The 57671-nt window shown below is 47.1% G+C and carries 48 protein-coding genes (1 of these 48 running past the window's edge); 24 read left to right on the plus strand and 24 right to left on the minus strand.

Going from position 1 to position 57671, the window contains the following annotated elements:
• Positions 1–443 precede the first annotated feature (443 nt).
• The 7 genes from ACP7H9_RS04205 to ACP7H9_RS04235 all read right to left on the minus strand — a co-directional run bounded on the left by ACP7H9_RS04205 (position 444) and on the right by ACP7H9_RS04235 (position 8212).
• Positions 444–1466 (minus strand): TniQ family protein, encoded by a 1023-nt coding sequence (locus ACP7H9_RS04205; protein ID WP_439222209.1) that lies wholly within the window; start codon positions 1464–1466, stop codon positions 444–446.
• Between the two features lie 62 nt (positions 1467–1528).
• A complete protein-coding gene (locus ACP7H9_RS04210) occupies positions 1529–2494 on the minus strand; it encodes a TniB family NTP-binding protein (RefSeq protein ID WP_439222210.1) in 966 nt (321 codons plus the stop codon).
• Positions 2495–4438, minus strand: coding sequence for a Mu transposase C-terminal domain-containing protein (locus ACP7H9_RS04215; protein WP_439222211.1), 1944 nt, complete (start codon positions 4436–4438; stop codon positions 2495–2497).
• Entirely contained in the window at positions 4401–5051 is a 651-nt protein-coding gene (locus ACP7H9_RS04220; protein ID WP_439222212.1) for a TnsA endonuclease N-terminal domain-containing protein, read from the minus strand. Before ACP7H9_RS04220 ends, ACP7H9_RS04215 begins: the two co-directional genes overlap by 38 nt.
• Before the next feature lie 110 nt (positions 5052–5161).
• Positions 5162–7057 (minus strand): DNA topoisomerase IV subunit B, encoded by a 1896-nt coding sequence (parE, locus tag ACP7H9_RS04225; protein WP_439222214.1) that lies wholly within the window; start codon positions 7055–7057, stop codon positions 5162–5164.
• A gap of 66 nt (positions 7058–7123) precedes the next feature.
• Complete coding sequence (locus tag ACP7H9_RS04230) at positions 7124–7585, minus strand: DUF1249 domain-containing protein (RefSeq protein WP_439222215.1); 462 nt, start codon at positions 7583–7585, stop codon at positions 7124–7126.
• 9 nt (positions 7586–7594) lie between these two features.
• Positions 7595–8212, minus strand: coding sequence for an NUDIX domain-containing protein (locus tag ACP7H9_RS04235; RefSeq protein ID WP_439222216.1), 618 nt, complete (start codon positions 8210–8212; stop codon positions 7595–7597).
• A 184-nt stretch (positions 8213–8396) separates the two neighbouring features.
• On the opposite strand from ACP7H9_RS04235, the gene tolC reads away from it, so the two are divergent.
• On the plus strand, positions 8397–9779 hold the full coding sequence (gene tolC / locus ACP7H9_RS04240) for an outer membrane channel protein TolC (protein ID WP_439222217.1): 1383 nt from the start codon (positions 8397–8399) through the stop codon (positions 9777–9779).
• A gap of 100 nt (positions 9780–9879) precedes the next feature.
• A complete protein-coding gene (gene lpxL / locus ACP7H9_RS04245) occupies positions 9880–10821 on the plus strand; it encodes an LpxL/LpxP family Kdo(2)-lipid IV(A) lauroyl/palmitoleoyl acyltransferase (RefSeq protein WP_034822497.1) in 942 nt (313 codons plus the stop codon).
• On the opposite strand, the gene glnE is transcribed toward lpxL, so the two are convergent.
• Both glnE and ACP7H9_RS04255 read right to left on the minus strand, forming a co-directional pair.
• Positions 10797–13646: a bifunctional [glutamate--ammonia ligase]-adenylyl-L-tyrosine phosphorylase/[glutamate--ammonia-ligase] adenylyltransferase gene (gene glnE / locus ACP7H9_RS04250; protein WP_439222218.1), complete on the minus strand. Its 2850-nt coding sequence runs from the start codon at positions 13644–13646 to the stop codon at positions 10797–10799. The genes lpxL and glnE overlap by 25 nt on opposite strands.
• 7 nt (positions 13647–13653) lie before the next feature.
• Positions 13654–15153: a CYTH domain-containing protein gene (locus tag ACP7H9_RS04255; RefSeq protein WP_114982164.1), complete on the minus strand. Its 1500-nt coding sequence runs from the start codon at positions 15151–15153 to the stop codon at positions 13654–13656.
• 225 nt (positions 15154–15378) lie between these two features.
• On the opposite strand from ACP7H9_RS04255, the gene putA reads away from it, so the two are divergent.
• Positions 15379–18546, plus strand: coding sequence for a bifunctional proline dehydrogenase/L-glutamate gamma-semialdehyde dehydrogenase PutA (gene putA, locus ACP7H9_RS04260; protein WP_011235189.1), 3168 nt, complete (start codon positions 15379–15381; stop codon positions 18544–18546).
• A gap of 49 nt (positions 18547–18595) precedes the next feature.
• On the opposite strand, the gene ACP7H9_RS04265 is transcribed toward putA, so the two are convergent.
• From ACP7H9_RS04265 to ACP7H9_RS04280, 4 genes are all read right to left on the minus strand, one after another.
• Positions 18596–19033 (minus strand): hypothetical protein, encoded by a 438-nt coding sequence (locus ACP7H9_RS04265; protein WP_439222219.1) that lies wholly within the window; start codon positions 19031–19033, stop codon positions 18596–18598.
• Positions 19023–20807: an acyl-CoA dehydrogenase C-terminal domain-containing protein gene (locus tag ACP7H9_RS04270; protein ID WP_011235191.1), complete on the minus strand. Its 1785-nt coding sequence runs from the start codon at positions 20805–20807 to the stop codon at positions 19023–19025. The genes ACP7H9_RS04265 and ACP7H9_RS04270 overlap by 11 nt, the downstream gene beginning before the upstream one ends.
• A 108-nt stretch (positions 20808–20915) precedes the next feature.
• The gene (locus ACP7H9_RS04275; RefSeq protein ID WP_110013971.1) at positions 20916–21626 is read right to left on the minus strand and encodes a general secretion pathway protein GspB; all 711 of its coding nucleotides are present in this window, start codon (positions 21624–21626) and stop codon (positions 20916–20918) included.
• 25 nt (positions 21627–21651) lie between these two features.
• Complete coding sequence (locus ACP7H9_RS04280; protein WP_439222220.1) at positions 21652–23070, minus strand: ExeA family protein; 1419 nt, start codon at positions 23068–23070, stop codon at positions 21652–21654.
• 109 nt (positions 23071–23179) lie between these two features.
• On the opposite strand from ACP7H9_RS04280, the gene ACP7H9_RS04285 reads away from it, so the two are divergent.
• Positions 23180–24292 carry a multifunctional CCA tRNA nucleotidyl transferase/2'3'-cyclic phosphodiesterase/2'nucleotidase/phosphatase gene (locus tag ACP7H9_RS04285; RefSeq protein ID WP_439222221.1) on the plus strand — a complete coding sequence of 371 codons (1113 nt, stop codon included), beginning with the start codon at positions 23180–23182 and terminating at the stop codon, positions 24290–24292.
• Here the strand turns inward: ACP7H9_RS04285 and folK are convergent.
• Both folK and folB read right to left on the minus strand, forming a co-directional pair.
• Positions 24289–24798, minus strand: coding sequence for a 2-amino-4-hydroxy-6-hydroxymethyldihydropteridine diphosphokinase (folK, locus tag ACP7H9_RS04290; protein ID WP_439222222.1), 510 nt, complete (start codon positions 24796–24798; stop codon positions 24289–24291). The genes ACP7H9_RS04285 and folK overlap by 4 nt on opposite strands.
• An 11-nt stretch (positions 24799–24809) precedes the next feature.
• The gene (gene folB / locus ACP7H9_RS04295; RefSeq protein WP_439222223.1) at positions 24810–25193 is read right to left on the minus strand and encodes a dihydroneopterin aldolase; all 384 of its coding nucleotides are present in this window, start codon (positions 25191–25193) and stop codon (positions 24810–24812) included.
• Between the two features lie 97 nt (positions 25194–25290).
• Between folB and plsY the strand changes: the two genes are divergently transcribed.
• Entirely contained in the window at positions 25291–25881 is a 591-nt protein-coding gene (gene plsY / locus ACP7H9_RS04300) for a glycerol-3-phosphate 1-O-acyltransferase PlsY (RefSeq protein WP_110013966.1), read from the plus strand.
• Here plsY and tsaD read toward each other — a convergent pair.
• Entirely contained in the window at positions 25865–26899 is a 1035-nt protein-coding gene (tsaD, locus tag ACP7H9_RS04305) for a tRNA (adenosine(37)-N6)-threonylcarbamoyltransferase complex transferase subunit TsaD (protein WP_439222224.1), read from the minus strand. The genes plsY and tsaD overlap by 17 nt on opposite strands.
• Before the next feature lie 126 nt (positions 26900–27025).
• Between tsaD and ACP7H9_RS04310 the strand changes: the two genes are divergently transcribed.
• Entirely contained in the window at positions 27026–28582 is a 1557-nt protein-coding gene (locus tag ACP7H9_RS04310; RefSeq protein WP_439222225.1) for an amidase, read from the plus strand.
• Here ACP7H9_RS04310 and ACP7H9_RS04315 read toward each other — a convergent pair.
• Both ACP7H9_RS04315 and ACP7H9_RS04320 read right to left on the minus strand, forming a co-directional pair.
• Positions 28560–29600, minus strand: a complete 1041-nt coding sequence (locus ACP7H9_RS04315; RefSeq protein ID WP_439222226.1) for a phosphodiesterase — start codon at positions 29598–29600, stop codon at positions 28560–28562. The two genes, ACP7H9_RS04310 and ACP7H9_RS04315, sit on opposite strands and share 23 nt — an antisense overlap.
• Entirely contained in the window at positions 29600–30634 is a 1035-nt protein-coding gene (locus tag ACP7H9_RS04320) for a type IV pilus twitching motility protein PilT (protein WP_114982171.1), read from the minus strand. The genes ACP7H9_RS04315 and ACP7H9_RS04320 overlap by 1 nt, the downstream gene beginning before the upstream one ends.
• A gap of 36 nt (positions 30635–30670) precedes the next feature.
• On the opposite strand from ACP7H9_RS04320, the gene ACP7H9_RS04325 reads away from it, so the two are divergent.
• From ACP7H9_RS04325 to ACP7H9_RS04340, 4 genes are read left to right on the plus strand one after another with little or no spacing between them, the layout of a single operon-like run.
• Entirely contained in the window at positions 30671–31381 is a 711-nt protein-coding gene (locus ACP7H9_RS04325; protein ID WP_439222227.1) for a YggS family pyridoxal phosphate-dependent enzyme, read from the plus strand.
• Positions 31381–32205: a pyrroline-5-carboxylate reductase gene (gene proC, locus ACP7H9_RS04330; RefSeq protein WP_439222228.1), complete on the plus strand. Its 825-nt coding sequence runs from the start codon at positions 31381–31383 to the stop codon at positions 32203–32205. Before ACP7H9_RS04325 ends, proC begins: the two co-directional genes overlap by 1 nt.
• An 8-nt stretch (positions 32206–32213) precedes the next feature.
• Entirely contained in the window at positions 32214–32741 is a 528-nt protein-coding gene (locus ACP7H9_RS04335) for a YggT family protein (RefSeq protein WP_011235204.1), read from the plus strand.
• Between the two features lie 22 nt (positions 32742–32763).
• The gene (locus ACP7H9_RS04340) at positions 32764–33186 is read left to right on the plus strand and encodes a DUF4426 domain-containing protein (protein ID WP_011235205.1); all 423 of its coding nucleotides are present in this window, start codon (positions 32764–32766) and stop codon (positions 33184–33186) included.
• A gap of 2 nt (positions 33187–33188) precedes the next feature.
• Here the strand turns inward: ACP7H9_RS04340 and ACP7H9_RS04345 are convergent, their stop codons facing one another.
• Entirely contained in the window at positions 33189–34913 is a 1725-nt protein-coding gene (locus tag ACP7H9_RS04345; RefSeq protein ID WP_011235206.1) for a potassium/proton antiporter, read from the minus strand.
• A gap of 133 nt (positions 34914–35046) precedes the next feature.
• Between ACP7H9_RS04345 and rdgB the strand changes: the two genes are divergently transcribed.
• Both rdgB and hemW read left to right on the plus strand, forming a co-directional pair.
• Positions 35047–35655, plus strand: coding sequence for an RdgB/HAM1 family non-canonical purine NTP pyrophosphatase (rdgB, locus tag ACP7H9_RS04350; RefSeq protein ID WP_110013998.1), 609 nt, complete (start codon positions 35047–35049; stop codon positions 35653–35655).
• A complete protein-coding gene (gene hemW / locus ACP7H9_RS04355) occupies positions 35652–36803 on the plus strand; it encodes a radical SAM family heme chaperone HemW (protein ID WP_439222229.1) in 1152 nt (383 codons plus the stop codon). Before rdgB ends, hemW begins: the two co-directional genes overlap by 4 nt.
• Before the next feature lie 17 nt (positions 36804–36820).
• On the opposite strand, the gene trmB is transcribed toward hemW, so the two are convergent.
• Both trmB and ACP7H9_RS04365 read right to left on the minus strand, forming a co-directional pair.
• The gene (gene trmB / locus ACP7H9_RS04360) at positions 36821–37537 is read right to left on the minus strand and encodes a tRNA (guanosine(46)-N7)-methyltransferase TrmB (RefSeq protein ID WP_110013960.1); all 717 of its coding nucleotides are present in this window, start codon (positions 37535–37537) and stop codon (positions 36821–36823) included.
• A 112-nt stretch (positions 37538–37649) separates the two neighbouring features.
• Positions 37650–38741, minus strand: coding sequence for an OmpA family protein (locus ACP7H9_RS04365; RefSeq protein ID WP_110013959.1), 1092 nt, complete (start codon positions 38739–38741; stop codon positions 37650–37652).
• A 115-nt stretch (positions 38742–38856) separates the two neighbouring features.
• Between ACP7H9_RS04365 and mutY the strand changes: the two genes are divergently transcribed.
• The 4 genes from mutY to ACP7H9_RS04385 all read left to right on the plus strand — a co-directional run bounded on the left by mutY (position 38857) and on the right by ACP7H9_RS04385 (position 42703).
• Complete coding sequence (mutY, locus tag ACP7H9_RS04370) at positions 38857–39897, plus strand: A/G-specific adenine glycosylase (protein WP_439222230.1); 1041 nt, start codon at positions 38857–38859, stop codon at positions 39895–39897.
• A gap of 11 nt (positions 39898–39908) precedes the next feature.
• Positions 39909–40181: an oxidative damage protection protein gene (locus ACP7H9_RS04375; protein ID WP_011235212.1), complete on the plus strand. Its 273-nt coding sequence runs from the start codon at positions 39909–39911 to the stop codon at positions 40179–40181.
• A gap of 156 nt (positions 40182–40337) precedes the next feature.
• Positions 40338–41453 (plus strand): glutamate 5-kinase, encoded by a 1116-nt coding sequence (proB, locus tag ACP7H9_RS04380; protein ID WP_011235213.1) that lies wholly within the window; start codon positions 40338–40340, stop codon positions 41451–41453.
• Positions 41450–42703: a glutamate-5-semialdehyde dehydrogenase gene (locus ACP7H9_RS04385; protein ID WP_439222231.1), complete on the plus strand. Its 1254-nt coding sequence runs from the start codon at positions 41450–41452 to the stop codon at positions 42701–42703. Before proB ends, ACP7H9_RS04385 begins: the two co-directional genes overlap by 4 nt.
• A gap of 69 nt (positions 42704–42772) precedes the next feature.
• Here the strand turns inward: ACP7H9_RS04385 and ACP7H9_RS04390 are convergent, their stop codons facing one another.
• Together ACP7H9_RS04390 and ACP7H9_RS04395 are read right to left on the minus strand one after the other, a co-directional pair.
• On the minus strand, positions 42773–44758 hold the full coding sequence (locus ACP7H9_RS04390; RefSeq protein WP_439222232.1) for a 3-deoxy-D-manno-octulosonic acid kinase: 1986 nt from the start codon (positions 44756–44758) through the stop codon (positions 42773–42775).
• 5 nt (positions 44759–44763) lie between these two features.
• Positions 44764–45540 (minus strand): hypothetical protein, encoded by a 777-nt coding sequence (locus ACP7H9_RS04395; protein ID WP_034822465.1) that lies wholly within the window; start codon positions 45538–45540, stop codon positions 44764–44766.
• Positions 45541–45663: 123 nt separating this feature from the next.
• Between ACP7H9_RS04395 and ACP7H9_RS04400 the strand changes: the two genes are divergently transcribed.
• Positions 45664–47220, plus strand: coding sequence for a cryptochrome/photolyase family protein (locus ACP7H9_RS04400; protein WP_439222233.1), 1557 nt, complete (start codon positions 45664–45666; stop codon positions 47218–47220).
• Between the two features lie 11 nt (positions 47221–47231).
• On the plus strand, positions 47232–47768 hold the full coding sequence (locus ACP7H9_RS04405) for a lipocalin family protein (protein ID WP_439222234.1): 537 nt from the start codon (positions 47232–47234) through the stop codon (positions 47766–47768).
• Here the strand turns inward: ACP7H9_RS04405 and ACP7H9_RS04410 are convergent.
• On the minus strand, positions 47765–49552 hold the full coding sequence (locus ACP7H9_RS04410; protein WP_439222235.1) for a DEAD/DEAH box helicase: 1788 nt from the start codon (positions 49550–49552) through the stop codon (positions 47765–47767). The genes ACP7H9_RS04405 and ACP7H9_RS04410 overlap by 4 nt on opposite strands.
• 343 nt (positions 49553–49895) lie before the next feature.
• On the opposite strand from ACP7H9_RS04410, the gene ACP7H9_RS04415 reads away from it, so the two are divergent.
• The 6 genes from ACP7H9_RS04415 to ACP7H9_RS04440 all read left to right on the plus strand — a co-directional run.
• The gene (locus ACP7H9_RS04415) at positions 49896–51338 is read left to right on the plus strand and encodes an NAD-dependent succinate-semialdehyde dehydrogenase (RefSeq protein ID WP_273024782.1); all 1443 of its coding nucleotides are present in this window, start codon (positions 49896–49898) and stop codon (positions 51336–51338) included.
• Positions 51335–52708: an aldehyde dehydrogenase family protein gene (locus ACP7H9_RS04420; RefSeq protein WP_439222236.1), complete on the plus strand. Its 1374-nt coding sequence runs from the start codon at positions 51335–51337 to the stop codon at positions 52706–52708. The genes ACP7H9_RS04415 and ACP7H9_RS04420 overlap by 4 nt, the downstream gene beginning before the upstream one ends.
• A gap of 82 nt (positions 52709–52790) precedes the next feature.
• Entirely contained in the window at positions 52791–53642 is an 852-nt protein-coding gene (trxA, locus tag ACP7H9_RS04425; RefSeq protein WP_439222237.1) for a thioredoxin, read from the plus strand.
• A 93-nt stretch (positions 53643–53735) separates the two neighbouring features.
• Positions 53736–54857 carry a cell division protein ZapE gene (zapE, locus tag ACP7H9_RS04430; protein ID WP_439222238.1) on the plus strand — a complete coding sequence of 374 codons (1122 nt, stop codon included), beginning with the start codon at positions 53736–53738 and terminating at the stop codon, positions 54855–54857.
• Positions 54858–55106: 249 nt separating this feature from the next.
• Entirely contained in the window at positions 55107–56525 is a 1419-nt protein-coding gene (locus ACP7H9_RS04435) for a sodium-dependent transporter (RefSeq protein WP_153849607.1), read from the plus strand.
• Position 56526: 1 nt separating this feature from the next.
• On the plus strand, positions 56527–57671 hold the 5' portion of the coding sequence (locus tag ACP7H9_RS04440) for a GNAT family N-acetyltransferase (protein WP_439222239.1). Its footprint extends 694 nt past the window's final position; 1145 of the gene's 1839 nt are visible here — the first part of the coding sequence; it begins with the start codon at positions 56527–56529; the stop codon falls past the right edge of the window.

Genomic DNA, 57671 nt, shown 5'->3' on the forward strand with positions numbered 1-57671 from the left:
GGCCGGTTGTGTGGTTTATGCGACGCTTACATTATCTTGGCCGGTTGGCCGGTTGTGTGGTTTATGCGACGCTTACAATGAAAGTCATAATTTGTTCCGTTCATTGTTGATAATAAAAGAGTACGACCGCTAGCCGAAACTGGTAGTCCTTGCAAATGCATTCTGTAGAGGTCATTTCTATTACTCTACAAAGAGTTTTGACGATTTAATATACGCTGAGTAAATTAACATTCAGAACAAAGAAAACCTAACCTGCTTTCACAGCTCTATCCCTTTAGGAATCTAATTAGCAACATTTGACCCTAGATAGATAGCCACTTATCTTGTTCTCGATGACATGGAAGCGACAGGTCCGGCTCAAAATATTGCTCTCCGATTAGAGCAATAACTTCATTGCAGCCGTTGATATCAGAGTTCAACATGCCAACTAGATAGCCGAAACTCTAACGAGCTTTACAGATAGTAAAGATTTGCTTTGAATAACGTGCAAAGGTGCTCAACGGAACTTGATTCTTCTTCAATGAGATGCCTGGCAACACTTCTTTAAATGCTTTACGTAAAGCTTTTTCCTCAATCTGCCACAATGTGCAAATTAACTTCAAAGATAATTCTCCGTCATTGCGTACCATTTGATTCGATGCTAAAGATGCCTTTAGCACTTTAGAAAATTTGTATCCAGAAGGATTGTTGATAACAAAACGATAGGGAGAGATGGCATTTCCAGTAGTTAGTTTTGAAAGCCGATCGTCCAATTGATCCGCTAACAGCTGAATACTACGCTGACCATCGTGCATTAAATGAATGGCCTTAGATTGTAAGGCAGCATATTCATATAGGTTACTCTTTCGCAGATCCATAACTGCTTTCATGTTGCCATTTTCGACCAGTCTTAGATAAGGCTTAAGTTGCTCGGTTTCCATTAACAGGACATCCAGTTGTTCTGTAATTGAAATGTCTTTGCGTTCCATAGTCTTAGCTATCAATTCAGAGAATGGGTCTTGGCTCGCAACGGAGTTTATTTTGCTAATAACTTGAGAGTTACAGTCAACGCATGTTCTTCTAAATAGCGAGGAAATTCTTATTGGACGGGCACACGTATCACATATATTTGTTAAGGCGACCCCATGCTTGTGGCAACTTACATATTTTTTAAAGTCCCAAAGAGTCCTCACGTAGGGATTTTCAGCAAAACAAAGCGCACAGAACTTTTGAAATTGAAGGTCGAACAATATCTTAAAACGGTCGTTCCACTCGCGTTTATTGAAAAGACCTCTTGCCGCTTTTTCAAAACTACTTGTGCCATTGTCGCCCCGGTTTCTCGTCCGTGAGGAAACCGAATCAGAACGACTCAACAAAGTCGACACATCAGAAATAGTTCGATGGTTCTGAATAGCAAGTCTATAAAGAAAGCTCTCCTGCGACTCGTCATTATGTGGGTTTGGACGAACCAGTAACTTATCGATCATATTTTCAGGCACTTCCTTATGGCGTTACTTCATTGAACAGCAGCAACCGGCACATCTCGACATTAACTCACCTTGGCCATTAAACTACGACTTCTCAGCCTATCAGTCGGTACAGCCGCAGTGTTTAGCGGATTACTGTCGTACGGAACCCCAATCTCATCCTTAGAGGCTTCAAACAACTGTTCTATTGTGATATTTGATGTGTCCTCATAAATAGCGAGTTGTGCAGCGGGCCTGATTACTCGCTCCATGAGGTATGAAATCCTCCCCTGCGACGCCAACAACAACCTAACAGCGATTTCACGATCAGCGAGACCGCTTAATTTATCGAACGGCAGTTTGTTGTCCAAGCTATGCAGAAGCGCAAGCCAGTCATCGAAATTCTCACCGCTATAAAAGCTAACGTCGAACCTTATCGGGAATCTTGTTTCAACCTCGCTATCGAGTTCCATTAACTTCTTACATTCGGCCTCTAATCCGACCAAAACTACTAACCGCTTAGTATCGTTGATTATTGTTTTTATCCATGTGGCGGCTCTAAGCATTTCACTCTTGGAGCCTTCCTTAAATGCGTTATGCAACTCATCGATAATTATCACTTCAACACCAGTTTTCTCCGCCAGCCCTTTAAATGCCGCGTTCAGCTCTGCCGTCGTCTCGTTACTTCTCCTCGGCGGATCACCAAGCTTGTTAAGTATCGCTTTAGGTGCCGCTTTTGGGTTCTTATCATTGGGAAGAGAGACATAAAGCACAGGCACCGAGGTAATACTTCCGGCAGCGGTGACATTCTCTTTCTCCGGATACCTATCGCGATAATATTCAACTATTGCACTTTTGCCGGCTCCGGACGGTCCATAAATCAAAATATTTTTTGAACGGGACTCGAAACCTTTCAGCACAGCACTGTCGTGCTGGTGCTTTATTGCATTGAAAACCTCTGTGAATTTATCAGTAAAAACCAGAAGCCTTTCAACCTCAAGGTAGCGCGCTTTTTGTTCTTCATTTAGCGTTTGAATATCAAAGTACATTTATGACTCCAAATCTTTGGGCAGTGTCTTAATAACTGGTGTCTCATCTAATAAGCTACCCACGGTTTGATTCTTGCCTTTGGTTTTAGTCGCTTTAGGTGGTTGGAGCAACGATCCCGATTTTCCATCTCTACCTGCACCAGCTAACTGTGCTTGCTTAAAGCGTCTTGTGACTGATTTCGTTTCAAAAATGCTTGCTTCAATACGCTCATGAATCTCCGACCAAGCTTGAGCAATTGACTCATCATCGACTTTAGCTCGGATTTGCTGCCTTACATATTGCTTGGCCATTTCATGCTGTTTAACGCTTACACCTGAAGCAATAGTTTGATTTACGGCGTTTACTCGAAAGTATTCACCTTTGTCCTCATCAAGAACGTAAATATAACCAAGGTCATCACGATTAACTTTGATCCTGACTTTTTTAAAGCCTAACATTGATAGCCTTAGAAGTTCCTCCGAATCATAAATTAAGCCCTCGTTCATAATTCCTTTCTGACTAAGAGTCCGCACCTTGTTTTCACAAAGCATCAAGTCCAGCTTTCGCTCATCGATCATTCGAATACCTACAAACTGTTCATCTTCAGCCCAAGTTTCATTGGGAATACGTGTTGCAGTTGAATTTGGGGAGACTTGGTATATATCGACTATCCACTTGAGAAAATGGGCTCTTAGCTCTGAAAGCGTAATTACCGCATTCTTCTCCGAGTGATAGTCAGAGGACTCAGACATATTTGCGAAGACCTTTCCAGGAATATCGATTAGGAATTTTTTGTTCAATGTATTGAAAAAGGATTCTATAGACCCTTTGTTCCAAGGTTTACCTGCTGGATTCGCATTTCCCGATACTTGAAGTTCCAACAACGCGTCTTTAAGGAAATTACTCTCGAAGTCGCGACCTCGGTCATACGAAATACTTTTAAATACTCCTTTGCATGGCCAATCATTTTTTATTTCAGGATAGTCTTGAAGTAGCTTCCTCTTATCTGACACTGCCATCTTTATGGCTTTCGCAATACTAATGTAACTCGGGTCTTCAAATCCGATATAGAAGCCAAGAATTGACTTTGACTTCCAATCGATGATGCAGGTTATTCTGGGCCTTCCAAGAGGAATTCGTAATTTGTCATCAACCACAAATAAATCGACCGTAGTGTGATCTATTTCAACGCAGTCAAGAATGTAATCAACAGATTTAGATAAAGCACTTACCCGTGTAAGCCGATACTGCTTACTTGCTTGCTGTTTCCCTTTGTGGTGTAGCAGTTTTTCGTACTCGGAGAGAGTTTTCGCCCTTTTCGCAAACGATTGGTATGAAATAATTTCAATCTTGTTGGAGCTTGCTCGTTTAGCATTTTCCTGAATGAGATCGGTTTTGAAATACTCATAGGCTTTTGCGATTGTTGGCTTTTCTTTTTTTAATAAGGTGCTCAACGCATTTTTGATGTAGCTATCGATCTCGGTTGAGGTGCGCCGTGTCCTATTTCCTTTCCTACTGCTCTGATCTACTAGTCCTGTAATTCCTGAAGCTTCATACCATTTAACCCATCTAACAATAGTTCTCCAGCTGGGTGGATGCTCACCAATTTCCCTTGCCAACTCATCAACTATTGGAGCAATACGCTTTTCCGTCAACCCTTTCAAGTCAGCACTTCGAACCTTCTCGACATATCCTAACCTTCTCGCAGCAATTCTTTTATCATCATCGCTGAAAGATGCGAAATCTTTGGTTAAAGGCTTTTTTAATTGCTGTGAGCGCTCATCGAATGTTACGACACTAAAATCACCTAGAAAGATTTTTTCGTCAATAGCAGCCCTACTGACTGTCTGGGAATCTTGAATAAAAGGATCTTTTAGCACGAGGTGAGTTGAACCCACTTCGGTAATCTCTTTCCGCTTGTTATCTTTATCTATTAAGTATGTGCCTACCGAATAGTCGTTCATTTGCAGCTCTCACTTCAGACATATTTCCAAACGATTCAGAGTGAATATCGATAAACAACTCGCCTTCAAAGATAAGCTTGTAAATATCAATAATCTTAATAGGAAGTCGCTCAGTAAGATCGCCGATGCAGATAGCCTCATGCTTTTTAACTAAATTCAATAATTCGCGAGATAGGTCAGAAGTAAGGGGGCTATTGTGCTGAGCATCGAAGAGGTGTTTTAGGTTTGTGAACAGCGGGCGCTTTCGAATCGATTCATCAGTGATGATTTTAAAGCCATATCCATTAGCCCTCGCATATTCAGATATCAAATCCAGTAGTTCAAGTGTGTCCGATTCTAGATAGCGCGAGTCTTTGACCTCATAAAGGACTTGCTCACCATCATCAAAGGTTACAATAAAGTCCGCGGTATAATGATGAGCCTCTTCACCAACCATGTATCTTATAGGCTCTGGTTGGCTGTCGTAAGAAATCACACTATCATCCAGCTCAAATAAATAGCATGCATCGCGCTCAAGAATACTCTCTAAAAATATCATTCGTTGAGCAGGCTTCGTTGCAGGGAAACTGCAAACAGTAATCCCTTTCCTACTCTTCAGATTTCTTCTTTTCATAACATGCTCGCTAAATACAACTGACCATAAGTAAAGTTAGGCAACAAAGCTAATTTGTCAACTTTTGCTTTAAATTGTCAGCTTATGGCTTCAGTTTGTCATCTTATGGTTTAATAGCCATCAGCCAAATCGGCCATGTTACCTTTGCTTTCCAGCCAGGTACGGCGATCACCAGCGCGTTTTTTCGCTAACAGCATATCCATTAACTCTTCCATTACTTCGCCGTCATCAATGGTCAACTGGACTAACCGGCGGGTATTAGGATCCATGGTGGTTTCTCGTAGTGTCAGCGGGTTCATCTCGCCCAGACCTTTGAAACGCTGCACATTGACTTTGCCTTTGCGTTTCTCTGCTTCAATCCGATCCAGAATTCCCTGCTTTTCTGCTTCATCTAACGCATAAAACACTTCTTTGCCCACGTCGACACGATACAACGGCGGCATGGCTACAAAAATATGGCCATGCTCGACCAAAGGTCTGAAATGTTTCACAAACAATGCGCACAATAGGGTGGCAATGTGCAGACCGTCGGAATCGGCGTCAGCAAGAATACAAATTTTTCCATACCGCAACTTGTCTAAATCAACACTGTTTGGATCGACACCCACGGCAACAGAAATGTCATGAATTTCCTGCGAGCCTAAAATTTGCTCCGGGTCGACTTCCCAAGTATTTAAGATTTTTCCCCGCAACGGCATCACCGCCTGAAACTCGCGGTCGCGGGCTTGTTTAGCAGAGCCTCCGGCGGAGTCCCCTTCCACTAAAAACAATTCACTGCGGCCAGGTTCCTGGCTAGAACAGTCGGTGAGCTTGCCGGGCAGTGCCGGACCCTGAGTCACTTTTTTACGAACAACTTTTTTACTGGCTTTTAAGCGTCGCTGCGCGTTACTAATACAAACATCAGCTAAAAGTTCGGCTTGATCGGTATGCTCATTCAGCCACAGGCTAAAAGCGTCTTTTACCACACCGGAAACAAAACTGGCCGACTGACGGGATGACAAACGCTCTTTGGTCTGTCCGGCAAATTGCGGATCCTGCATTTTTGTCGACAGAATATAACTGCAACGTTCCCAGACATCGTCCGGTGTTAATTTAACACCTCTGGGTAATAAATTACGAAACTCACAGAACTCGCGCATGGCTTCCAACAAGCCCTGGCGCAGTCCATTAACGTGTGTACCGCCGAGCGTAGTAGGAATGAGGTTAACGTAACTTTCTGAAACCCCTTCTCCGCCTTCCGGTAGCCAGGTAACAGCCCAGTCAACGCCTTCAGTCTGAGAGCTAAAACTTCCATCAAACGGCATTTCCGGCAACGTCGGTACATCTTTTACCGCTTCCACCAGGTAATCGGTCAGACCGTCCTGATAAAACCAGGTATCTTCTGTGTCATCTATTTTATTGCGGAAGGTTATTTTAAGCCCTGGGCAAAGTACCGCCTTAGCTCGCAAAATATGTTTTAGCTTGGTAACCGAGAATTTTGCCGAATCGAAATATTGAGGGTCTGGCCAAAAGTGAACCCGGGTGCCGGTATTTCTCTTGCCTACGGTGCCGGTAACCTCCAGCTCGCTGACTTTATCACCGTTTTCATAGGCCATTTCATAAACCTGGCCGTCACGCTTAATAGTCAGTTCAACGCGCTTAGAAAGCGCATTAACAACTGAAATCCCCACACCGTGCAAACCACCGGAGAATTGATAGTTTTTATTTGAAAATTTACCGCCGGCGTGCAGTTTGCTCATAATCAGCTCAACGCCGGGAACCCCCTCTTCCGGGTGGATATCCACCGGCATTCCCCGTCCATCATCTGTCGTTTCGAGAGATTGATCGGGATGCAAAACAACAAGTAATGATTTAGCGTGCCCCGCCAGAGCTTCATCGACACTGTTATCTATAACTTCCTGACCCAAATGGTTAGGTCGAGAGGTGTCAGTGTACATACCGGGGCGGCGCTGAACCGGTTCCAGTCCGTTCAGCACCTCAATGGAGTCGGATTTATAGTCTGTCATGAGTCCCTGTTTTTATTATTGGCTCGATCCGCGAAAAGTGTGCCTCAATTTACCGCTAACTGGCGTCTATTTGAAGTAGTTAGGCATAAATTTCTGAACGGCTTCACTGAGTTTTGGTTGAATATGACCCTGCTTTCGACACAAGGTTAACCAGTCAGCCAAGAACTGATTAACCTGATGCTTTTCGTCCCGGTGTCGCATTTCGCGGTTAGGTTGTTGATAACGTGCCGCTAATCGGGTAACACCCTGACTGGATATGATCTCAGCCATACGCACATCATGGTATAATCTTACCGTCATTTTTGCCTGTAAGTAATCCGCCCAGTTTGGCTTCAGTTGTTCAATTTCTATATCTGAGGTGTAGCGCGATTCGCTAACGTTGCGTAAATTGAAAGCCAAGTTTTCGCCCGCGTAGAGCGTTACCTCAGCTTCAGATTCAAGCTGAGACAACAGCGGTAACAAGCCTGCATAATTTAGTTCAGTTAGCCGGTGCAGTTCCGCAACGTCGACAACATAGCGCTGTTGCATAATCAAACCTCAGTTTTGCTCCTGGTCAGAGAACATCTTATCACGATGTAATAGCAACCATTGTAACCCAATAACACTAGCAGCGTTGTTGATTTCTTCACGTTCGAGCATGTTAATAACTTCTGTTCTGGGTAAAACATGAACCCGGATATCTTCGTCTTCTTCAGGTAATCCGCCAAAACTAGCAGCCGATTGACTGTCGACTTCGGCAATATAAATAGTCAACTTTTCGTCGGTGCCACCCGGACTTGAATAATAGCTGGTCGCGTAGATTAAGCGCTTAGCTTTTAATCCTGCTTCTTCTTCTAATTCACGCGTAGCGACTTCCTCTGCACTCTCATCAGAGTCAAACATGCCCGCGACAAATTCAAACAACCAGGGGCCGTTTTTATCATCAAGCGCACCCACCCTGAACTGCTCCAGAACAACCAGCTCGTCGCGAATCGGGTCATAAGGAATAACCACAACAGCGTGCCCGCGCTCCATTAACTCCCTGTTTATCTCCGGACTCCAGTCACCAGAGAACAGCCGATGTTGTAAAGAATAGCGATAAACCGATAAAAAACCTTGATAAAGAGGTACCTTTTCCTTTACTTTCACATCATCTCGGTGAAAACGAATCGTCATACTTACTGTCCTTTCTTGGGGGTAATTAAAGACAAACATTCTGTTACACTTGAGCGAATTCTGAAACCATGTTTTTCTTAAACTATCTGCGCAAATCATTTACACTGGTAATCATTCAACACTGTATGTAAACTATGCGCAATCATTGAACAATTGCATGTCAAGTAACAGGAATCTGACTACCATGAAAAAGCATATTTTGTCGGCAGCTGTCGGTCTGGCATTGACCACAGCCTCTTTTACGTCAAATGCTGAAGATTTGGCTCAAATTTACCGTTTAGCCGTAGATAACGACCCGACCTTATTACGCGCTGCAGCAGAACGCAATGCCGCACAAAAAGGTATTGATATTGCCAAGTCAGGATTCCTGCCGCAAATTTCAGGTGAGGCAGGTTACACTGATTCAACCAGCGACTCTCCCGAGTTTGTAAACTCTGGCATCCAAGTTTTTGATAGTGACACTAAAGGCTGGCAAGCTGGCGTTACTCTGAATCAAAGCCTGTTTGACTGGAGTGTATGGAAAAACGCAGATATTGCTGAAAAACAAGCTTATCAGTCTGAAGTCGCCTACAGTAACGCCCAGCAAGATTTAATGCTTCGCGTTGTTAACGCTTATTTCCAGGCACTACAGGCTCGCGATGACTTATCCTTCGCGGAAGCAGAGAAAAAAGCGATTGAGCGTCAGCTTGAACAGACCAAACAACGTTTCTCCGTTGGGTTAACAGCTATTACCGACGTACACGAAGCGCAAGCTCAGTATGACAGCGCAGTTGCCCGTGAAATTCAGGCGCGTAATGCGGTAGAGATTGCACTGGAAGATATCCGTGAAATTACCGGTCAATACCCACAAACTCTGGCTGCACTGGATACTGAAACCTTTTCACCCAGTAGTCCGGCGCCGGACGATGTTCGTCAATGGGTAAAGAGAGCTGAAAACAGCAACCTGAGCCTACTAGAAAGTAAGGTGTTAGTGGATATTGCAGAGCAGCAAATTCAACTAAGCCAAAGCGGACATTACCCCACTGTCTCTTTACAGGCGAGTTACTCGACTCAAGATAACGAGCGCACTATCTCTAATGAAGACGGGCAACAGACAAATGATCTGCCACGCCTGGACAGTCGCTCTATTGGCATCAATGTCAGCGTACCCATTTTCTCAGGGTTTCGTACCTCATCTGAAGTTGCACAAGCGCGCGACAACTACGTTGCCAGCAGCCAGCAAATGGTACAGACTCGCCGCAATATTGAGCGCGAAGTGCGAAACGCTTACTACCAGGTAACCGCGTCTATTGCCAGCATCAATGCATTCCAGCAGTCAGTAGTATCTGCCGAGAGCGCATTAAAAGCTACTGAAGCGGGTTTCGAAGTGGGTACACGTACTATTGTAGACGTACTCGACAGCACCCGTAACCTGTATAACGCAAAACGTAACTTGTCAGAAGCGCGCTACGGCTATATTCGTCAAATTTTGACACTTGAACAAGCCGCTGGACAACTGCAGGAACAAGACCTGATCGCGATTAACAGCAGTCTTTCTGAAAACGTACAAGGCACTGCCGCAGACTAGTTGCGCAGGCCGTGGCACCGCCTGACTATTGGCGGTGCCTCATTTTAGAATTTTTATGTTACTATCCGCGGCAAATAGCGAATAATAAGCGACATCAGCTGTGATCGAACCTCCCAAATTTAAATTCTACTTTTTACATCCTAAGTTTTGGCTTACCTGGCTCGGTGTTTTCATCCTGTATAGCGTGTCATGGCTGCCTTATCGGCTACAGCTTGCCATGGGGCGCGGGTTGGGCTTGTTGTTTAAAAAACTCATGCCGCGCCGGGTGAATATAGCCCGTACCAACTTAAAGCTTTGCTTCCCGGAATATAGCAATGAGAAAATCGAGGCATTGCTAACCGAAAATATGAAAAATACCGGAATCGCATACTTTGAAGTTGGCATGGCCTGGTGGTGGCCGAACTGGCGAATTAAACGTAAGCTACACGTCCATGGCGAAGAGCACTTACGTAAGGCACAGGAGGATGGCAGCGGCGTACTGTTATTGCTCTTTCACTTCCTGAGCTTAGAAGTTCATGCCCGCTTACATGGCTTTGTCGAGCCAGCTGTAGGTCTTTACCGCCCACATAATAATGCGGTCATGGAGTTCTTACAAACCCGCGGCAGAGGGCGTTCAAACAAATATATGATCCAGCGTCGCGATGTTAAAGCGATGATGAGATCACTGACCGAAGGTGATATCGCCGGCTATCTTCCGGATCAGGATTATGGCCGTCGTCGCGTCGAGTTTGTTAAGTTCTTTGAAGTACCAGATGCTTCAACAACCTTGGGTACTATGCTTTTTGCCCGCAACCCGAACTGCAAAGTCATGGTAAGCCGTTGCGTCAGACGTGACGACGGAAGCGGTTACGATCTCTTTTACGAACCGCCGCTTGAAAATTTCCCCACGGGAGACAAGAAAGCGGATGCCGAACGCGTTAATGGTTTGGTGGAAGACGCCATTCTAAAAGCTCCGGCCCAGTACCTCTGGGTTCACCGCAGGTTTAAAACCCGCCCCGACCCTGACATGCCAAGCTACTACAAGTCATCTTCCAATAAATGATTCCAGCAATTGAGCACAGCCTGACGTTCGCTGTCCAGGTTGTGCTCCTCCAATAACTGCTCCCCCTGCAACGCCAGCGAATGACTCTCACAGCGGAAAATCTGAAAGGCGTTAATTAAATTCTGAGCGTCCACCTCTGTAAGTAGGTGTAACTGTTGCGCTTCAGTCAGAAGCCTGACGTTATCACTGTATTTGCATAGCTCCGGATATTGATGTGCGTAACGCAGAACCAGGTACTGAGTAATAAATTCAATATCAGCGATACCACCCGGGTCTTGTTTTAAGTCGAACTTCCGACTGTTTCTTTGGGTCAGATGCTCACGCATTTTTTCTCGCATACTAACGATATTCTGACGCAGTTCGTGTTCATCTCGTTGTTGAGAAAGAACACTCCGGCGTATATCCATAACCGTATCCCTTAAAGCCGGAACGCCGAATACAGGCCGCGCACGCACCAGTGCCTGCAACTCCCAGGTCCAGGCGTCGTCGCGCAAATAACGGGCAAAAGAGCCCACCTGCGTCACCAGTAAACCAGCCTGCCCTGACGGGCGCAAGCGTAAATCCACGTCATACAAAATGCCTGCAACGGTACGGGTAGTAAATAAATGCAGAATTCGTTGCGCCAGTCTTAAGTAAAACTGCTGAACTTCAATCGGTCGTTGACCGTCTGTCTGCCCCTGATAATTAGCATCCGTTACAAAAACGAGATCAAGATCGGAACCATAACCCAGCTCCTGCCCGCCTAGTTTCCCATATCCCAATACTGCGAATCCGGTATTATCGATACTGGTTCCCGCGGGCTTCCCATGTTTTTGAGTCAAATGTTGCCAGGCCAGACCGACCACTTGAGAAATAGTGGCTTCTGCCAGCGCACTCAAATGATCACTAACGTTCATCAGTTCCAAAACGCCACTGATATCCGCTGCAGCAATTTTCAGTTGCAGCGCCTGCTTAGCCTGACGCAACGCATCCATTTGAGTTTCCAGATCTTGTTCAGGAATACGTACAAGATATTCTCGTAGCACTGCCGCGTAGTCCTTTGACTCAGGTAGGCTGTATAGCTGCTGCGGGTCAATCAGTTCATCCAGAAGTATGGGGTGCAAAGCCAACTGTTCAGAGATCCATGGGCTCGCCATACACAATTTGCAAAGCTGCTCGCGGGCGCCGGGGTTTTCCGCCAGCAGTTCAATGTACGCCGTTCGGCTCATAACCGCTTTAATAATAGAAAGCAGCCTTTCCAGCAACCGCTCTGGATGCTGATGCTGAATAGCATGCCGGAGCATTATCGGCATTAACCTAGCTAATGCAGAACGCCCTCTTGGGCCCGAACTACGACGGCGGCTCTCCTGGCGAAAATTTTTAATTAGAGTCCATAATGCCTGAGGTTCGTCAACACCCTCGCTTTCTATAATTTCTATCGCGGCATCGTCATCCAGCATGTCTTGCCACAAAACCTGCAAGCCTTGTTCATCCTCGTCATCTTCAGACTCCGCGCCAACCACTTGCTGGAACTCAGCATGAATGCGCTCCATGCACTTGTCTATTTTTCTCTGCAAGGTTTCCCACTCAGGTTCATTCAGCATTGTGCACAACCGTGCGCGGCCAGTTTCATCGCTGGGTAATTGCTGAGTTTGCTGGTCATCAATTTGTTGCAGGCGGTGCTCAATAACCCGCAAATACTCGTAATCTTTTAATAGCTGACTAGCATGCTCCGAGCTTATCAAATCCAGTTCCACCAGGCCGTTCATGGCGATATAAACTGAACGTGTCTGCAGTGATTTTTCCTGCCCCCCGCGGATAAGCTGATGCGCCTGAACAATAAACTCAACTTCGCGAATCCCACCGGCACCCAGCTTGATGTTATTTTTAACGCCCTGTCGGCGGGTTTCCTGGGTAATCAAAAGCTTCATTTTACGCAGCGCTTCAATGGCGCCAAAATCAATATAGCGGCGGTAAACGAAAGGTCGTATCAACTGTTGAAATGCTTGCTCATACTGTTCATCAGCCCCTACCATGCGAGCTTTAACCATGGCGTAACGTTCCCAGTCCCGACCCTGCTCCTGATAGTAATGCTCCAGCGCATTCAAACTGGTTACCAGCGGACCCGACTGACCAAAAGGTCTTAACCGCATATCGACCCGGAACACTTGCCCGTCCGCAGTCGTCTCGTCAAGTAACCCAATCAGTGACTGCGCCAGCCGCTTATAGAAAACACCGTGCTCCAGATTACGTCCAGGCCCCTGAGTTTCACCTTGTTCAGGAAAAGCAAAAATAAGGTCAATATCGGAAGAGAAATTCAGCTCCTTTCCACCCAGCTTCCCCATTCCAATGACCAGCATTGGCATTAGCTGATCATTAGCATCTAGCGGTTTACCGTGACGTTGGACAAAACGTTCAAACAACCACTGCAGACTCTTATTGATTGCTGCATCAGCAAAGGTACTGTAGTGGTGCAAAGATTCTTTTAGCGACACTTGCTGCAGAATGTCGGCTGCTGCCAGCTTCGCCATCCAACAGTGCCGTAGCCTGCGGAGGCATTTTTTTGCGTCATCGTCATGCGTTATTTGATTTAACGACTCTGCTATACGGTCACCGTAGCTGTCAGCATCAACCAAACAAATACTCGTTCCACCGTCGTCAAAAAAGTCGGTTAAAAGATGCTCTGGGTAACTTTCAGCAACCCTGCCAAGAAAAGGACTAACAGCAAATAATGCCCGTAATCTTTGCTCCTGTTCAGCTGTGAGCTTAATATTCTCTGCAACCTCTTTAAAACGTTCCCAGGCTGTTTCAGTCTCGCTCATCAATTTATTGTCGGGAGTCAGCATAACCACCTTAATTTAACCAGTATGGTTCACGTTTCAGCGCAGCTTTACGCGAATATTCAAGAGCTTTTAGCAGGGACTCTCGCTGGACTTTTTGCCAGTCCATTAGTTTTTCATCCACTTCGTCGTCGCGGTCCCGAATACGCTCATGTAAAATATGCAATGCGGTAATCTCACGAATACCCCGGGCTAAATCCTGCCACGGCAGCCGGAAGCTTTCTCTCAAGTCAGCATCAAACAAATGTCCGAAGCAAGTTCCCATCAAAAGGCTGTTTTGCAAGGGTGTCAGCAACTTAAGATACCCTTCTTCACTGAGCTTTTCATGCTCAGAAAATGCCGTTTGCACCAGTTGCCAGTCGCTTTTCAAAAGTTGACTGCTCCAGGGTAAAACCGGCTGCTCCAGCTCCTCTGTCATTTCTTCTTTCAAGAGAAACTCTGACAATCCCAGTACGGTTTTTTGGTATGCCGCAGAATGCACCAGTTCAGCAACTTCATTCAGGCGAATAACATCCTCCTGACTGTTGACTAAAGATTCATACAATTTGCTGTAACGCTTAAGCGCGCGATGATAGGCACCATCTTCAGCGGTTAACTCATCCAGCCCTTCAAATCGCTTCAACCATTGCAGTTTTGCGGTTATTTGCGAGATGCCGGTCAGCAACCGTCGTTCACCAACCCCGTTCTCAATAAGTTGTTCCAACACAACCCGCACCATTTGCATACCGTCCGCCATTCCCTGTACCGCCCGGACACTGGGTTGGAAGTCCAGGCACGCTTCGTTGTGCTGCCAATGGCGCAAGCCCGATTCCAGCGACCGGTAAAGCGCCTGGCCCACATTTTGCTCAGAGTGGATTGGTACGTAGTGCATTTGTGTAAAAGGCTCCAGCAAGCTTTTTCCGGCCAGCAGATAGCCTCTTGCCGCTTTACTTAACGAGCCTACCCGCGCACCGGCTTTTTTCACCAGCTCCTGTGCCAGTCGATAAGCCTCTGTCAAGGAACCGCCCTGTAACTCCAGTTCAATCTCCGCTATTGGCTCTCGCTGCTCGCCCGACTCTATATATCCCTCATCAAGAACCATTTCGATAACACCTTCGCCGCTGGGAAGCCGCCAACGGGTTCGGGTGAAATCGGTAACGAACAAGGTGTCCAAATCACGCTGAATATCATAAACCGGAAAGTCCTCCGGCCATATTTCGTTATCAAACAAGGTTAAGTCGGGTTTGTCGCTATCAATGTCAATATTATACTCTGGCCTTTGGTGCATGCCGCCCATAACTCGACCAGCCAATTTCACTGTCTGCTCTTTATGATCTTTATCGCTACGTATCCGTAATCCAATATCGAACTGACGTAAACGTAAATCGGACGTGTCAAAATAAGCATTTTTGAGTTCAAACTGCTCTTTGCGGGGTTTTGCCTGATGAGAATCCGCCAACGACTGGCAGACTTCGAGCGCTTTTTCTCGCTGTTCTGGAGCAATCAGTAACTTGAGCTCAACTTCTTGTGACATAAATCGATTCCGATGCGTTTAATAAGTTAGATTAAAGGTACTGGCTTGGCGGCTAACGGTCAACAAACACGGGCATTTAGTTCACTTGACACCAAGGGTGAAAAGTTGCAACGTGAGATCCGACCATGAAGGGTCTTTACCCGCGCAAAAATAAGCTTATACTTGCGCCGATTCCCAACTTTGGGGAAGCACGCCGAGCTTCGGCCTGGCTACACAGGAGATGCTATGTTCAAAGCGAGTGAGGTGCTATCCAAACAGCATCAGGCTGAGGACTTAAAGTCCTTACAGCAGGCAATTACTGACAATTATATTGTTGATGAAGACGAATATATGCGTGAGCTGTTGCCGCTGGTTCCTGCCGATGATGATACGGTTAGCGCAGTAACCGAGCGCGCAGCTAAGTTAGTTGAGCAAGTGAGGGAACAGGCAGATAACGGCGTCGTCGACGCATTTCTGCAAGAGTACAGCCTAGATACCAAAGAAGGTATTATTTTAATGTGCCTTGCCGAGGCACTATTGCGAATTCCTGATGCTTATACAGCCGACGCGTTAATTCAAGATAAACTCTCCGGCGGAGACTGGCAGAAACATATGGGTCAGAGCGCGTCCTGGTTAGTTAACTCAGGTACCTGGGGGCTGGCACTGACAAACAGTGTGACAAACCCTACAGGCAAAGCCATGGAAACACCTCGTGGTGCTTTCCGTCGTCTTGTTCGCAAACTCGGTAAACCCATTATTCGCAAGGCAACCTATACCGCCATGCAAATTATGGGTAAGCAGTTCGTATTGGGACGTACCATTGAGGAAGCCTTGAAAGAAAGCCGTGATAACCGTGACAAGGGTTACACTCACGCTTACGATATGCTTGGCGAAGCCGCATTAACTATGAAGGATGCGGATTACTACAAGCAGCAGTACGTCAACTCAATCAAGACGATAACCAAAGAAGAGTTCAATAACCCGGATGCACCACGCCCGACAATTTCAATTAAATTGTCAGCCTTGCACCCTCGTTATGAAGCATCAAATCACGAACGTGTACTAACTGAGCTGGCCACCACTTTGACTGAACTGGTCAAGCTGGCCAAAGAAGCCGATGTTGGTGTGACCATTGATGCCGAAGAAGCCGATCGCCACGAGCTTTCAATGGAGCTGTTTGAGAAAGTCTACCGCAGCGGCGTCTGTAAAGGCTGGCCACGTTTTGGTTTGGTTGTACAGGCCTACTCGAAGCGTGCACTACCAACCTTGTGCTGGATAACCGCACTGGCAAAAGAGTGTGGCGATGAAATTCCTGTTCGTTTGGTAAAAGGGGCTTATTGGGATAACGAAATTAAGTGGACTCAGGAAAACGGTTTACTTGGTTATCCGGTATTTACTCGTAAGTCACACAGCGACATTTCATACCTGGCCTGTGCCCGTTACTTACTAAGTGACGACACTGACGGTGCCATTTATCCGCAATTCGCGACTCACAACGCGCAAACCTTTATGGCCATTCAACAAATGAATGAGACCCACCAGCGTAGAATTGAGTATCAGCGTTTGCACGGCATGGGTGATAGCTTATACGACACCATAATGGAGCAAAATCCAGGTATGGTGGTACGTATCTACGCACCAGTAGGCCCTCACAAAGATTTGTTGCCGTATTTAGTCCGCCGGCTTCTGGAGAACGGTGCTAACTCGTCGTTTGTCCACAAACTGCTAGATGCAGACACACCGGTCAATGACTTAGTCGAGCACCCGATGAAAACCGCGTCCGGCTACGAGAAGTACGCAAACAGCAAAATTCCACTTCCCTCAGAAATGTATGGGGATCGCACAAATTCATTAGGATTGAATATGAATATTCACTCACAAGCAGATGATTTTATTGCAGCGGTTCAACAGTACCGTGACAAACAATGGCAAGGCGGCCCCATCGTCGATGGGAAAACCATAGAAACCGACCACCACGTCAGTATTACCAGTCCTCAGGAAACCTCGAAGCAGGTTGGTAGTATCTACTGGGGTGATAAAAAACTCTCTGAACAGGCACTGAAAAGTGCGAACGCTGCCTACAAATCCTGGCGTAAGGTTCCTACCGACGAGCGAGCGGAATGTTTAGAGAAATTTGCCGACTTAATGGAAGCTAACCGCAACGAGCTTATCGCTCTGTGTTCTGTAGAAGCAGGAAAAGGCTTACAGGACGGGATCGACGAAGTTCGCGAGGCCGTTGATTTCTGTCGCTATTACGCCAATCAGGCGCGTGAACTCATGGGTGGCCCTATTCAGTTACCGGGTCCGACAGGCGAAGACAATGAGCTATTTGTTGAAGGTCGTGGAACTTTCATTTGTATTAGCCCATGGAACTTCCCTCTTGCCATTTTCGTCGGCCAGGTTGCAGCCGCTTTGGTTACCGGTAACTCAGTTATTGCTAAACCAGCAGAACAAACCGGTCTTATCGCATACCGCGCAGTGCAGCTGGCTTTAGAAGCAGGCATTCCGGGTAACGTATTGCACTTTATGCCAGGCAGTGGTGCCGAGGTCGGTAGCTATTTAACCAGCCAGGAAGACATTGGTGGCGTTTGCTTTACCGGTTCAACTTATACCGCTCAGGCCATTAACCGCGCACTAGCGGCACGTACTGGTCCAATTGTGCCATTGGTTGCTGAAACCGGCGGACAGAACGCCATGATGGTTGACTCTACCGCTCTGCCGGAACAGGTTGTCACCGATATCGTTGCCAGTGCCTTCCAGAGTGCGGGACAGCGTTGTTCAGCCCTGCGAGTTCTATTCGTACAGGATGATGTTGCTGATCGTGTTCTCGACTTACTACGTGGCGCTATGGAAGAGCTGCAAGTTGGTGACCCACTGCTGCATGAAACTGACGTTGGTCCGGTTATCGACGGTATTGCAAAAACTAACCTGGAACAGCACATATCAGATATCCAGCAGGCCGGCCGTCTGATTGCTCGCGCGCCACTGCCAGATTACGCTATGGGCGGCACCTTTGTTGCACCTACAGCGATTGAAATTGACAGTATCAGCCAGTTGGTAAAAGAAAACTTCGGTCCTATTCTGCACGTTATTCGTTTTAAAACCAGTGAGATTGACGAGGTTATTGAGAGTATTAATAACACAGGCTTCGGTTTAACTTTTGGTATTCACAGCCGTAACGAAACCTTTGCTCACGACGTGGCAAGCCGCATTGATGTAGGTAACGTGTACATTAACCGTAACCAGATAGGTGCGATTGTTGGCGTACAACCATTTGGTGGTCGCGGTATGTCAGGTACCGGACCGAAAGCCGGTGGTCCACACTACTTGACCCGCTTTATTACCGAAAAAACGCGTAGTGATAATATTACTGCCGTTGGTGGTAACGCCACCTTGTTGTCTCTGGACGATTAGAGACCAGCAAGAGACAAAAAAGCCAGCGAGAAATCGCTGGCTTTTTACTTTATTCTTCGTAACTTTTTAACTCAATCTGGTAATTTTCCAGTTGCTTTCTTAGGCTGTCATTTAAAACGACAATAATTTCCTGCCTGCGCCCTTTTTCATCCACAAAACTCAAACCGGCTAAATCCTTTTCATACTGCTGCAGTACAGGTGGGCTTTCTAACTGGTAAGTTCTGGGAGGTAAAATGAGGCGTTTTTCCGTTAACTCAAGATCATTATAAAACGCGGCTGGTTGCAATGGCCTGAATTTCACTACAATTGCCATAACAACAACCATGGTCAGCAGCGCGCCTGTAACAATAATCCACAAGGGAACCGCGTCACCAATATAAATTGCCATCCATATCGCTAAAAAGAAGCCGCCCCAGGCCTGGGGGCGGCGACTATCACGATAAAACGTCAGTGCATTGTTTTCTTTTTTTTCGTCTTTAGAATTCATCGTCACTATGTAAGTAAAGGCTTTCACTACCATCTTTTATCGCAGCTGCCAGGCTATGAATGCGAGGCAAAATGCGGGCAAAATAGAAACGTGCCGTTTTTGCTTTAGTTGCAAGGTATGGCTTGTCGCTTAATAGTGGCTCGGCGGCTATTGCCATTTTCAACCACAGGTAAGCGTAAGAAACATAGCCTACCAGATGCAGATACTCAACCGCCACACTGTTCACTAAGTTCTCATCACCAGCTGCTTTTTGCAGTACTTCCTCACTGACACCATTGAGGATATTTAGCGCCTGCTGCAATTGCTCACGCTGCTTTATCCATTCGCTGCCAGTAACCGTTTCATCCAGAAAGCTTTGAATCTCTTCATTAAATGGCTGCAGTAGCTGACCTTGTGAACCAAAAACTTTACGACCCAGCAAGTCCAGCGCCTGAATACCATTAGTGCCTTCGTATATTTGAGCTATACGGGTATCGCGAACCAATTGTTCCTGGCCCCATTCTCTGACATAACCGTGCCCGCCGAAAACCTGTTGGCCATGAATGGTCGACTCCAGTCCTGTGTCGGTTAAAAACGCTTTCGCAACAGGCGTCAATAACGCCACCATGGCATCGGCTTTTTGTCTAACCTGATCATCCCCGGCGTATTTTGAACGATCGAGCTGCTGCCCCACCCAGGTAGAAAACGCGCGACCACCTTCGGTCAGAGACTTCATGGTCAGCAACATACGGCGCACATCGCCATGCACTAAAATTGAGTCGGCTTCGGCTTGGTCGTTACGGGTTGCTTTTGCACCACGCCCCTGAATACGGTCTTTCGCGTACTCCAGAGCATTCTGATACGAACGTTCTGCTGCACCCAGCCCCTGAATACCAACGCCTAATCGCTCATAGTTCATCATGGTAAACATAGCCGGTAAACCGCGATGAGGCTCACCAACCAGCCAGGCCTTAGCTCCATCAAAGTTCATCACACAGGTTGCTGACGCGTGAATCCCCATTTTGTGTTCAATAGAACCGCAGCTAACATTGTTGCGTTCGGTCAGGTTACCCTGCTCGTCGGATAAAAACTTAGGCACCACAAACAACGATATACCTTTTGTACCCGCCGGTGCGTCAGGCAATTTAGCCAGCACCAGGTGGACAATATTGTCGGTTAAGTCATGCTCACCGCCGGTAATAAATATTTTGGTGCCGCTAAGCGAAAAACTGCCGTCTTGGGCAGGAATCGCCTTACTGCGAATAATGCCTAAATCCGTTCCGGCGTGAGGCTCAGTCAGACACATAGTGCCTGTCCATTCCCCCGAAACCATACGCGGTAAATAATGGTTCTTCAGCTCATCACTGCCATGCGAGTTAATTGCCATGATAGCGCCCGAGGTTAAGCCCGGGTAAAGAGAAAAGGCGATGTCCGCGCTGCAAAGCATTTCTTCGTACTGAGCAGATAAAGATTTCGGCAAACCCATGCCGCCAAAATCGGGATTTGCCGTTACACCAACCCAGCCACCTTCAGCCAGCTGGCGAAAGTTCTCTTTATAGCCTTTAGGTGTTGTCACCTCGCCGTCTTTAAACTTAACACCTTCTTCATCTGCTTCACGGGCTATGGGCGCAACCAAGTTTTCCGCAACTTTTGCACCTTCATCAAGAATAGCGCCAGCGGTTTCAACGTCCATCATGTCGGCAAGTTCCGGAGTCTGCTGCCAGTCATCAGCAACGCGGAATACATCATGCAAAACAAAATCCATGTCGTCGCGGGGAGCTCTGTAGTCAGCCATATCATTACCTCTTGTAGAAATTACAAAGCGTTCAAACTAATAATTTAAACGCCTGTTTAAACTGTATCGCACAAGAGTATGAATCCCTTCGCAGGATGTCAATAATTTCTATGGTTGCCAGTCTTCTAAAGCGGGCTGGGAGAATGCCTGTGAGTCTTTCACCAAAACCACCTTTTGCGGTTCTATTCGCAATATTGTCAGCTGATTTAACGCATCGCCCTCGTACAGTCGCTGGCCGTTCAGCTCAATCCACCGCTGAGATGCACTGGAGCGATACATATGGCTGTCGTAACTAAACGCAGGAACCTCTCGCTGAAACGAGCGCGAAAGTTCACTTAATGAAGGTATGACACTGGTATCGGCTCTATTATCATCGCTATTGCTGGTGTCGTTCACTGCCGCTTCGAAGCGCTGCAACAAGTCTGGCGAAACAGTAGAAAGATCCAGAGCCTGCCGCTGCGACCCCGCTTGTCCCGTTGGCTCCGATTCTGACAATTGCTGTTGACCAGCACTCTGTGTTACTTCAGGTTCTTCCTCCGGAACAGGTTCGGGTTCTGCTTCCCATTCAACCGATTCAATACTGGCGGTTTCTCCCCACCGGAAGCCTTCCGCTTCAGGACGTTCAGACTGGTTTGTTTCACCAAGCCAAACAGCTCCGGCAGAGCCCAGCACTGCGCCGAGAATAAGCACCAAAGGCCAAAGTAACCAACTCCAGCTACGGCTGTGTTTATCGTTAGCCATAAGCGAGGCATCAAGCACCGAGGTTTGTTTTAATAATGGCGACTGTTGCTGCTTTAATGCTTTTAATAAGGATGACATTATTTGCTCTCTTTACTCGCTTTTTTCATTCGCTTTCTTTACTCAATCTGGGCCCAAAGTCAGACGCGCGTGATGCCAGCCATGCCATTGTCGCTTCATCTAGTTTCCCGGTTACCTTTAGCCCCTGGCTTTTTTGCAGCTCTTTAAATTGCTCGTCCGATGACTTGCTTTGCCATTTAGAACCCAGGTGTTTTATCAGCTGTTCACGAACCCACTGTTGGTGTGCGTCGTCACTTTCAGCCAGCGGCTGTTGATACAAAATAAGGAAAGCCCCGTTCCAGCCATTAGTATCTATCGCCGTACCATCGGTTATTAAATCGGCGCTTTTATCTCGCCTATAAAGCAATGCCGGGTAATTAATGCTGCGCAGTTGCTGCAGGCTCTGGTTTAACTCAAGACAGACGAGATCATATTGTTCTATCCACTGACAAAAATCAGTATCTACCGGCGGTTCGGGCAAGCCCCAGACACTCGCCAACTCTGTTGCGGCCTGATACTGACTGCTGGACGTTGCGTCCAACGGTTTTTCCGTATCGTTAATCAGGGTGTAACTGCCAACCGCGCTGGCGACAAGAAGCAAAAAAGCCCCCGCCCAACGCCATAAAGCTGAGTGCGGCTGTCTATTCCGACTACCGGTAGTGCCATTCAGCTCAATATGCGCTTGCTGTATATGCCTTGGCAACACTTCGCTACTGGATTCCGTATAAGCTGCCAACAATGCCCGGTCACAATAAAGATTTAATAAGCGGGGAATACCCTGGGTTAACTGGTGTGCCTTCCTTCCTGCAGCAGCAGTAAACAAAGGCCGGTTTGCGCCAGCCACCTGCAGGCGGTAAGCAATGTAGCGTTGCGTGTCCTGCTCTGTCAGCGGCAAAATATGATAGCGGGCGGTAATACGCTGTGCCAGTTGACGAAGCTCCTGTCGGCGCAGTAAGTCCTGTAATTCCGGCTGACCAATTAAAATGACTCGAAGCAATTTACGATCATGAGTTTCTAAGTTGGTCAGTAACCTCAGCTGTTCCAGAACCTGTGGTCGCAAATGCTGAGCTTCATCAATGAGCACCACACATTGGCGGCCATCATCATTAGCTTTCAGAAAAAACTGGCTGAGCTTATCGGTCAGTGTTTTACGGGTCGCAGAGCGCTTTTGATAACGAATACCAAACTCATCGCACAGGCTGGCAAGCAGTTCATCTTCATTCAACATAGGGTTGAGGATGAACGCCGTTTCCGTTGACTCGGGCAACTGCTCCAGTAACGCTCTGGATACCGTGGTTTTACCTGTGCCCACTTCCCCGGTTAACAGAATAAAACCACCGCTGCCTTGTAGCCCCTGTGTAAGATGCGCCAAAGCCTCCTGATGCCGTTCACTCAGGTAAAGGTAATTTGGGTCCGGGGCAATGGAGAAAGGCTCTGCCTGAAGACCAAAATAGTTCTGATACATATCGGCCCGCTACTGTGCTGATAATATTATTTGTTCAACAGTGTAACGACTTGCTTGCACATCGACCAGTGATTCGACATGATCATGCCAAACAAAGTTGAGGTGAACAGTGGACGTATACTTAGTTGGTGGCGCAGTACGCGATAAACTTCTGAAATTACCAGTACACGAACGCGACTGGGTAGTGGTCGGTGCCCGTGCAGAAGACTTGCTGAAACAGGGGTTTCTGCAAGTTGGTAAAGACTTCCCGGTGTTCCTGCACCCCAGTACCCGCGAAGAATACGCACTGGCCCGGACTGAACGAAAATCCGGCAAAGGGCACACCAGCTTTGACGTGTTCGCCTCTCCCGATGTGACTCTGGAAGATGATTTAGCCCGCCGGGATTTAACCATTAACGCCATTGCGCAAAGCGAGGACGGTGAAATAGTCGATCCATACAATGGCGTGCAAGATATTAAAGCGCGCAAGTTACGCCATGTTTCTGAGGCTTTTACTGAGGATCCGCTAAGGGTATTAAGAGTGGCGCGCTTTGCCGCACGTTTTGCCCACTTAGGTTTTACCGTCGCCGAAGAGACTCAGCAAATGCTGCAGGAAATGTCAGCCAGTCAGGAACTTAGTCACTTAGTCCCGGAAAGGGTCTGGCGCGAATGGGAAAAGTCGCTGGTAACCCCAACGCCAACCGTTTTTTTAACTCTACTTAAAGACATACAAGCGCTTTCTCAGGTGTTGCCGGGAATAACCGCCGATGATTCACAATTGCAGCGTTTGCGAAGAACATCGGCTTATTCAGATTCAGCGACACTGCGATTTGCCAGCTTATTTATAAAGCAAGCAACCCCTGAGAGCCTGAAGCAGTTTTGCAGACAGCTGGCCATACCGAATCATTACCGTGACGGCGCTTTGCTGGCTAGAAATCATGAAGATTTCATTACCGCACCGGAGTTACCCGAAAAAGCCCAACTGGCTGCAATACTAAAACAAATAGACTACTGGCGCCGACCGAAAAAGCTGGAGCAGTTACTGCAATTAAGGCAAGCTGAATATAGTGAATCTAAGCAACAACAAAGTGTCGCTGATCAGCATAAAAAATTACGTCTGGGCGCAGAAACAGCCGCAGCACTTAACGCTGAGACTTTGCAGCAGCAAGGTTTTACCGGTAAAGCCCTGGGCGATGCCTTACGCGAACAGCGTGAGCAGATACTGGTTGAGGCATTGAATTAACCTTCCAGCCAATGAGTGTCGCTAATTGGCTCTAATTGTTGCGGTGAGTCTTTATGGGTTTGCTGGTATTGCTCCCACAACTGCTCATAACTCACATTTAAAAGCGGATGCAAGTGGTGCCCGGCTATTTCAGCCAGCGGCCAGAGCACAAACGCATTTTCAAGAATTTCGCCACGGGGCAACTGCGGTTGTTGCTCCCGAATAACGTCATCATACAATAAGACATCAATGTCTAATGTTCGCGGGCTGAACTTAGCACTGCCCGGAATCCGTCCGTTTTCCTGCTCAATGCGCTTACATTCAGCCAGAACTTCGGTAACAGAAAGGTTGGTTATTACCTCCACCACCAGATTGTAAAAATCACTTCCGGAAAACCCCACCGAGGCACTGCGAAAAATTCTTGAGCGTTGTTGCCAGTCAAAGCTCTTTGCAATGGCTTTCAGCCCTGCCCGAATATGTTTTTCACGATCCGTATTAGAGCCTATTCCGAGAAAAACTTGCGCCACAACTTATCCTCTTACCCAAAGGGGCTGTCAAAAACACTTCGGCGAACGCTTACAGCGACCGTTTTAGCATTAGGCACAGCTCCCGGTTTAGCCACCCGCACTTCAACGTTCTGCACGCCAAATTCATTCAAAATGAGGCTGGCAACGCCTTCAGCAACCGTTTCTATCAACTGACGCGGCTTTTCCGCTACCCAGGCAGACACCCGCTCGCTCACCAGTGCATAATCTAAAGCGTCGTCAATATTGTCAGTAGTTGCCGCGCGCTGGTTATCCCAGCTCATCTGAATATCCAGCACCAACTGCTGCTTTTTTTCTTTTTCCCAGTCATAGACACCAATGATGGTCTCTACGCTTAAGCCTTCAATGCTAACGACATCAATATCTGCTTGTTCCATTTGTGTTAACCCGTGGTAATTGCCCAAAAAACCGCTTATTCTAGGGGCATTGACTTTTAATCGCAGTCTACCTTAACCAACGAGGGATTCGTACCCCATGACAGCGCTTACTTTACTGATGATACTTTTAGCCTACCTTCTGGGCTCTATCAGTAGCGCTGTGGTTATCTGTCGGCTTTGGGGCTTACCTGACCCGCGCAAAGAAGGCTCAGGCAACCCCGGAACAACCAATGTTTACCGGGTTGGCGGAAAAATCCCTGCTTTATTAACTCTTTGGTTTGATGTTTTAAAAGGTATGGTTCCGGTGTGGGGCTCTTACTTTCTCGGCATTGAGCCGTTTTTCCTTGGGCTAATTGCCGTTGCAGCCTGCCTCGGCCATATTTTCCCGCTTTACTTCCATTTTCGTGGCGGTAAAGCCGTTGCTACCGCTTTAGGTGCAATGTTCCCGGTGGCCTGGGAAATGGCTTTGTTGCTTATTGCCACCTGGTTACTGGTTTTCCGTATCAGCCGGGTATCTTCTTTAGCGGCTTTAGTAACCGTCTGTCTGGCACCCTTTTATGCCTATTGGATAAAACCCCAATACACAGTCCCGGTTATTATGATTTCGCTATTAATCCTCTGGCGTCACCAGGCCAATATTCTACGCTTGTCCTCGGGCGAAGAAAAAGCCTTTAAACGGCGTCGCTAATATTCACCATGGGTTTCAAATCTGTCATCGGCCATCTCGGATGGGTTTTCACTGCCAATGACTCACGTTCCCCTGCTTCTAAACGCAGAGCGCCCGCTAAGGCGATCATCGCACCGTTATCAGTGCAAAATTCCGTGCGCGGGTAAAACACCTGACCCTTCTTTTTTTCTAATAAAGCTTCAAGTTTTGCGCGTAAATGCTTATTGGCACTGACCCCACCGGCAACGACCAAACGCTTGTAGCCGGTTTCTTTTAGCGCCCGGCGACATTTAATCACCAAGGTATCAACCACCGCATCTTCAAATGCCCGCGCAATATCCGCCAGGGTCTGCTCATCACTGTCATTAGCGGCCAGAGTATTAGCCGCAGAAGTTTTCAAACCACTGAAAGAAAAATTAAGGCCTGGTCTGTCTGTCATTGGTCTGGGAAAGGTAAAACGATCGCTGTTGCCCTGTTCCGCCAGAGCAGCCAATCGCGGCCCCCCGGGATAATCAAGCCCCATTAGCTTAGCTGTTTTATCAAAAGCCTCGCCTGCGGCGTCGTCTACTGATTCGCCCAGCAAATGATAATCGCCTATACCTTTTACTTGAACCAGTTGAGTATGCCCGCCGGAAACCAACAAGGCGACAAAAGGAAATTCGGGCTGGTTTTCTTCCAGCATAGGCGCCAGCAAATGGCCTTCCATATGATGAACTCCAACCGCGGGTAAATTCCATCCAAAAGCCAGACTACGACCAATACAAGCACCAACTAACAGAGCACCAACCAGCCCAGGCCCCATGGTATAAGCAATACCATCCAGTTGCTGATGCGAAATCCCGGCCTCTTTGAGCGCAGCTTTAATCAACGGTAAGGTCTTGCGCACGTGGTCACGAGATGCCAGCTCGGGCACTACGCCGCCGTAGTCGGCATGCAGTTTCACCTGCGAGTACAACTGGTGGGCTAATAAGCCTTTCTCGGTGTCGTACACCGCAACACCCGTTTCATCACAAGACGTTTCAATACCCAATACCCGCATAATACTAACCAATTCTGCTATTTACCGACAATTGACGCTATTTTACCTGATTTTTATTCGCATGACTCGCCTTACAGGAAAAGTTATGCCACTTTATGAAAACATAAAAACAACAAAGGCTTTAGCATGAGACAACTCGTTGCATTTCTATTTATTCTGACCTTGTCGGCCTGTCAGATATCACCAACGGAGCAGGACAAGTTTTCCTGGCAGGACGCCTCTGTTATTGAGTTGCAAAATGCCATGACCAATGGTGATTTAAGTGCCGAACAACTCACACAATATTACCTGCAACGCATTAATAGTCATAACCGTCAGGGGGCGAACTTAAGAGCGGTAAACAGCGTCAACGAAAATGCTCTGACCGATGCCAGACGGCTTGATGAAGAACGCGAACAAGGTAAGGTTCGCGGTCCATTACACGGTATTCCGGTTCTTTTAAAAGACAACATCGATACCGCTGACGGCATGGCAAATACAGGGGGGTCATTACTGTTCGCAGAAAACTACCCGGAAGATGATGCTTTTCTTGTAACGCAATTACGCGATGCTGGTGCCATTATTTTAGGTAAAGCCAACTTAAGTGAATGGGCGAATTTTCGCTCGACCCGTTCCAGTTCGGGCTGGAGCGCTATTGGCGGTCAGGCGGTCAATCCGTATGACAGAACTCGTTCCACTTGTGGCTCCAGTGCAGGCTCAGCATCCGCTGTTGCCGCCGATTTAGTTGCACTTGCGGTAGGTACCGAAACCGATGGCTCGCTAACCTGTCCGGCCGCTGTTAATGGCATTGTTACCATCAAGCCAACGCTGGGCCTTATCAGTCGCGATGGCATTATTCCTATTTCTCATAGTCAGGATACTGCAGGCCCAATGGCTCGTAGCGTAGCCGGAGCCACCTTAATGCTGGATGCGATGCAAGCTTACGATCCGGATGACCCCGCTGGCTATCGTACCGAAACGAATTTTGCCTCGCATTTAAAAGCAGACGGACTCGAAGGTAAGCGTATTGGTGTCGTTCGTAACTTAATGGGTTACAACAACTTGCTTGACGAACAGTTCGAGCAACAGCTCTCAATTATGGAAGCTCAGGGAGCTGAAATTATTAACGTTGAGATGACAACCTACGGAGAATACGGCGGCGATGAATTTACCGTGCTGCTGTATGAGTTTAAACAGGATATGGCAGCTTATCTGAAAAGCACGAATCTGCCCTTTAACAATTTAAGTGACATGATAGCGGCAAATAATGAATTGCCTGAGCAGGAGTTGTCACTATTTGGTCAGGAGCTTTTTGAAATGGCCGAGGCTCAGGATGACGAAGCCGCTTATAAGAAAGCATTGGCCAAAAGCAAAAAGCTGGCAGGTAAAGAAGGCATCGATGCCATGCTTCAGGAGAACAATATCGACTTACTAATAGCTCCGACAACAAGCCCTGCCTGGAAAATCGATCACGTACTTGGCGACAACTATTCAGGCTCAGCCAGTTCACCGGCGGCCGTTGCCGGATACCCGCACATATCAGTGCCTATGGGTTATATCCAAATTGGAGACGAACCCGCCCTGCCGGTCGGTATCAGTTTCTTTGGTGCTGCACGCTCTGAGGCCACGCTCATAGAAGCGGCATTCGCCTACGAACAGGCGACAAAACACCGTAAACCGCCTAATCTGGTTGTAACTGACTAAGGTTGAGTTTACGAGTATCGAGCGGCCGGCCGTCGACATCGCGGAGTGTTAGTTCCAGCTCCGGCTGCTCTTTCCAAATAACTTCAATTTGACCGTAACGGCTTTCAGCATAAGCCTCACCGTCGCGATAACTAGATGAGTAAGGCGTTTCACCATCAAAGTTAATGGACCCAGGCGTCACCTGCCAGAGTGGATAAGGCAGGAATTCATCTGACTTAGCGAACTCACCGAACAAGCGGTCACCGCTCGCCAGCAATAAACCTGAAGGTTTCAGTTCCGTTAACAACTCTTTTAAACGGTTTTGTTCGCGCAAGTAAAGTGCCCAGCTATCATAGCCATTGGCAGGAGCTATTACCGGTGTCGCGCTCATAATAATGCGGACTTCGGCAGGCTGTTGTAATTGCTCTGCAAGCCACTGCCATTGCTCATCACCCAGCAAATCGCCCGTATTATTCGACTGATAAGGACCTAAATCAGCATTAAAGCGGCGAGTCTGACGCTCTACCCAGCCCACCTGACTCAGTGGGTCACGGTTCCAGCGACCGTCCAGAACAATAACCTGCACACGTTGCGGTTCATTCCCAAAAATTACGCTCTTTGCAATACCATGACTTTGAAACAGCCGTTCCGAGGTTGCCGGCTCACGCCAGAAGGTAAGAAAGTGGTTGCGGACGGCATAGCGATTCGGGTTATTTTTTCCGCTCTTGCCATCCAGACTGTAATCGTTGCGGTTCCAGACCGACATAACCGCAGAGTTGCGTCGCAGAACCCGTGGCCCGCGGTAACGGTTAAACACCTCATAGGCATCCAGTAAGTCGTCCATGTCGCCGGCGTTCTCATCGATAGTATCACCCAGGAACACAAAGACTTCAGGCTGCGCATGATTAATCGCATCCCAGACTTCCTGTCGCTTGGTATGGTCAATGCAACAGCCAAAAGCCACTCGTGTTGTCTGCTGTGCGGGCGCACTAAACGCCGCAGCCAACAGCAGAAGCAGCCAAACGCTCCGTATTAGCATTAGAAATCCTCTTTAGTCACCGCACAGCGGCGTGCCTCTTCTGCCTCTATATCGCCACGAGCCAGTAATTTCTTGAGTGCCTGATCTAATGTTTGCATGCCCCGCTCTGCTCCAGTTTGAATAGAGGAGTACATTTGCGCCACTTTGTCTTCTCGAATCAAGTTTTTAATAGCCGGCGATGACAGCATAATTTCATGTGCGGCAACACGACCACCGCCAACTCGTTTTAGCAAGCTCTGCGAGATAACCGCACGTAAAGATTCTGACAGCATGGAGCGGATCATCGGTTTATCATCGCCCGGAAATACGTCAATAATGCGGTCGATAGTTTTAGGTGCAGAGGTTGTATGCAAGGTACCTAAAACTAAATGCCCGGTTTCGGCTGCCGTCATAGCTAAACGGATGGTTTCTAAATCGCGCATTTCCCCCACCAGAATCACATCAGGGTCTTCACGCAGTGCTGAGCGCAGGGCCGCACTGAAACTGCGAGTGTCCCGATGAACTTCACGCTGGCTGACCAGGCTTTTTTGATTGTCGTGAACAAACTCTATGGGGTCTTCAATGGTTAAAATATGCAACGAGCGGTTTTGATTCAAATAATTAACCATTGCCGCCAATGTGGTTGATTTACCCGAGCCAGTCGGTCCGGTTACTAACACTAAACCCCGGTTAGCACTGACAATGTCCTTAAATATCTCCGGAGCATCCAGTTGCTCTAAAGTGGTGACTTCGGCAGGTATCATACGAAAAGCGGCGGCAATGCCTTTGCGCTGGGTAAACACGTTGGCACGGAAACGCGCAACGCCTTCTATTTCAAAGGAAAAATCACACTCAAATTTTTCCTCGAACTCCTGCCACTGGCCTTTGGTCATCACCTCAAACAACATGTCTTTCAGCTCATCCGGCTGATGCTCGGGTTGATTTAATGGCCGAATGTCCCCATCCACTCTAATCATAGGAACACTGCCGGAAGACAGATGTAAGTCCGAGGCATTTTGTTTCACACTAAAGGCCAGTAATTCGTTAACATTCATATATCTTATTCCTGAATCAGTGAGATGACGGTGGCAATGACAACTAAGGTAGCAGAAAAGATAACAAATAATCTTGCGGAAATACGTCAGCAATTGCAGATTTTAGCCGAAGAGTCGCAACATGGGCAGTCAGTGAAACTGCTAGCCGTGAGTAAAAAACACTCTTTGGATGCAATAAAAGCCGCAATCGCCGCCGGGCAAATGCATTTCGGCGAAAACTACGTTCAGGAAGCGGTTGATAAAATCACCCAGCTAAAAGAACACATACCCGACCCGGTCCAGTGGCACTTTATTGGACCGATTCAGTCCAATAAGACAAAAGATATTGCTCAGAACTTTGACTGGGTACAAAGCGTGGAGCGGGAAAAAATAGCTCGCCGCCTGAATGAACAGCGCCCAGACAGTCTCGAGCAACTCAACATTTTACTACAGGTGAATATTGACGACGATGACAACAAGTCGGGTCTGGCGCCAGAGCAAGTTAAAGAATTAGCTGAGTATGTGATGAGTTGCTCAAAGCTTAAATTACGCGGCTTAATGACCATACTCAAAGCAGGAACAACGGAAGAGCAACGCAAGCAAAGTTTTCAGCACATGTTTCGCCTTTATGAGCAACTGCAACAAACCTGTGGCGAGCAAATTGATACCTTATCCATGGGGATGTCGGGTGATATGCGACAAGCGGTGCTTGAGGGTGCTAACATGGTACGTATTGGAACAGCAATTTTTGGAGAACGGGAGTCCTAATGAACGACATTCGGAATATTGCCTTCATTGGCGCAGGAAATATGACACAAAGCATTGTCGGCGGTATGTGCAAAAGCGGTTACCCTGCTGACAAAGTCTGGGTCAGTAACCCCAGCGATGCCAAATTAGAAAAAATGAAATCGGAGCTGGGCGTCAATACCAGTAACGATAATCTGGAAGTGGTGAATAACGCTGACGCTATTGTACTGTCGGTTAAGCCTCAGTTAATGGCGGAAGTTTGCGCTCACTTACGTGAAAACGTTCACGACCTGACAGACAAATTAATAATTACCATTGCCGCCGGTATTCGTATTCCTAAATATCGCGAGTATTTAGGCGAAAACATCCGTATTATCCGGGTTATGCCAAATACGCCGTCACTGGTAGGTCAGGGCATGTCAGGTTTAGTTACTGACGATTCCGTTGACGAAGCCGATAAAAACTTTGTAACCGAAGCCTTTAATGGCGTAGGTGAAACACTCTGGGTTAGTGACGAAGATCAGCTCGATATTCTTGGCGCCGTAGCAGGCAGTGGGCCAGCTTACTTTTTCGAGTTTATGGACAGCTTGGCAAAAGCTGCAACCGAGCTTGGTTTTGATGCCGAGAAAGCGCGCGCTATGGTTCAGCAAACCTGCTTAGGTGCAGCTCAAATGGCCAAAGAAAGTGAGTTATCATTGGAAGACTTGCGCAAACAAGTCACCAGTAAAGGCGGCTCAACAGCAAAAGGTGTTGAAGCCTACCAAGACTCTGACTTACACGGCATTTCGGAAAAAGCGGTAAAAGCTGCGGTTAACCGTAATCAGGAAATGGCGAAACTCTTTTAGGAGTCACTATGAATAACGCCCTTACATTTTTAGTCGCAACCATAATTGACCTGTATTTGGTCATCGTACTTTTGCGACTCTGGATGCAGTTAACTCAAGCTGATTTTTATAACCCGGTCAGCCAGTTTGTTTATAAGGCAACCCAGCCTGTCGTGGGCCCGCTGCGCAGCTTTATGCCAATGCTGGGCAAGCTGGACACAGCCAGCTTAATTTTTGCGTTAGCATTAGGCATGCTAAAAGTAGCGGCGCTGGTCTGGCTTAACAACTTAGTTGTTGACCCGCTGGTGATTGTTATTCAGGGAATATTAACGGCTGTAAGCAGTTTGCTGTCAATGTTGTTCTGGGTACTGGTTATTCGGGCAATACTCAGCTGGTTCTCACAGGGGTACAACCCGGTAGAAGCCATGTTGCACCAAATTACAGAGCCGTTATTAGCGCCTGTACGTAAAATTCTTCCTCCAATTGGAGGCTTAGATTTATCGGTACTGGTTGTCATTATTGGACTGCAGTTTTTACGCATATTAATTGGTGTTTAATGCTACTGGTGGAGGAAAAGTGATGAGTAAAACATTCTTTGTTAAAACAGTAATGGTCGTTTCTTTAATATTTTCAGGCTTTGTTATGGCTGAACAGAAAGAGACACTAGGCGACTGGGATGTTCACTACAGCGCTTTTAACTCCACCTCTTTATCTCCCGCTATTGCGACGCAATACAACTTAACCCGCAGCGCATCGAAAGGCGTGCTCAATATTGCGGTATTGGATAAAAAGACTCAAAAAGCGCAAACACCCGGGGTAACCGGGCAAGTGGTTAATCCGCTGGGACAAATACAGGAGCTCGACTTTCAACAGGTAACTGAAGGTGATGCCAGTTATTACCTGGCTCAGTTTGAGCACTCTAATGCCGAAACCCTGCGTTTCACCATCCAGGTTGGTGAGCAGCAGTTTAAATTTAACCAGGAGTTCTGGTTAAACGATTAGCTTTAAACCGGCTTAACGCCTATTGACTGAATATCACCTTTATCACTGATTTTCCTTACCGTCAGAATGACATCGCCCAAACGTATATTGTCACCAATAACAACGCGGCGATGGAATTTCTGCGAGAAGTAATCAGCGATTGTCGTACTCAGTAGAGCATCGTCCAGATTACCCAGAGGATAAAAGCTCCCGACATCAGCCAGCGTCAGGTCGCCTCGTAAAGTAAAGTCGCCAAAGAAGTCTTTCTCGGATACTTTTAAGCCCTTACCACCTGATGCGAGAATTCTGCTCACTTCATCAATATCGTTTACCGTCGCGGCGACCAGTAGGCCATCACCCTCTTCCACCATAGGCTGAGTTTCTGGCTGTAACCATTCACCATCGCGAATTAACCCAACGAAGGTAGCCGGAGCCGTTAGTTTTAGCTCCTTCCAGGTATGGTCACAAGCTGGCGAGTTTTTGTCGATTTGATAAAGCCAGACTTCTAACGCTTCCTTACTGGGCACTGAGGACAGCGGCATACGCTGCTGAGGTTTAGCTTTTAACGGCACCTCAAGCCCTAACCAACGCGCTACCGGTGCAATACTCCACCCCTGGATAATGAGTGAGATCATGACCACAACAAAAGCAATATCAAAATACAGTTCTTGATCAGGTACGCCACTTAGCCAGGGGAATAGCGCCAGTATAATAGGAACAGCACCTCTTAAACCCACCCAGCTGATAAACACCTGTTCACGCCAGGGAAAACTGAACGGCAGTAAGCTAACAACGACAGCTAACGGGCGGGCAATAAAAATTAAAGTAAAGGCAATACCAATGGCTACCGGCGCATTAGCCATTAAATGAGAAGGAACAACCAATAACCCCAGAATAAGGAACATAGCTATCTGACTAAGCCAGGCCAGCCCATCCTGCACTTGCAGTATATGCACGAGTTGGGGTAGCCGCGCATTGCCAATAACAAAGCCCATTAAATAGACCGCCAGAAACCCACTGGCATGAAGTTTTGCTGTTAACGCATAAATGGAAATAGCGCAGGCTACTGCTAGCAATGGAAAAAAGCTGAAACTAAGAGGCAACTTACGCGCCGCAATAATGAATAACCGACCACCTAGCCAACCTATGGTAAGGCCGCCAATTAGCTGCCAGATGACATCAAGACCTACCCAGTACCAGTCAGGGAAGCTGCCGCTGGCTACGGCACCGGTCATGGTTAAAGTCAGAATAACGGCCATGGGGTCGTTACTGCCCGACTCTATTTCAAGGGTTGATGCGACCCGCTCTTTAATCTGCAACCCGCGGGACTGAAAGATACCAAACACCGCGGCGGCATCTGTTGAACTTAGTATGGCTCCCATTAGTAAAGCCGCAGGCCAGGGTAAACCAAACCAATATACCGCGGCGGAAGCCACCAGAGTACAGGTTAACGCAACACCTATAGTTGCCAGGCTAATAGCGGGCCAGAGGGCTACCCGAAAACGCTCAGGGTGCGTTCGCATCCCACCATCAAACAGGATAATAACCAAAGCTGCAGAGCCAATAAAAAACGCGATATCCGGATTGTTAAATTCGACACCTAATACACCTTGCTCACCCGCTAACATGCCAATTAACAAAAAGGTCAGCAGTACAGGTGCACCCAGCCGGTTGGATGCTACAGCGGCTAAAATGCTGACAACCAGCAGCAAGCCACACAATAAAATCAAGGTGTTAGCCGAATCCAAATAGAATCTCCTTATCTTTGTCTCTGCTTGTTCATCATAGCAGGTTTCACTTGGAGGCTAATGTTAGATTTCAAATCACGTTAAAACCCTTTATCCTGTGCCTCTTGATAATTAAGGTACAGGTTCGCTTATGATGTCACAAAACACCTTAGTGCTGGCTACCGGCAACGCAGGAAAAGTTGCAGAGTTGCGTCACATGTTAAGTCAGACACATGCCACGGCCGACTGGCAAGTTCGCCCGCAGTCAGAGTGGGACTTCGCTGAGGCCGATGAAACCGGCACCACTTTTGTCGAAAATGCCATTATAAAAGCGCGCCACGCATGCCAGCAAACGGGGTTACCTGCTATTGCTGATGATTCAGGTCTGGCCGTTACCGCTTTAAATGGCGCTCCGGGCGTTTACTCGGCCCGCTACGCTGGCGGCAATGCCACCGACTCTGACAATATCAATAAACTACTGAAAGCCTTAGAGGGCGTTGGAGAAAGCCAGCGTCAGGCCAGTTTTCATTGCGTACTGGTTTATATGCAAAGTGCGGAAGATCCGACACCAATCATCTGTCAGGGCCGCTGGGATGGACACATATTAACTCACCCGGTTGGAGAAGAAGGTTTCGGCTACGACCCTGTGTTCTGGGTTAAGGAAAAAAAATGTTCCGCAGCGCAGTTAAGCAAAACAGAAAAACAAGCACTCAGCCACCGCGGACAAGCTTTGAAGCAACTGCTGGAGCAGCTGGCTAAATGACTTCTCCTCTGACGCTTCCGCCGTTATCGCTGTATATACACATTCCTTGGTGTATTCAAAAATGCCCTTATTGTGATTTTAACTCACATAAACTGACCGGAGATGTACCTGAAGCAAGCTACGTCGGCCGTCTTTTAGAAGACTTACGAGCCGACATTGACTGGGTTCAGGGTCGGGAAATTCAGTCAATATTTATCGGCGGGGGGACGCCGAGTGTATTGTCTGCAAAAGCAATACAGCAGTTAATGGACGGCGTTCGTTCAATAGTCGCACTAAGTCCCGATTGCGAAGTGACTATGGAAGCCAACCCGGGAACCTTTGAGACCGAGAAGTTCTCTGCATTCGTGGCCGCAGGCATCAACCGCTTGTCTATCGGTGTTCAGAGCTTACAGGAACATCAGTTACAACGCCTGGGGCGTATTCACAACCCGCAACAGGCAAAGGATGCGGCTGCGCACGCAAGTGAATTACCGCTATCCAGTTTCAATCTCGACCTTATGCATGGTTTACCGGATCAAACCGTAGAAATGGCATTAGACGACCTACGTCAGGTCATTGCCCTGAACCCGCCGCATATCTCCTGGTATCAGTTGACTATTGAGCCTAACACGCTGTTTGCGAGCCAACCTCCGGAACTACCGGACGACGATACACTGTGGGAAATTTACCAGCAGGGCCATAAACTTCTGGAGGCTGCGGGTTATTCTCAGTACGAAGTGAGCGCTTACGCTAAACCCGGCCATCAAAGCAGGCACAACCGTAACTACTGGCAATATGGCGACTATTTAGGTATTGGTTGCGGAGCCCACAGCAAAGTCACTCTGCCTCAACAAAATAAAATTCTGCGTTGCGAAAAAGTGAAGCACCCCAAAGGCTATTTAGATTTAACCAAGCCTCTGCGCTATCAATTAAAAGAAGTTGCAGTAGAAGACCGCTTGTTTGAATTTTTCATGAACCAATTCCGCTTACTTGAGCCGGTTAGTAAAAGTAACTTTGAACAAACCACAGCTCTTTCTGCAGAGCTAGCCTCAAAGCAGTTAACGGAAGCGAAAACTCTGGAGCTTGTAACGGAAGATGAGCTTAACTGGCAACTAACTCAACGCGGTCACAGATTTCTAAACTCGGTTCTGGATACGCTTCTGGATTAACCCAGAAGCGTGGCAGATTAATTGGTTTTAAACTGAAGATCCCAAACGCCATGGCCTTTCCCTTCGCCCCGGCGTTCAAACTTAGTTTTTGGGCGGTTCTCAGGACGTGGTACGTAGTCACCTGAAGACGACAAATTGGTTAACCGGGGTTCGTCATTCAGAACCTCCAGCATATGCTCTGCGTAATTTTCCCAGTCTGTTGCAAGATGAATAACTCCGCCAGTCTCAATTTTCTGAATTAATAATTGCACAAACTCGGGCTGTACAATGCGGCGTTTATGGTGACGCTTCTTGTGCCAGGGGTCGGGAAAGAAAATTTGAACACAGTTCAAACTGTTATCCGGAATGCATTGTTTTAATACTTCGACCGCGTCTTCATGAAACACCCGAAAGTTTTTCACCCCAGCTTCCTCTGCCGCCATAAGGCATGCACCTACACCGGGTTCATGCACTTCTATACCAATAAAGTCACGTTCTGGGGCGTTAGCTGCCATCTCAACTAGTGAATGCCCCATACCAAAACCAATTTCCAGCGTTACCGGGGCTTCACGGCCGAAGACCATAGCAAGATCCAGTCGTCCATTTTCCAGCGTTAACCCAACGGTTGGCCATAGACGTTCAATAGCCGCCGCCTGGCCTTTGGTCAGTCTTCCTTCTCTTTTCACAAAGCTGCGCACTGTTCTAACATATTTTCCCGCAGCAGCTGCTTCTTCGGCACTTTTAAAATGGCTCATGACTTTCCTGAAAATTAATGACTTAGCGAATACCAAAAAAACAGGCCTGAAAAATCAGGCCTGTTTAGAGTAGAGCTATTATCGCTATTTCAAGCAATCAATACAATCGGTATTAACGAGTTTTAGGTACCCGGTTTACGACTTTCAATGTTGCTTCTATGCGACGGTTTGTCTGACGATCAGCGGCGCTGTTCTCGCGAACTTTCGGTTGAGATTCACCGTGACCTTTGAAGTCAACGCGGCTTTTCTCAATACCGTGTTGCTTAACAAGTGCATTGGCAACAGCTTCTGCGCGACGTTCAGACAACCACTGGTTATATTTCGCTTCGCCCGTGCTGTCCGTATGTCCGTGAATAGTGATATCCAACTGTGGATGCTCTTTCATGAACTCCGCCATATCTTTAATATCTGACCGTTCACCACTGCGGATGTTCGAAGAGTTTAAGTCAAACTCCACCAGCAACTCTTCAGTTATAGTCTCGTTTTCATAAAGAATACAGCCGGTCTCATCTACTGAGTAATTTTTAGGTGTATTGGCACATTTGTCTTTTGAATCAACAACGCCGTCACCATCAGAATCTACAGGTTTAGACTCCGGCTCAGGTGCCGCTTGTTGAGGTTCAGGACGTGGCTCTGGACGTGTTCTAGGTTCAGGGCTGGTATCGCGACCACCAAAGAACCATTGCAGACCAACGTTTGCGAACATTTCGGTGTAGTCTTCTTCCCAACCACGCTGAGCACCACCTTCCACACGCCATGCCAGATTATCGGTAATAAAGCTACGATGACCAAGCGTGACTCGTGCAGCAACATCCGTGACATCGCCAATTTCAGTATTGTTCACACCTAAACCAGCATAAAAGTTGTTGTTGAAGTGGTATAGCGCATCAACACCGTAGCTGTCGCCATATGCATCGCCTGCACCAACCAGGTCGGCTTCCATGTAGTCATAATAAATACGGGCTTCCCATGCCTCGGTAAACATCATGCCGGCTTCAACACCCGAAGTAATGGTTTTGAAACCGTCATCAACAGAGAATACTTGCCCATTCTTTACCGCAACGCGATCGTCGTCGGCAGAAAAAGCCCCCAAGCGTGCGCCCAGATAAAAGTCGTTTTGCTCAACCTCGGTCTGCTGCGCAAAAACTGGAGCGGTTAATCCAGCGGTTAGCAAAGATATAGTGATTAAATTTAAGGTTTTCATTGCAAAGCTCCTTTTAATTGCAATAACAATCATGCTCGGAATATGAGACACTGTGTATGACATAAAGACTAGTACATTTTTTGAATAAGTCATTTTTATTTGCAGAGATTTACAGTTGACTCAGACATTCAGCTCACAGGTTCTCAATTGGTTTCAGCAATACGGGCGCAAGCATCTGCCATGGCAGAAAAACGTCACGCCCTATCGCGTCTGGGTGTCAGAAATTATGCTGCAACAGACCCAGGTCACTACCGTTATTCCGTACTTCGAACGTTTTATGGCAACCTTTCCTACGGTTCAGGAACTGGCCTCAGCCCCACAAGACAAAGTATTGAATTTATGGACTGGATTAGGCTATTACGCAAGAGCCCGGAACCTTCATAAAACTGCAAAACTTGTTTGCACTCAATATAACGGTGAATTTCCCGAAAAAGTTCATGAACTCGAAAAATTACCTGGGGTTGGTCGCTCAACAGCCGGTGCAATTCGCTCTCTTGGGCATGGTGAATACGCACCTATTCTGGATGGCAACGTCAAGCGTGTATTAGCACGTCATTTTGCTGTTTCTGGCTGGCCTGGTAAGGCAGATGTTTTAAAGCAACTGTGGCAACTGAGTGAACAATTGACCCCGAAGCAAGACTCCGGCACATACAATCAGGCAATGATGGATATCGGTGCAATGATTTGTACTCGCAGTAAACCGCTTTGCGAGCAATGCCCTGTCAATAGCACCTGTATTGCCAGAGCAACGGACACAATAGCACAGTATCCGGGAAAGAAGCCGAAAAAGATTAAACCAGTAAAAGCAACGCACATGCTGCTTTTTCGGCATAATCATCAGTTTTTGCTGGAGAAACGCCCACAGTCTGGTATATGGGGAGGACTTTGGTGCTTTCCACAATGTGATGAGGAAACGGACATTCCTTCCTTGGCCCAACAATACGGCGTCACTGAATTGGCAAGACAACAGCTGGCACCTTTTCGTCATACCTTTAGCCATTTCCATCTGGACTGCAAGCCTCTGCTAATTGACGTTGCTCCCTCTGAGACTTTACTCAACGAAGCACAACACTTATGGGTAAAGGCTGATACCAATCAGGGCTTGGGCTTTGCTGCACCAACCGTTAAACTGATGGAGCAGTTAACTACTAAATAGGTGAACACCGCATGAGCCGCACTGTATTTTGTGAGCATTTTCAAAAAGAAGCCGAAGGTCTCGATTTTCAACTCTACCCCGGTGAGCTGGGCGAGCGTATTTTTAACCATATATCAAAAGACGCCTGGGCTGAATGGCAAAAAAAGCAAACCATGCTGATAAACGAAAAACGGTTAAACATGATGGATCCGACTGATCGTGAGTTTCTTGAAAAGCAGATGACAGCCTTTTTATTCGAAGGAAAAGCCCCTGAAATTGAAGGCTACACCCCACCAGAGAGTTAATGCATTGCATTAACGAATTTCCGGACTTGACTCTTTTTTCTTGTAAATCGAAATTATTGTCTAATATATTGACAATAGTTATGGCTTATGAGCCTCGCTGGAGCTTAGACAGCCAATCTGTTAGACTACTAACGAATTCAACAAAAGGGAGTCTCTATGAAAGCGCCATCCTGGCGAAGAGCCGTACTGAAAGTGGGGAGTGCGCTCATCGCGCCAGATGAAACTGGGGTTAGCACCAAATACCTATTACCCATAGCTCGTTTTATTAACGAGTGCCGAGAACGCGGGCAAGAAGTTGTCTTAGTCTCGTCAGGCAGCGTTGCTGCCGGCCGCAAACATTTTAACTTTGAACACAAGAAAGTACCGGTTGCCGTGCGCAAAGCAATGTCGGCGGTTGGTCAAAATGAAATGATGGGTTACTGGTCACGCTTTTTCGATTCCCCTTGCGCCCAGTTGCTTATGACCCACAGTGACTTACGCGACCGAGCTCGCTACGTCAGCATTAAAAACACCCTAAACAGATTGTTAGAGCACGACATTTTACCTGTGGTAAATGAGAACGATGCCCTTGCTACTGACGAAATGAAAGTGGGTGATAACGACAACTTGTCGGCTATGATCGCAACTTTGGTTGATGCCGACGCGCTGTTTATTTGTTCAGACATCGACGGTCTGTATGACTCAGATCCGAACCTGAATCCGGACGCGAAAAAAATACCGGTGGTTGAACAAATTGACGAAAGCATTTATTCACTTGCCGGTGGTTCAGTAAGTTCCGTCGGTACCGGAGGAATGCGCACTAAAGTTGAGGCGGCAGAAAAAGCTACTTCACACGGTATTGATACTTACATAGTTAACGGTCGTAAGGGTGAAACTTTTGAATCGTTACTACAGGGGGACATCCCCGGCACATTATTCCGTCGCCAATCTGATCCAATTAGCAATAAAAAGCATTGGTTAAGACATACTCTGGTCGCCCAGGGTGAAATATTGGTTGATGAAGGTGCAGAGAAAGCATTAATTGAGAATGGTGCCTCACTACTGAGTTCAGGCATTGTTGATGTACAAGGTGACTTTGATCGCGGTGACGCCGTACTGGTTCGCAGCGCCAACGATACTGACGCTATCGCAAAAGGTATTTGTCAGTACAGCGCACATGAACTGATGCACATTAAAGGGCAGCAAACGGAAGATATAGCGGAAAAATTTGGCTATAGCCCAATTACGGAAGTTATTCACCGCGACGATCTAATGATTTTGGAGGATTCATGAGCCAGCAACTAGCAAAAGAAATTTCGCAACGCGCCGCAAAAGCGGCTCGCGCTGTAGCAACCTTATCGGAAGCAGACAAAAACGCTGTACTTCAAAAAATGGCTGACGCTATTCGCGCACGTCAGGATAAGATTATTGAAGTAAATAAAAAAGACTTAGTCACAGGCAAAGAAAAAGGCCTCAGCGACGCTATGATGGATCGCCTGGAATTAACGCCAGAGCGTGTCGAAGGCATGGCTTCTGCCATTGAAGAGATCATTGCGTTAAAAGATCCTGTCGGCGACAGCTACGTTCTCGATGAGCGCCCTAACGGCATGAAAATTGAAAAAATGCGCATTCCTCTCGGCGTTATCTGCATGATTTATGAAGCACGTCCGAATGTCACAGCTGACGCCGGAGCGCTATGCTTTAAGTCTGGTAACGCAGTAATTTTACGTTGTGGCCGGGAAGCCATTGAGAGCAGTAAAGCCATTGCTGAAGCCTTGCACGAAGCTTTAGAAGCCAGCAACCTGCCTAAAGACGTTATCACTGTGGTCCCAACACCTGACCGCGAACTGATGACTGAACTTCTGCAACAGAAAGACTATATCGATCTGGTTATTCCTCGCGGCGGTGAAGGTCTCATTCACTTCGTTAGCGACACCAGTAAAATCCCAGTCATTCAACATTACAAAGGTGTTTGCCACCTGTATGTGGATAAAGACGCAGACCTTGATAAAGCTCTGGCAATTCTGCTTAACGGTAAAACTCAGCGTACCGGCGTTTGTAATGCGCTAGAAGGTTTACTGGTTCATCAGGACGTTGCTGGTAAGTTCTTGCCTATGGCTGCTAAGGCGCTGGCAGAGAAAGAGGTAACCATCCACGCCGACAAGCGTTCAGTAAGCTACTTTGATGGCGCTGATGAGATTGCAGACGATGCTTTTGGTGAAGAATACCTGGCTCTTGAGATTGCGGTTCGGACCGTCGATAACTACGAAGGTGCTATTGAGCATATTCAGGAGTTTGGTAGCGGTCATACCGAAGTTATTATCACTGAAAACGATGAAACCGCTAAGCGTTTCATTCGTGAAGTAGATTCAGCCGTTACCATGGCAAATGTCTCTTCTCGCTTCTCTGATGGCGGCCAGTTAGGTTTGGGTGCTGAAATTGGTATCTCCACCAGCAAGCTGCACGCATATGGACCAATGGGTCTTGAAGCATTAACAACTGAAAAATTTGTGGTGACCGGTAACGGTCAAGTTCGCGACTAATTCAGTGCTTAGCGCATTAAAAAGCCCCGGTCACTTCAAGTGGCCGGGGCTTTTTTTATGGCTTAGAGCTTAACGACGATAGCCGGTTAATAGTTCAGGCCAGTCACGGGACTCCTTCCAGTAGAAAGTTTCATTCTTCTCTTTTTCTTTGCGTAAAGAGCGCAACAATCGTTGGATATTGGCTTCTTTCCAGTCACCGCTTTCACGGAAATCGCATTTATCAAAATCAACAATCCAGGCTTTATCTTTGTCATCCAGCATCAGGTTGTGACAATTTAAATCTGAATGGTAGACACCAGTATCATGCAGCTCTTTAATAACACTGCCCAGCTTTTGCCATAGCTTCGCGGACAGTTTCTTTTCACGCAGTAAGCGAAAAACATCGACGGCCCCCGGAATAACTTCCACCAGAATGTCTGCTTTGTAACTGAAAACCGCTGTCTTTTCCATGCGAGCCGCTACTGGACGCGGAACGGGTAAACCAATTTCCCGCAATTTCAATAGCAAATCGAACTCATGAATAGCCCGGCTTTTTTCCGCAGGTTCACGTAAAAAGCGATCTTTATTAATTTTACCGACTAATCCACCACGATAATAATGGCGCAGTAAAAGTCCTAAATCCCCCTGCTGAATAAACCAAACTGTTGCGCGTCCCGTTGAGTTTCCCGCAATCGACTTCTGTTGCTGCCAATACTGGGCTGTAAAATGCTTGTCTTCTATTGTTTCAAAAATATCGCTGTCGTAGCGAATAAGCCCTTGGGGACTCTGCTCTGTTTTTATCATACCGCTTCCTGTCAGAGTATATTCCAGTGCCCGCTTTAATACTCTTAACGTAGCACCCTGGTGCGTTTGTAAAACGCTTTTAGCAGCTTCATGTTGCGCTTTCATGACAGCTGTCTGCTGCATCAACTCCACAGCTTGTTTAATTTCTCCGGCATTATTAACCCACTGCACGGCACCGGCTTTTGCCAGCTCACCATAAACTTGTGGGAAATTGAACACGTGCCGCCCTGACATAACATTGGAGCCAGCAGCTATAACTTCAAGGGGGTTATGCCCGCCTCGCTCAATAATACTTCCGCCGACAAAGCTCGCCGAGGCTAATTGCCCCCACAACATCATTTCCCCCATGCTGTCAGCAAGAAAGACATCACAACCTTCAGGTATCGCATTACTTTCGCTTCTACGGGCAAGCTTAAGTCCGGATTCCTGTATCATTTCTGCTACTACCTCAAATTGCTCAGGGTGTCGCGGCGCAATGATAAGACAGGAATCAGGTAAGTCCTGTTGAATCAGCTTGTGTGCTTCTAACAGCAGCTCATGCTCGCCGGGATGGCTGCTACTGGCCAACCACACCTGCCGCGGCGCAATGCTTTGCTGCCATGCCAAAGCTTTTTCAATGTCAGTAGTACAAAGCTCAATGTCGTACTTAAGGTTTCCGTCCACAAAGAGCACGCCACCGGGAACTCCCAGCACCTTCATTCGTCGCGCGGTTTCTTTATTCTGCACAGAAACCAGTGTCAGTTGTTTCCAGACCTTCTTCATCAACCAATGAAAACGCCGATAACCTGCCGCTGAACGAGCCGAAAGTCGCGCGTTTAACAATGCGACGGGAATATTAGCTCGGGCAAATTGGTTCAGCATTTGCGGCCAAAGCTCAGTTTCCATTACCCACACGGCTTTAGGTTTAAACTTACGCACAAAACGCTTCGCGGCACCCGGAGTATCTATTGGCCAATAACGACAACTAACAGCGTCGCCAAAATGCTGCTGAATAAGTTCCCGGGCCGTTGGTGTCATGCAGGTAATAAGTATTTTTTGACCTGGTTCCTGACGCAAAAGCTGCTCGATCAACCGTTTCGCCGCTAACGTCTCGCCAACGGAAACGCTATGAATAACCACACAGCCGTGCTGTTTTTTATCAACAGAGTCCAGCACAAGCCGTTCTGACCAGTTCAGACGGTAGCGGCTGTCTTTTCTGCCGCGTAGCCACAACCAGGCAAAAACGGCTGGAGTGACCAGCCGTATTAATACTCCGTAGATCCACAATTGCATATCATTTAACGCCAGTATTCGGCTATCCACTTGGTTGGCAGAACCTTACGGTACCACTTGCCGCTTCGGCCTTCCAACGCGTCATCCGGATGCGGTTTGCCGTGGAAAATAATAACTTTTGCCTCTTCCGGAATACGCGGCTCCTGAAAGAAGCTAAGCGGGAACGGACGTAGACAATGGCGCTTAAAGCTACGACACCACTTTTCCGGCCAGTACGTCAGCTTGTTTTGGCGATCGACAAAATGGGTAATGTATTCCTGTTCATTCCGTACATCAGCGATAGCCGCTTTCGGATCTTTTTTCAGATGCTCTAACGCGTCTTCATGAGCGCCAATATCAAAGCGAAATACCGATGTATTCCCGGTAGCATCAGATTTATCCCACTCTTTGATCACCATAAACTCGCCTTCCGGCTCAAAGAACTCGTCCAGGCTGCCAACAATAATAATATCCAGATCCAGGAATAAAGTCGGGCCTTCAAGATCATAAAGCGGGTTCGCAAAGCAGGTAAGCTTTAACCAGCCGTGACCTTTTGACCACGGAACTTGTTCATCAAAGTCTTTAAAGCCAATTTTAGGAATAGCTTTTACTTCAATGTCGTCATTGATACCCTCAAAGTCGTCGGTAAAACAGACAAAACGGAACGGGCGACTAAGGTGGCGACTGACCATTGAATGCAACGTATTGACGTAATCGGGGCCATACTTTTTACCCCATTTAATGCAAATGACATTGACCGGTTTTTGCTCTGATGAATTCTCGTTATCCGTTACCTGGCTCATAACTACTCCAATCTGAAACTGAAACTACCGCGCATCATGCCATATTTTGGTGCATTTAGGTATGCCGATCTGAATCGCTGAATAGAACGTAATGAAGCTATCAACCCTAACTCCTCACTGTTTATGAAAATTCATACTCTACGACTCATACTTGGCGACCAACTCAATGCCAGACATTCGTGGTTCAGAGAAAAGGACGCGGGTGTACTTTATGTAATGATGGAGCTCAAACAAGAAACTGATTACGTTGTTCACCATCGGCAAAAAGTATTAGCTTTTTTCGCAGCGATGCGGGCTTTCGGTAACGCTCTGAACACGGCAGGACATCAGGTAAACTATATAAAACTTGATGATGATACTAATGAACAAAGCCTGACTCAGAACCTTCAGCAGTTAATGAAAAAGTACGAAGTGACCACTCTGGAATGTCAGCAACCCGACGAATACCGGCTCGATCATCAACTGAAAAGCTGGGCCGGCGCCAATAACATTCATTTAAACTGGTTTGATACAGAGCACTTTCTTACCGGCCGCAACTCGCTAAAAGAGTATTTCCCCAATAGCGAAAACTACTTAATGGAAACCTTCTACCGAAGGGTACGTAAGCAATACGATATTCTAATGGAGGGAGGACGTCCGACTGGTGGCCTCTGGAATTACGATAAAGAAAACCAGAAAAAGATTCCGGCAAATCATGACCTAGAGCCGCCTTTAACCTTCTCCAATGACGTATCGGATATTGATGAGGTGCTGCACGACGGTGACGTTAAAACCATGGGACAAGCGAACGCGGCTCAACTGATATGGCCGGTTAACCGAAAACAGTCTAAGCAGTTGCTTGAACATTTTTGTCAATTCGGACTTCCTGATTTTGGTCGTTATCAGGACACCATGGCAACCGAAAATAACGTTGGGGAAGCTCACTGGAGTCTTTATCATTCAAGGCTTTCATTTTCTCTCAACACCAAAATGCTGCATCCGTTAGAAGTGGTTAACGCTGCTATTGATGCCTGGTCGAAAAACAAAGACACCATTTCCCTAGCCCAAATTGAAGGCTTTTGTCGGCAAATTATTGGCTGGCGAGAGTTTGTAAGGGGTATTTACTGGGCGCATATGCCCGACTATAAAAATCTTAACGCACTTAACCACACCAGACCGCTACCGGAGTTTTACTGGACTGCCAATACCAAAATGGCATGTTTGCATTACGCCGTTAGGCAGTCGTTAGACTATGCCTACGCCCATCACATACAGCGGTTAATGGTAACCGGAAATTTCGCTCTGCTGGCCGGCGTATCACCGGACGCTTTGGATGACTGGTATCTTGGTATTTATATTGATGCCATTGAGTGGGTGGAACTGCCCAATACTCGCGGCATGAGTCAGTATGCCGACGGTGGGCTAATAGCAACCAAGCCCTACATTGCCAGTGCCAACTATATGCAAAAAATGGGGCACTATTGTAAAGAGTGCTATTATGATCCGAAGAAGAAAACCGGCGAAAAAGCCTGTCCTTTTAATAGCCTGTACTGGCATTTTATTGAACGTCATAAAGAACGCTTTAAAGACAATCACAGAATGAGCATGATGTATCAGGTCTGGAATAAAAAAACCGAAGAAGAACAGCAGGCGTTAATAAAACAAGCCGAAACTTATTTAGATAATATCAACGAGTTATAAAAGGAAGCACAATGAAAAAATGGATGGTGTCATTACTTTTTACCTTTCTACTGAGTGCCTGTAACTCTCAACCAACACCGGTAGCCGAAGTTGTTGACGACTTTGAAGCCGAGCGTTACTTGGGCAAATGGTACGAAATAGTCCGTATGCCACACAGCTTTGAAGAAGGCTTGCAGGGTGTTACCGCAGAGTATCGCTTAAATGGTGATGGCACACTGGAAGTGACCAACCGGGGCTATCATGTCAAAAATGAAGAATGGCAAACCGCTATTGGGTTGGCTGAGCCGGTCGAAAATATGGATGCCGCATATCAGGTTACCTTCTTCTGGCCCTTTTATGGCGGTTATTACGTAAGTTGGTTAGGTGGTGATTATCAACAGGCAATAGTAACCAGCGACTCACACGAGTATTTCTGGTTTTTATCGAGAAGCCCTGATGTTTCTCAGGCAGATATTGATTACGCTTTAGCCAAGGCTCATGAGTGGGGATATGACATCGACCAGATGATCATTGTTGATCATCCGGCCGAGTTAAGAGACGCTAATTAACTAAAACGACGCGCAGCACCCTTACCGGAGTTGCGCTTAGGTCCGCCACGAGCATCGCGGTCACGCGGTGGGCGTGGCGCACGCTTAACTTGCTCATCACTTAGTTCCAGACCCATAGGCTGTTGACGCACACGAGCTTTTTTCAGTACGTGCATAATGTCTTTTGGCATACCTTTTGGTAGCTGCACTAAAGAATGATTATCAAACAACTGAATTTGCCCAATATACTTGCTGTCCATTGATGCTTCGTTAGCAATAGCACCAACGATGTCACCAGGACGAGCGCCGTGCTCACGACCGACCTGAATCTTATAGGTTTCGAAATCGACATCCGCTGCACGACTGGTGGTGCGCTCTGCACGAGGTTTGCGCTTATCACCACGGTCACTGCGTTCATTGCGACCTGATCGTTCGCTACGCTCGTTGCGTGCTTCACGTACCGGACGGTCTTCTTTCAGGAACAACGGGCGCTGCTCATTATGCTGAGCCAATAACGCTAAAGCAATTTCTTCAGCACTTAACTCTGACTGTTCCAGCCACTCGCCTAACAGTTTCTCTAGCTTAGGCTTATCGGCGCTTGCAGTTTCAGGAGCCAGTGACGCCTGCAACTTCTCTAACAATTGTTGCTGACGGTACTTGCTCAGTTCATTTGCGTTTGGTACTTCAAAGAACTCAACCGGTGCATTGGTTAAGCGCTCATAGTGACGCAACAAATGACGTTCTTTTGCACGGAAGAAAAGAATCGCTTCACCAGTACGGCCCGCACGACCAGTACGTCCAATACGGTGAACATAAGATTCAGTATCGCTTGGTAAGTCATAGTTAATAACGTGCGTAATTTCAGGAACGTCTAAGCCACGAGCAACAACGTCGGTCCCTACCAGAATTTCGATGTGTCCACTACGTAACTGACTGACAGTCTGCTCACGCTGAGCCTGGTTCAAGTCACCGCTTAATGGCGCCGCTTTAAAGCCGTTGCGTTGCAATAATTCAGCCACATCCATCGTATCCTGACGGGTACGTACGAAAATCAGTGCGCGCTGATACGGAGTCACTTCTAACAATCGAGTCAGAGCGGTCATTTTCGTCATGCCCTGAACTTTCCATGCTTTCTGCTTAATGGTCGCTTTTTCGCGGGCAATAGCTTCAATCTGAATATTCAGCGGATCTTTCAGGAAAGTTTTTGCCAGTTTGCGAATTGCATTCGGCATAGTTGCTGAGAATAACGCGCGTTGCGCCGTATTCGGTACAGCTTTTAGAATCGTCTCGATGTCTTCAATGAAACCCATGTTAAGCATTTCATCAGCTTCATCCAGAACGCCCACTTTCAAACCATCTAGTTGCAGGACGTTTTTATTCAATAAGTCGATAAGACGACCCGGGGTACCAACAACAATAGCGGTTCCCTGCTTCAGGGCTTTAACCTGAGGACCAAATGGAGCGCCACCGTAAACGGTTGCTACGCCAACACCACGCATTTTCGCAGCAAAGCCTTCAAGCGCTTCAGCTACCTGAATAGCCAGCTCACGAGTTGGAGTTACGACTAATACTTGAGTTTGCTTAACCGACGCATCAATTTTTGCCAGTGCAGGCAGACCGAATGCAGCAGTTTTACCGGTACCGGTCTGAGCTTCGCCCAGCACGTCTTGCCCTTCCAGCAATGCAGGAATAGCCTGTAGCTGAATAGGAGTCGGAGTTAAAAACTGCATTGCGTTTAATTGTTCAAGCACAGCACTAGGTAAGGCCATGTCGTTAAACGACAGACCCGTTTGGGTATTTGACATATTTGTCTCACTTTATTCCCGTTTGCCCATTGGCAAACACAATAAAAAAGGGGTTATGGCCCGGCAACAGGAATCAGTGTTCAGTCTCTAAACTGTCTGGACTGGAATCAGGCGCTGCAACCCCACGAATCAAGGGTGACCGCTGCCTCATCAGTTATGCGGTGTTCCTTGAGGAACGGCGGATTATACGTTTTTTTACTCAAAAAGCAATGCCTTTGACCTTTTTTTCACCAAACGCATCTATTTCCGTCAAAATAATCGAAAAAGTTGAACCATTTCTTTTTATATTGCCTACATTATTAGAGTTATTCTCAAATTTGGAGGAATTATGTCAGCACATTCTATGTCATCCCTGACTAAGAAAGACTGCTTTATTGAAGGTCACTGGGTTCCTACGGACAAACGTTTCTCAGTCACTAACCCTGCAACTGGCGAAGTAATAGCCGAGGTTGCTGACGCTGACGAAGATTTAACTCAACGTGCCATAAACGTTGCAGAGACAGCTCTTAAAAGCTGGCGAAAGAAAACCGCCCGTGAACGCGCGATGCTGCTGCGTAAATGGTACGAAGCTATGATGGACAACAAGCAGGCACTGGGTGAATTAATGAGTGCCGAGCAAGGTAAGCCCGTCGCCGAAGCCGTTGGCGAGGTCGAATACGGCGCCAGCTTTGTTGACTGGTTTGCCGGTGAAGCTGAACGCATCGATGGCGATATATTACCTAACGCCGATAGCAGTAAGCGTGTAATGGTCACTAAAGAGCCGGTTGGTGTCTGTGCGGCCATTACCCCATGGAATTTCCCCAACGCCATGATCACTCGTAAAATTGCGCCGGCACTGGCAGCGGGCTGCACTATCGTGGTTAAGCCACCGCAATTAACTCCGCTTTCTAGTCTGGCATTAGCCCAACTGGCTAGTGAAGTTGGCATTCCCGACGGCGTTATTAATATTATTCCGACCAGCGATGCTAAAAGTGTAGGTAAACGTCTGGCGACCTCACCACAGGTTCGCAAGCTGTCATTTACCGGCTCTACAGGTGTCGGGAAAATTCTAATGCAGCAATGTTCAGAGCACGTCACAAAATTGTCTCTTGAGCTTGGTGGTAATGCTCCATTCCTGGTCTTTGACGATGCCGATATAGAGCAAGCCGCGGAACAGCTAATAGCCTGCAAATTCCGCAATGGCGGGCAAACCTGTGTTTCAGCGAACAGGATACTGGTACAACAGTCTGTAGCCGAAAAATTTACCGACGCGGTTGTCAGTAAAGTGAAAGCTCTGAAAGTAGGGCCCGGTACAGAAGAAAATGTCGACCTAGGTCCGCTTATCGATCAGGACGCTGTTGATAAAGTACAACGTTTAGTACTTGCTGCTAAGTCTGACGGTGCAACCATAGAAACTGGCGGTTCAGTAATGACCGAGTTAGGCGATTTATTCTATGCGCCAACGGTCATTACAGGTGTAACCGAAGAAATGGATATTAGTGAAGAAGAAATCTTTGGTCCGGTAGTGGCTATTAATACCTTTGAAACAGAAGAAGAAGGCATTGAAAAAGCTAACAATACACCGTTTGGCCTGGCTTCTTACTTCGCAGCCAAAGACACCGCTCGTATTTTCCGTGTAAGTGATGCGCTTGAATACGGCATGGTTGGTGTGAATACTGGTGGCATATCGCACGCTTATAATCCATTCGGTGGCATCAAAGAATCCGGTGTTGGCCGTGAAGGTTCTAAGTACGGTATTGATGAATATCTTGAGTTAAAAACGGTGACTCTTGGCGGACTTGGATGAACCCGTTTGAAAACACACTGAAGCAATTAAAAAGCCATTTTGACAGCGGGCTCACTCGTCCGCTGTCATGGCGTTTAAATCAACTTCAGCAACTTCAGCGATTTCTTACGGAGAACGAAAAGTCTTTACTGCAAGCTCTAAAGTCTGATCTCAACAAACACCCTAGCGAAGCGCGTTTAACTGAATTACAGTTCCTCCAAAGCGATATTAAGCAGACAATTAAAGCTCTGCCAAAGTGGAGCAAGCCTCGCAAAGTGGGTAATCCTTTACTGGCGTGGCCGGCAACCAGCCAGTTAATTCCTGAACCGCTTGGCGCCGTACTTATTCTGGGAGCCTGGAACTACCCTTTACAATTACTTCTGGCGCCTTTAATTGCAGCCATTGCCGCTGGCAACTGCGCTGTCATAAAGCCCTCTGAACATGCAACAGCAACAGCGGACCTACTGGCTCACCAGTTACCAGACTACCTGGACAATGCCGCGATAAAGCTCGTAACAGGAGCCGAAACTGAGTCACAACAACTGACTGCACTGCCCTTCGATCACATTTTCTATACTGGCGGAGAAAACGCAGCCAAAGCAATTATGGCGTCTGCCGCAGAAAACTTAACCCCGGTTACGCTGGAGCTTGGCGGTAAAAGCCCGGCGGTAGTTTTAGCCGACGCACCCATTCAAGTTGCCGCCCGCCGTATTATCTGGGGTAAGTTTCTTAATGCAGGCCAAACCTGTATTGCGCCGGATTATGTGCTGGTAGAGGATAGCGTGAAAGAGCCGTTAATTGCCGCCATGCAGCACGAACTCATCAGTTTTTACGGTGAAGATCCTCAGCACAGCAGTGATTACGGCAGGATCATCCATCAGCAGCACTGGCAGCGCCTGACGCAAATGCTGGAAGGCGAAAACGTGGTTGTCGGTGGAGACTCTGATAAGAGCGAACGTTATATCGCCCCCACAATAGTGGATGGTATAAAAAACGGCAGTGCGCTCATGCAGGAAGAGATTTTTGGTCCGATATTGCCGGTCATAACCATTAAGTCAGCAGCGGATGCCATTGAGGAAATCCGTCTCCATCCAAAACCGTTAGCGCTCTATGTGTTTAGCAACAATCAGCGCCTGCTTGATTTATTCACACAGCAAGTGTCTGCCGGCAATGTTTGTTACAACGACACACTCATGTTCATGCTGAACGACGAGTTGCCTTTTGGTGGCGTTGGTCGCAGTGGAATGGGTCGCTACCACGGTAAATGGGGATTCGATACCTTCAGCCATTTAAAACCCGTGATGACACGCAGTTTTCGTTTCGACGTCGCTTTGCGCTACCCGCCTTACAGCAAGTTAAAAGATAAAATCTTATCCTGGTTTAGTCATTAACCATTGAAATTATGGACTCGCGTCTGCATATCTCTGATAACAGAGATTAAAGTGGCTTATTAAAACAGGAGCGTCGCAGCTGATGTCCGAATCCAATATCGTTAACCTTGACTTGCAGAACTTTCAGCAAGTTTTGCTGGAAGGCTCAAAAGAAAAACTCATTATTATCGATTTTTGGGCTGACTGGTGTGAACCCTGCAAACAACTTATGCCAGTGCTTGAAAAGCTGGCTATGCAATACAGCGACCAGGTTATTCTGGCCAAAATAAATTGTGATGAACAACAAGAATTAGCCGCCCAGTTTGGTATTCGCAGTTTACCTACCGTAGCCTTTTTTAAAGACGGTCAGCCAGTTGACAGTTTCGGTGGAGTGAAAACCGAAGGTGAAATTCAGGAAATACTAACGAAACACCTGCCCAGTCCGTCAGACGACTTAATTCAACAAGCTCAGACAGCTATGGGCGAAGGTGACGCGAATACGGCTTATACTCTGGCTAAACAAGCTTACGATTTAGACAACACTAATATGCAGGCTCTTAAACTGCTAGCCGAAGCTGCGGTCGATGCTGGCCGGTTGGATCAGGCCAAAGAGCTGGTCGCTAAGATTCCACTGGTAGAGCAAGACGGTGACTACCAACGTATAAAAGGCAAGCTTGAGCTGGCGGAAGACGCCGCTGACTCTCCAGAGCTACGCGCTTTACAGGAGCAAGTAGAAAATACCCCCGATGACCTGGCTTTAAAATTACAGTTAGCACTTAAGTTTCATGAAGCAAGTCGTGATGAAGAAGCCCTGCAGCAGGTTTTCACTGTATTAGGTAAAGACGTCAATTTTGCTAACGCGAAAAAATACGCCCTCGACATTATCAATTCATTACCCGACGGTGATCCTCTGGCAGCGACCTATCGTAGAAAGCTTTACAGCACAATGTATTGAAGACCTGTATTGATGGTTGTTCACTAGCAGCAGTGTTTGGCCGGCTTCCCCAGCCGGCTTCTTTTTGTCCTGACGTTTTGTGATAATAAGCTCATGCAGGAAAACTATAACCAAGACATTCAGTCCGGTGCGCTCCAGCCCGATAAATATCAGTTAGAGGCGGTAAAAGCGCTGCAGCAACGACTGGACTCACTTTCTCGCGGACATAAACCGAAAAGTCTTTACTTATTTGGCCCGGTCGGCCGAGGGAAGACCCTGCTGATGGACATGTTTTATCAACATCTTCCGAAAAGTCAGTCTATTCGGCTGCATTTCCACCATTTTATGGCCAAAATCCACGAAGAACTGAATAGCCTTCAGGGCGAAGCTAACCCTATGCAGATTATTGCTAAGAGGTGGTCACAGCACTATTCTATAATCTGTCTGGATGAGTTTTTCGTTGAAGATATTGGCGACGCAATGATTTTAGCCGGACTATGGCATGCGCTGTTCAACGAGGAGGTTAGTTTAATAACAACCTCGAACGCCCCACCTAATGAGCTTTACAGAGATGGTTTGGCGCGCCATCGCTTCGAACCTACAATAGAGTTGTTGAATAAGGAGTGTGACTGTCTGGACTTGGGTATGGGCGTTGATTATCGCCGACTGCACGAAGCCGATTTACCCTATTACCTTAAGCAAGGCACGCTGCAACAGCTCCGTTCACTCGCAGAGAGTCATTTCGGCCGCACAAAAGAAACCCCCTCCGTTCGGATAATGAAGCGTGAAATTCCCTGCTTATGGCACAACAGTAAAGTGATTGGTTTTGACTTTATGTCTCTCTGCTCCGGTCCCAGAAGTCAGCGCGACTATATGGAACTGGCCGATCGTTATGCTGCTATAGCGGTGCATCAGGTTCCGGCTTTTTCTTATATACCAGATAAAGACCTGGTACATGGTGTAGAGGAAACCTACCAGCGCGAACATCAGGCAAATATTGTCAGCAAACTGGATAACGAAGCCCGTCGTTTTATAGCTCTGGTCGATGAGTGCTATGACCGAAAGTGTCACTTATTGGTAACCGCCGAAACCGACATCGATAAATTATATCAGGCCAGACAATTGGCTTTTCCTTTCCGGCGTTGCGTTTCACGACTTTTTGAAATGCAGCAATGGGGTGACTCAGTTGCAGGAAACACGCTGGTAAAAAGACGCCAATCTGTTCCAGAGAGTTGAATTCCCTGTATTTACCAGCGTGTTAAAACTGAGTTAATTAAATGTTATATGACTTGCAACAAATTCCAATATTACAATTGTCATGGATGTTAAAATAAGTTTTGTTTCCAAGCCGGATTTCCCGCATTCTGCCGCACAAACAGTAATTAGCTGCTTGCCGTTAAATTAACGCCTTGCTAGGATTGCTGGAATTTGCTGAACAGCAGCGCTTAAAAAGCGTAAAACAAAAACGATAAAAGAAGGTTCAGAATGAGCGAACAACGTGATCAATTTAGCTCTAAGATTGGCTTTATATTAGCGGCGGCAGGTTCTGCCGTCGGCATTGGTAACTTAGTTGGGTTCCCCGTTGCTGCCACTAAAAATGGCGGTGGGGCATTTTTAATTATCTATGCGTTATTCGTTGCCTTTATCTGCGTGCCAGTTATGTTGGCAGAAATGGGCCTGGGCCGACGCGCTCAAAAAAGCCCTCTGGGATCTTACAAAGCATTATCGCCAAACAATAAAGGCTGGCATCTTGCTGGCTTACTGGCAGTTATCACGCCATTTATGATTGCGGTTTTCTACATGGTCATCACGGTGTGGATCTTCGGTTACCTCTGGCATTCAGTTACCGGCAACCTCGATATGCTCGCCGACGCCGAATACTTTGGCCAATTCGTAAACGACTACGGCTTTGTTGGTTTCCTTATTGCAGTGACAATAATCGTCAATGTTATCTTGCTTGGTGGTGTTCGTCAGGGGATAGAGAAAGCCGCGAAATTCCTGATGCCAGCGCTGTTTATTATGCTCATTCTGCTGGTTATCTTTGTTCTGTCACTGGATAACGCCGTGCTCGGACTTGAGTTTTATCTGGTTCCCGACTTTTCAAAAATTGATGGTTCAGTAATCAACGGCGCATTATCACAGGCCTTTTTCTCGTTATCTCTCGGTATGGGCATTTTAATAACCTACGGCTCTTATTTCAGCCGCAGGGACGACATTGTGACCTCAGGTAAACTGGTTGCTTTAACAGATACAGCCGTTGCTTTTACCGCCGGTTTAATGACTCTGCCCGCGATATTCGCCATCAATCCCAATACCAACCCGGATTCATTGAGTGACTCCTCGGTTAGTATGATTTTCTCTTTCTTTCCGCAAATCTTTATCGCTCTGGAAGGCGTTGTCGGCTATGTTGGCGCAAGCATTGCCGCTACTATCTTTTTCCTGCTGACCTTTATTGCTGCTATTACATCTTTGGTTTCTATTCTTGAAGTACCAACCGCAGCGGTTATTGAGCAAGCGAAGATAAGCCGTAAAAAAGCCCTGCTGGTTATGGGTATCGCCGTTACTGTACTGACTCTTATTGCCGCGACCTCTTTTGGTTTTGTTCCGGCATTCACTGAGTTTACTTTCTACGCTGACACGCCTAAGTCAGTTTTTGATGTAATCTACGACGTTTTTTACGACACCATCTTGCCACTGAATGGCCTTTTGATTTGCTTATTTGTCAGCTTCCACTGGCGCCGTAAAAACCTGGATGCAGAACTTGCTGAAGGCAACTCCGGTTATCCGAATACACTACTGGCCAAATATGTACGTCTATCTATCTGTACATTCATTCCCTTGATATTAGCGGCGGTATTTATTAATACAGTGTTAACTAAATTCTTCGCTTATCCTATTTTCTAAAATGGCAGGGCGCAGCGGTTACCGACAACTTCAACTGCTGCAAGATGCGAGCCTCTGGCGCGAATATTGCGAGGCTCGCTCTGAAAGTTCTATCTACTTATCAAACCTACAGACTCATGCCGATGCCGTACTCTCCCGTTACCGCGATTATCTGGGGCATGAGTTTGAACAAGTCTGGATAGACTGCCACGACGGTTTGCACGCCGACGCCATAGCAGCGCTTTGTGGCACCGTTACCGCCGGTGGTCTGTTGTCTATTTTACTCCCGGCTGAGAGCAACGCCATGAGTCACCGCATGGAGCGTTTTGCCGCAAAACACTTTGCCGAATCAAACATCAAACCCTATTCATCGGTCAACAAAACTGAAACACGCTCAGCAAATGAGACGCTACAGCTAACGAATGAGCAGAACTCTATTTTTAACGCTCTTACACAAAGCACAGCAAAACCATGCGAAACTCATATCATTACCGCCGAACGCGGCCGCGGTAAAAGTACCTTGTTAGGTCAGGCGCTTGCCCAAGCAAAAGAGCACAGCTCGATTATTGTGACGGCACCGCGAAAAGCCAATGCGAAAGTTTTACTACAGCAAGCGCCGGAAGCTCATTTCGTCGCCTGGGATAAGCTGCTGGAACAACCCGGTAATTCGGAAGTAACATTAATTATTGATGAAGCTGCGGGTCTGCCATTGTGGGCAACAGAACAGCTATGCCAAAAATTTAATCCCTGGTTGCTTGCCACAACCGTTGCTGGTTATGAAGGTTGTGGTCGTGGTTTTGCTGTGCACTTTACCGACTGGGCCAGGAAAACCTTGCCACAGGTATCGGTTCACCAGCTAACTCAACCATTACGCTGGCCCGCAAATGATCCATTAGAGCAGTGGCTGACCGAGACTTTTCTACTGAACGAGCAACCAGTAACACAATTCGGGAGCCGGGAGTCCGGCACTTTTATTAAACACGCATCAGAACTTGAAGAAGCTTTGCTGCAACAATGTTTTCAACTTCTTCTCAGCGCACATTACCAAAGTAGCCCGAATGACCTTAACCTGCTGCTGACCGAACCCGGACATAAGCTCGCATATCAGTCCACAAACGGCGAAGTTACTGCGGTTGCCTGGCTTATGAGTGAGGGACCCATTTTATC

The organism is Idiomarina sp. ST20R2A10 (genome assembly GCF_051842345.1).
GTDB classification, from domain to species: domain Bacteria; phylum Pseudomonadota; class Gammaproteobacteria; order Enterobacterales; family Alteromonadaceae; genus Idiomarina; species Idiomarina loihiensis.

Bases quoted from the DNA above. Each gene is read 5' to 3' on its own strand.
- ACP7H9_RS04205 (WP_439222209.1), bottom strand. From the start codon at position 1,466: ATGATCGATAAGTTACTGGTTCGTCCAAACCCACATAATGACGAGTCG.
- ACP7H9_RS04210 (WP_439222210.1), bottom strand. From the start codon at position 2,494: ATGTACTTTGATATTCAAACGCTAAATGAAGAACAAAAAGCGCGCTAC.
- ACP7H9_RS04215 (WP_439222211.1), bottom strand. From the start codon at position 4,438: ATGAACGACTATTCGGTAGGCACATACTTAATAGATAAAGATAACAAG.
- ACP7H9_RS04220 (WP_439222212.1), bottom strand. From the start codon at position 5,051: ATGAAAAGAAGAAATCTGAAGAGTAGGAAAGGGATTACTGTTTGCAGT.
- parE (WP_439222214.1), bottom strand. From the start codon at position 7,057: ATGACAGACTATAAATCCGACTCCATTGAGGTGCTGAACGGACTGGAA.
- ACP7H9_RS04230 (WP_439222215.1), bottom strand. From the start codon at position 7,585: ATGCAACAGCGCTATGTTGTCGACGTTGCGGAACTGCACCGGCTAACT.
- ACP7H9_RS04235 (WP_439222216.1), bottom strand. From the start codon at position 8,212: ATGACGATTCGTTTTCACCGAGATGATGTGAAAGTAAAGGAAAAGGTA.
- tolC (WP_439222217.1), top strand. From the start codon at position 8,397: ATGAAAAAGCATATTTTGTCGGCAGCTGTCGGTCTGGCATTGACCACA.
- glnE (WP_439222218.1), bottom strand. From the start codon at position 13,646: ATGCTGACTCCCGACAATAAATTGATGAGCGAGACTGAAACAGCCTGG.
- ACP7H9_RS04255 (WP_114982164.1), bottom strand. From the start codon at position 15,153: ATGTCACAAGAAGTTGAGCTCAAGTTACTGATTGCTCCAGAACAGCGA.
- putA (WP_011235189.1), top strand. From the start codon at position 15,379: ATGTTCAAAGCGAGTGAGGTGCTATCCAAACAGCATCAGGCTGAGGAC.
- ACP7H9_RS04265 (WP_439222219.1), bottom strand. From the start codon at position 19,033: ATGAATTCTAAAGACGAAAAAAAAGAAAACAATGCACTGACGTTTTAT.
- ACP7H9_RS04270 (WP_011235191.1), bottom strand. From the start codon at position 20,807: ATGGCTGACTACAGAGCTCCCCGCGACGACATGGATTTTGTTTTGCAT.
- ACP7H9_RS04275 (WP_110013971.1), bottom strand. From the start codon at position 21,626: ATGTCATCCTTATTAAAAGCATTAAAGCAGCAACAGTCGCCATTATTA.
- ACP7H9_RS04280 (WP_439222220.1), bottom strand. From the start codon at position 23,070: ATGTATCAGAACTATTTTGGTCTTCAGGCAGAGCCTTTCTCCATTGCC.
- folB (WP_439222223.1), bottom strand. From the start codon at position 25,193: ATGGAACAAGCAGATATTGATGTCGTTAGCATTGAAGGCTTAAGCGTA.
- plsY (WP_110013966.1), top strand. From the start codon at position 25,291: ATGACAGCGCTTACTTTACTGATGATACTTTTAGCCTACCTTCTGGGC.
- tsaD (WP_439222224.1), bottom strand. From the start codon at position 26,899: ATGCGGGTATTGGGTATTGAAACGTCTTGTGATGAAACGGGTGTTGCG.
- ACP7H9_RS04310 (WP_439222225.1), top strand. From the start codon at position 27,026: ATGAGACAACTCGTTGCATTTCTATTTATTCTGACCTTGTCGGCCTGT.
- ACP7H9_RS04315 (WP_439222226.1), bottom strand. From the start codon at position 29,600: ATGCTAATACGGAGCGTTTGGCTGCTTCTGCTGTTGGCTGCGGCGTTT.
- ACP7H9_RS04320 (WP_114982171.1), bottom strand. From the start codon at position 30,634: ATGAATGTTAACGAATTACTGGCCTTTAGTGTGAAACAAAATGCCTCG.
- ACP7H9_RS04325 (WP_439222227.1), top strand. From the start codon at position 30,671: ATGACAACTAAGGTAGCAGAAAAGATAACAAATAATCTTGCGGAAATA.
- proC (WP_439222228.1), top strand. From the start codon at position 31,381: ATGAACGACATTCGGAATATTGCCTTCATTGGCGCAGGAAATATGACA.
- ACP7H9_RS04335 (WP_011235204.1), top strand. From the start codon at position 32,214: ATGAATAACGCCCTTACATTTTTAGTCGCAACCATAATTGACCTGTAT.
- ACP7H9_RS04340 (WP_011235205.1), top strand. From the start codon at position 32,764: ATGAGTAAAACATTCTTTGTTAAAACAGTAATGGTCGTTTCTTTAATA.
- rdgB (WP_110013998.1), top strand. From the start codon at position 35,047: ATGTCACAAAACACCTTAGTGCTGGCTACCGGCAACGCAGGAAAAGTT.
- hemW (WP_439222229.1), top strand. From the start codon at position 35,652: ATGACTTCTCCTCTGACGCTTCCGCCGTTATCGCTGTATATACACATT.
- trmB (WP_110013960.1), bottom strand. From the start codon at position 37,537: ATGAGCCATTTTAAAAGTGCCGAAGAAGCAGCTGCTGCGGGAAAATAT.
- ACP7H9_RS04365 (WP_110013959.1), bottom strand. From the start codon at position 38,741: ATGAAAACCTTAAATTTAATCACTATATCTTTGCTAACCGCTGGATTA.
- ACP7H9_RS04375 (WP_011235212.1), top strand. From the start codon at position 39,909: ATGAGCCGCACTGTATTTTGTGAGCATTTTCAAAAAGAAGCCGAAGGT.
- proB (WP_011235213.1), top strand. From the start codon at position 40,338: ATGAAAGCGCCATCCTGGCGAAGAGCCGTACTGAAAGTGGGGAGTGCG.
- ACP7H9_RS04385 (WP_439222231.1), top strand. From the start codon at position 41,450: ATGAGCCAGCAACTAGCAAAAGAAATTTCGCAACGCGCCGCAAAAGCG.
- ACP7H9_RS04390 (WP_439222232.1), bottom strand. From the start codon at position 44,758: ATGCAATTGTGGATCTACGGAGTATTAATACGGCTGGTCACTCCAGCC.
- ACP7H9_RS04395 (WP_034822465.1), bottom strand. From the start codon at position 45,540: ATGAGCCAGGTAACGGATAACGAGAATTCATCAGAGCAAAAACCGGTC.
- ACP7H9_RS04400 (WP_439222233.1), top strand. From the start codon at position 45,664: ATGAAAATTCATACTCTACGACTCATACTTGGCGACCAACTCAATGCC.
- ACP7H9_RS04405 (WP_439222234.1), top strand. From the start codon at position 47,232: ATGAAAAAATGGATGGTGTCATTACTTTTTACCTTTCTACTGAGTGCC.
- ACP7H9_RS04410 (WP_439222235.1), bottom strand. From the start codon at position 49,552: ATGTCAAATACCCAAACGGGTCTGTCGTTTAACGACATGGCCTTACCT.
- ACP7H9_RS04415 (WP_273024782.1), top strand. From the start codon at position 49,896: ATGTCATCCCTGACTAAGAAAGACTGCTTTATTGAAGGTCACTGGGTT.
- ACP7H9_RS04420 (WP_439222236.1), top strand. From the start codon at position 51,335: ATGAACCCGTTTGAAAACACACTGAAGCAATTAAAAAGCCATTTTGAC.
- trxA (WP_439222237.1), top strand. From the start codon at position 52,791: ATGTCCGAATCCAATATCGTTAACCTTGACTTGCAGAACTTTCAGCAA.
- zapE (WP_439222238.1), top strand. From the start codon at position 53,736: ATGCAGGAAAACTATAACCAAGACATTCAGTCCGGTGCGCTCCAGCCC.
- ACP7H9_RS04435 (WP_153849607.1), top strand. From the start codon at position 55,107: ATGAGCGAACAACGTGATCAATTTAGCTCTAAGATTGGCTTTATATTA.